Origin of the sequence: Pseudalkalibacillus sp. NRS-1564 (genome assembly GCF_050467905.1) — a bacterium.
Lineage (GTDB): Bacteria > Bacillota > Bacilli > Bacillales > Guptibacillaceae > Guptibacillus > Guptibacillus hwajinpoensis_B.
The window spans coordinates 1-57671 of sequence record NZ_JBITPM010000014.1 but is presented as its reverse complement, the minus strand read 5'-3'; the positions used below and the strand labels follow the sequence as shown (position 1 = coordinate 57671).

The following is a 57671-nucleotide window of genomic DNA, read 5'->3' as shown; positions in this document are numbered from 1 at the left end:
GGAAATGAAGAGAATACTCCCGATAACGTTGAAGACACTTCTGTAAGCTGAAATAGACTAAGAATCAATAGAAATCCAAGAAGTATAAGAACACTCTTTCTCACCTAAAGCACTTCCTTTCCTTCTTTCGTACAAGCTCCATTAATTACTACAATTTATGAGCAAAGATCGTGATTTATTCCTCCTAGAAGAATTATGATTGCCCGTACGCTCCCTGTTTACTTCGCATATCAAACATTACATAATAGATAACTCCCGCAATGATCGCAAGGAAACTAATGAGATAGAAAGTCCATTGAAACCCTAGGAGAGCTGTGAGCGGGATGGCAGCTGGTGCAAGAGTTCTTCCAATTGTAAAGCGAAGACTTGCAGCCGCAAAATACTGCCCGCGCATATTTTCCGGTGCCAAGCGTGATACAAAACCCTCTTGAATACCCACAACCATCAGTTCTCCCATCGTAAATACAAGCATCGCAATGGCAAGTAGCCAAACGGACGTTACATGACCAAATAAAATCATGCTGACAGCATAAATCATGCAGGAGAAAATAAAGACGTTACGTTCTTTGAATTTACTCATTTTAGTCGTCATAAACACTGTTAATAGAGCAACTAATAACCCATTTTCTGAAATAAGCCAACTAAAAATGCGATTTCCGTCTGCAGTAATGACTGTATTAAAGAAGGTTAACACTGGTTGGTCAGGTACTTTTTCACTCAAATAAACGGCAATTAATAAGTCCATCTGCATAAACGTTTGTGCTACTAGTATTCCAGCAAGTATAAATAAAAGAAAGACCTTATCTTTAACAATGATTCGATAATCTTGAAGCTGATCCCAAATAAACCTTGTCCATTTTACAGATGAATCTGAAACGAGACTGTTTTCTCTTTTCTCTGGTGCTGTTTCACGAACGTAGATTGCAATCAATGCCGCGACGGCGAAACTGACAATAGAAGCGATAAGAAGTAAAGGGAATCGATGTTGAAAGAAAAAAAGACCGCCTAATATTGGCCCTACAACAACAGAAATATTTAAAGCTGTATAGAAAACGGCAAAAACCGTATTACGATCTTTTTCCGCCACAACATCTGCCACCATTGCGTGACTAGCTGGCCAATACAATGACCCAAATACCCCAAGAATGGAGAAGCTAATGAACGTTAGCATTGGTGAAACAAGCCATGGGGAGTTTGCGAAAGCAAATACGACAAAGGTGAGTCCTTGACCCACTGCAGAGATAAACATCATTTTCTTTCGTCCATACTGATCTGCACAATATCCTCCTACTAAGTTAGCTACAACAGCAACAACCTGTGATAAAACAAGTAAGAGTCCGGCCATTCCTTTGCCAAAGGACTCCGAAAAGTAAATAGCCATAAACGGGAAGAACATCCAAAAAAGAATGTTCATCATCCCTTCACCCAAAAGCCGTATCTTTAAATTCCGATCCCAATCTTTTATTCTCATGTACTTCCTCCACTATGCATGTATCCTAAGGCTAAGTTAGTAAATTGAATGGATACTTGGCTTGTTTATACGCTTACAATTAACGTAACATGACCATAAAAAAAGAGAAACGGCTCATAGAGCACATTTCTCTTGGATTTGCCTGTTTTATTTTTTCGAGCTATCAATAGTACTCATTTTAGGCTTGTAGAATGAACGATTATCAAGTGCAAACACTCGATCAGTAAATTCGCCAGGTTCTACTTTATCAAGAGCTCTATCGAGCATATTCATTTTCGCATCAATGTTATCAATCATATGCAGCATTTCTGCTTCACGAATCATAGGAGGTTTAGGACTCCCCCAATCCGCTTTTCCATGATGACTTAAGATAAGATGTTGAAGAAGCATCACTTCTTCACCGTCAATTTCTAATTCTTTTGCAGCCTGACCGATTTCATTAACCATGATGGAAATATGGCCAAGTAATTTCCCTTCATTCGTATAGCTTGCTGCAATGGATCCGGACAGTTCAACTACTTTTCCAAGATCATGGAGGATTATCCCACCATATAGCAGATCCGTATCTAGAGAAGGATAAAGATTCGCTAACGACTTGGCAATATCAAGCATCGAAACAACATGATAGGATAAGCCTGACACAAATTCATGGTGATTTTTCGTTGCTGCAGGAAAAGTCAGAAAGTCATTTTGGTGTTTTTTCACAAGGTGACGTGTAATCCGTTGTATGTTTGGATTACGCATTTCAAATACATATTGCGTCACTTTCTCCATGATTTCGTTCATCTCAAGAGGTGCCGTTTCAACGAAATCACCCACCTTGACTTGATCCATGTCTGTTGCGAGACGTATCGCTTTAATTCTAAGCTGATTGCGTCCACGGTAGCTTGTCACGTCTCCTTTTACCTTGATGATCTGCTGAGCATCAAAGCTTTCTTCATCGTCTGGAGAAGCATCCCAGAGCTTTGCTTCAATATCTCCAGATTTATCTTGAAGAATTAAAGTAAGGAAAGGTTTTCCGTTACTTGCTACACCTTTTACTGATGATTTAATTAATAAGTAGTGATCAACTTGATCTCCTACGCGATAATGTCCGATTCCTTTGAATTCCTTCATCTTTCCACCTCCGGGGCAAAATGTATTTACCTAGTATAGCATAGCCCTAATACATCATTAGGACCTTTCGCTTCGTTTTTTTGGCAATATAATTGAGAAAACAACACCATGGTCCAAGTTCGCCACTTCAGCTTTACCTGAGTGACGTTCAGCAATTTTCTTTACAATAGCTAGACCAATCCCAAATTGACCTTTATCCCCTTTTTGGAAAGGTTCAAACAACTGCTCTTTTTCTACCTTTTGAAACGAAATTTCTTCTCCATCATTAAACACTTCTAGTATGATGGTTTCATCCCTCTGGATTGCATTTAAGTGAATTTCGCTTTTCGCATACCGCAATGCATTTTGAACAAGATTGTCCATAGCAGTTAACATCTGTTCGTGAACAGCCATCAACTCAACATTTTCACCAGATATTGTAAACGTCACATCTTCACGCTGGTACATGAATCGTTCACGAATCTCTTCAGCAAGAACCCCAAATCGAAATGGTTCCCAGTTTCCCTCAGGTTCATCAATGGAATCTAGTTTAATATAAGTAAGCATCCCTTTTACCCTTTGATCCATCCGATCAGACTCATTTAGGATAATTGTCATTGTATTATCAAGAGAATCTGGCATTACGCCATCTTTAATGGATTGTGCATAACTTTTAATGATCATAATTGGTGTTTTCAATTCATGAGAGGCATGCTGTATAAACGTTTTCTGAGCCTTATCATACCTCATTAAGTTCTGTCTCATTGATTCAAATTGATTGGAAAGCTTCTGGAACTCTTCATCACCTTCCCACTTGAAAGGTTCTTTCCAATTGCGGTTAGCAATTTGATCGAAGCGTTCTCCGAGAACGGTTAGTGGTCTCCGTAAATACCTTGCAATCCACGCTGCAGGCAATAGACTAAGCAATAATGCAAAAAGCAAAATAATGATAAGTCTAAACCAGAGGCGATCAATCATTTGATTACGATACGTGTCCCACATATAAGAGATAAAGTACGCTTCTTGTCCGTTAACATCTACTTTAGATATCACATAAAACAAGGATGCCTGATTATTATACGTTAACTCATAGCGCCCCTTCTCTTCTTTCTGATCAAGTGCGTTTTTACGCATTTCGATAATTACTTCATCAGGTATGGGGTCTCCCTGCAATGGTCCACTATAAAGTCTTGTAATCAACGTATGGCCAACCGAACGCTCCGCGTCTCTTCGTTCAATAAAATCTTGATCCGTTTGAGGAGGAAGTGGCCCGTCTTGATCCGGAAACGTATATCGCTGCTGCTCACTTTCAATAATCTGATATGTCTCTTCAGTTAGCGTGCCTTTAATGGAGAGAGGGTAGATCACCGCAATCACTACCCCAACAAGCAGAACAAGAATCATAAATGAGAGCCAGATTCGTTTCGTTAAATTTAAGCGAATCATGTAATCAACCGATAACCAAGGCCGTATGACGTTTCAAGGTTCATGCGTGGCATTTTCTTTCTTACTCGTCTAATCACATCGTCAACAGCACGATCTGATCCCACATAATCATCCCCCCATACCTGAACGAGAATTTGTTCACGGGATAAGGTTTGATTCACATGCTCGACTAGGAAAAGAATTAAATCCATTTCCTTCGTCGTTAATTCAACTGGCTCTCCTCGATCAAGTACTTTTCTCGATACCGGATCTATTTCATACTCCACAATCTCAAACCTTTTCTGGGAAGATTGTTGGTACACTCTCTTTAATAATTTTTTGGCGCGAATAATAAGTTCTCTCGGCATAAATGGTTTAGCAATATAGTCATCGCTTCCTAATTCCAATCCTACAATACGATCTAGATCCTCATCTCTCGCAGAAATGAAAATAACCGGTACGTCGTCTTCAGCTTTTATTTTCTTTAATAACTCATACCCATCTATCCCAGGTAGCATGATATCTAGAATCCACAGGTGGCAAGATTCGTGAATACTCTCAAGTGCTTCCTCACCACTCATAAACGCTTTAACTTGAAACCCTTCTTTTTCCATATACGTTTTTAAGATTTGTACTAGATTTTCTTCATCTTCAACTAAATGTATTTTATAAACTTCTTCCATAAGATCACCTCATTAGATTGTCCCTTTTTTTGTGGAAGCTGGCGACGGATCAAGTATGTGAATCCTGTCATCTATCCCAACTGTTGTAGATGAATGACACGTTAATAAAATAACCTGATTGTCTTTTGAAAATCTTTTAATAAATGCTTTCGCAACATCAGTTCTTTTTTCATCAAAGTTCACAAAGATGTCATCGAGAAAAATAGGCATCTGAACTGTCGAAATAGACGCAAGCGAAAGTCTTATACAAAGGTATAACTGCTCTGCCGTGCCTCTACTTAACTCAGACGGCTTGTATGCTCGGCCGTCCACGTTCAGCACTCGAAATTTATTACCTTCTACAGGAGGATAAATAGCTGTATACCGACCTTCTGTGATTATGTTGAAATAGCTCTCTGCTTTCTTTATGACCGCGGGGAGACGTTCTTCCTGATACCTTGCCTTCGCCCTCGTTAGAAAATCAGATGCTACCTTCAGTACAGACCATTTCCACGCAAGAGAATTAATCTCATCTTCCTTCTGCTGACGCTGTAAGAGAAGTTCTTCGTAAGTTCCATCTTCTGTTAAGAGACGAATTTGTTCGTTTTCACTTGCAATCTGTTGATAAAGACCTTGCTGCTTTTTCATAATAGAAGTCTCTTCGTGCTCCAGCTGTTCACGATGATAATCGATTTCTTCCACCGTAGTATGCTCCACGAACGATTCATCACTTAATTGGGAAGTAATCATTGCGAGCTGTCGTTTAAGCTCTTGTGCTTCTTTATGAGCCTTTCCCTTCACACGAAACGCTTCCTCATTATCTTCACCTGCTAAGCGCATCAGCTTGTTCATTTCATCATTACAGCTTTGCCACTTTTCGGTTCCCCCACCAAGCTGCTCTTCAAGTTCTTGAAGCTTGTTTGTTGCGAGGTCTATGTCTCTCATTAATTCTCTTTGTTCCTCTGCCTTCTGCAGCAATAGCTGTATCGCTTTATCAGGCTCCTGGTAGGAAACATTTGCACGCTCGCATAGTTTCTTTATTCTATCTTCAACTACCGTTAAACTGTAGTCAAGATCTTCTATTTGCTGCTGCTTTTGATTTCGTTCCGTCTGAACCTTCTTACTTGACCCAATCCTATCAAAAGCATCAAGCAATGAATCGGTAGGAATGTACTCAGGAAAAGCATGAATCGTTCTCCACTCTTTCAACTTATCATCAAGTTGATACCTTTCTGCTTCCCACAAGTCTACTTTTTCAGCTGCTTTCAAATAGGTTCGATTAAGGCGATCGACCTGGTCTTTTAATGACTCAGCTTGTCTCCTCAACTCTCTATCGCGAATAAGCACCTCATCTTCACTCTTCGTCTCAGTACTTTTAGAGGTCATTCTCATTAAAATGGCACCACCTACCACTATAGCCGCTGCTACAAAACCAAGCAGCCAACTTTCATAAATGCCAAGAATAATAAAGACTAATAACGCGACAGCTATCACCCCAAACGACCACTTCTGATTAGTAGAAGACGATTGTTCTTTTTCTAACCTTTCCCGATCTTTCGGTGAAAGAAGGCGTGTTTTCAGACGATCATACTCATTCTCCTCTTTCTCCAGTTCATCTCGTGCAGAAAGAAAAGCTTCCTGAATATACTGGTATTTCTGATCAGAAAGCTGATAGGACGCCACCAATTGTTTGAGACTCTCACGTCCAGTAAAGGTCGGATGGATGGACTTAAGAGCTTCTTCAGTCTGACCAAATTCCATTAGCTCTGATTCTAAAGTTGTATTAAGTGAGCGTATCTCACTCTGCAGTCTTCTTCTTTCTTCTGCTCTCCCACGATAAAGAATCATTTCTTCATTCCAATAAGATACCTCTTGTAAGAACGCACTCGAATTAGGAAGCAACTGAGCGTGATGAATATCATTTTCTAGTCGTTCTTTTCGTTTCTTTAACCCTTCTAATTCCCCAGAAAGAAGAACAGCTTGTTCTTTCCATTTATCCATTCTTATAAGTCCTTCTTCAGGAAAAGGATGAAACTCAGGAAGATTCTCGATCTCTTCTTCAAGTCTTTTTTTCTCATTCAATAAAGGAATGATATGCTTCTCACGCTCAAGCTTTCGCTGCTCATTTTGGATAAATTGCAACCGCTCAGCATTTTCTTGAACTTTTATTTCTAACTCCTTTGTCTTTTTGATAAGTTCATTGTAGTTCTCATTTTTCTTTTCCCATTCGTTTGTTTTCTTCTTTAAAGATTCGTAGGATTCCACATCTTGATTGAGTTGAGGTTTTCTTCCTCCAGGCTTAAAAATTTCACCCTGCCACTTGTCAAAATTCTTTTCAATTTCAAGTAATGAAGCTCCACCGCTCATTCCTGCTTCATAAAGGACTTGATTCCACGCTTCTTCATCATAATGATGATCATTATTTAAAGTAGTAAGGTTACAAAAGTAAATTTGTCTAAAACTAGCTCGATTCATTCCTTTTAAGAGCTTTTTTAAATCATCACTATTTCCTGAAGTACCATCTCGAAAATAGATATAAAGATTTTCAGAATTCCTATCCCTCGTCCGTTCAATTCTAAATGCTTCACCACTTTCTTCTACAAAGAGACTACCTCCAAAACGCGAGAGATGATTCATTTCATAATAGTTCTCCTGCCTGCTAGGAAAACCGAATAAAACATATTCAACAAAAGAGATAAGTGTAGATTTCCCTGCCTCATTCTCTCCAAAGATAAGCTGAAGTTCAGTTGAAACGTCTTCGATTTCGTAATTCTCAAATTTACCAAACCCGTAAATTGTTAGACCGAGTAACCTCATTAACTCTCACCACCTTTTGACTCAATGAGATATGTAAGCAATAGCTCTTCAGCTTCTTTTATTAATTGTTGCTCGTCTTCAATGGGGTGTAGAGCTTTTCTAGCTCGTCTATGTTCAAATAGCGGAGCTAACGCTTCTTTCATTTGGGAATGCTCGTACTGATCAGAGGTAAATAAAATATCCTGTAAAAATCCATTCTGCTGTTTTAAATTCTCGCGATCCCAGAGTGGCATTGATTTTAGTGTGAATTTATATGGCCAAACAAATCCTTCGTCTTCCATTTCTCTATTAAGTTGTAGCGTCTGCAATATATCTTCTAAATGATCCCCATGTATTAACTCTGAATGTATCGGACTATTGCCAACTAATTCAAAATTAATGAAATGTCCTCTAGTAGAGAAAGTTTCCTGGTTCAAAATTTCTTCACAGTTATTTAATAGATCTTGGATCGTATCACACTGTCCAATATCAATAATAGACTTGTGCCAGGTTACATCAGCGGTTTGATGAAAAACAAGCGATGGCTCAGAATCGCTTAACTTTACAACATAACACCCTTTTTCACCACGTTCTTTCGAATGTGCTCCTTGTATATTACCGGGATAAACAATAAAGGGCTCTTCTGATAGTATTGCTCTCTGATGAATATGCCCAAGAGCCCAGTAATCAAATTTCTTATTCATTAGTTCAGTTATTGTGAATGGAGCATAGGAAGAATGTTCTGTTTGTCCTTCTAAATTCCCATGAAGCATTCCGATCTGGAAACTCTCTTCATCTACCCTTTCATATGCACTTACCATTTTCTCATTCACATGACGCGTCGGATAGCTAAAGCCATGAATATATGCGATTGGTGTCTGATCTCTGTTATACGAAACCGATTCTACTTCCGCTCCAAAAAAATAACTTGTATCTGGCCACGTTAAATCAACCCATTCTCCATCTAGCGCATCGTGATTTCCATGAGAAAGATAGCTATAAATGCCTGCCTCATCCAATCTTTTCAATTGTTGTAATAAAATCATCTGTGCTTTCAAGCTACGATAGCTACTATCAAATAAATCTCCTGCAAACAGCACAAAATCTACCCGTTGATTAATAGCAATATCAACGATTGTTCGTAATGAACGATAGGCACTTTCTCGAACAAACTCATGGATGGATTTAGGTAACTGATTTGTACCGGAAAATGGTCTGTCTAAATGAAGATCCGCGCAGTGCAGAAAGGTTACTTCTTTCATCACTCATCTCCCTTTCTAATGCTCTCTATCTCTCATTTTACCATAATCAAACGAGCGCACGTTCGCACGATTCCGCTTTTTCTCATTCAATGATTTTATACTCATCATGCGACAAGAAAAAAAAGAAAAGTCCCGGGAACTAAAGTTCCGGAACTTTCTAGATTGTTAGTTGAAAGCTATTACTCACGTCGTGATAGCTTTAACGCTTTGCCTATATCTTTTAAAGAAGATGATTTCCCATACATGAGAACACCACCTCTGTAAACTTTCGCCCCGATGATTGCAAAAAAAACAATCGATCCAATTAGGAGTGCAAGACTAATGGCTACTTCCCAGAATGGAATGGAGAGCATACCTACCCGTAAGAACATCACTACTGGTGTAAAGAAGGGAATGAAGGACGAAATGGTGACAAATGTAGAAGACGGCGTACTTAGTCCAAACATCGCAATAAAGAAAGCGATGATAATGAGAAACTGGACTGGCATAATCATTTGCTGAACTTCTTCTGCTCTACTAACGAGTGAGCCTACCATTGCAAGAATCGTCGCATACAGTAAATAGCCAAGAATAAAGAATACGATCGCATAAATGATGAGTGAAGCTGAAAGGTTACTAAAATTAAGAAAGGATAGGAAACCTGCTTCTGCGAGCTCATCTTCCTGCATTTGCATAAAGAGGTACCCACTTGCAATAATGATCGCATATTGTGTTAAACCGAGTAAGGCAATTCCAAGTATTTTCCCAAACATTTGCTTGACTGGCGAAACGCTTGAAATTAAGATTTCCATTACTCTCGATGATTTCTCTGTCGCCACTTCCACAGCAACCATATTTCCATAGAAAATCACTGAAAAATAGATGACGAATAGAAGTACATAAACGAACACTCTTGCTTGATTTAATTCATCTTCTGTCTTTGCTCCTTTTTCGAGTGCAACTTTTTGAAACTGGACAGGTTGGTCGATTTCACTAAGCTGCTCCTGAGTAACCCCTGCTTTCTCAGCAGCAATTGTACTCTTCAATTGCTGAAGTACTGATTCAAGAACTTGTGGAGTGACTTGTTCTGCTACTGTCTCCGCTTTATAAAGGGCCGTCGGTTCGGAATTTTCGTTTTCTTTAAGAATCAAATAGCTATCGAGATCACCCTCTTCAATAGCCTGTTCGGCTTTTTCTTCAGAGCCATCGAATTTTTCTAATACAATATCAGATTCCATCATCTTCATTTGGTTTTCAAGTTGTGTATAATACGAAGCTGTATCGATGACTCCCACTCGATCCGCTTCACTCGAATCGAAATTATCTATAATGGTCGAAAGATTTGTAATGAGAAAGATCATAAGTAGCGTAATAACCGTTGTAATAATAAATGCCTTGGACTTCAGTCGATTTAAATATGTTTGGGAGAGGACAATAAGAAATTTATTCATATGCCGCACCCACTTTCTCAATAAAGATATCGTTTAATGACGGCTCCTCTAGTTCAAACTTTCTAACAAACCCTTTGTTCATCAACTCGTGTAAAACCTTCTGAGAAACTTGCTCATTTGCTATTTGAACAGTGCTATAATTCATTCCTTGCTTTATGTGATGAACCCCTTCAATATTTTCTAGAAATGTTAGATTAAAATCAACGTCAATGATAATGTTTTTCTTACCATAAGAACGCTTGATTTCTTTTAAGTTCCCAGAAACAACTGCTTTTCCTTTATGTAGTATACAAAGATGCTCACAAAGTTCTTCCACATGCTCCATTCGGTGACTAGAAAACAAGATCGTTGTTCCTGCATTCTTTAAATCAAGAACAGCTTCTTTCAACACTTCCACATTTACTGGATCCAGCCCGCTAAATGGCTCATCAAGAATGAGAAGCTCTGGCTTATGAATAACTGCTGCAATAAATTGTATTTTTTGCTGATTTCCTTTTGATAATTCTTCTACCTTTTTATCAAGATATTCTGGCACATTGAAACGATCAAGCCATATAACAATTTCTTTCTCAATATCAGCTTTCTTCATCCCACGTAACTTGCCAAGATAAATTAATTGATCTTTCACTTTCATCTTTGGATAAAGACCGCGTTCTTCAGGTAAATAGCCAATTAAATGGCTTGAATCATAAGATATTTCTTCTTTCTTCCAGCTAATCGTTCCATTTGTTTGATCAATGAGGCGTAATAGCATTCGAAATGTTGTTGTCTTACCCGCTCCGTTACCTCCAAGTAACCCAAAAATCTCATTCTCAGGAATTGATAAATTAAGTCCTTCTACTGCTGTAAAAGGTCCGAATCTTTTTGATACATTCTGAAATTCGAGCATAGCTTCCCCCTTTATATTGACATTCATTATATGAAAAATAGCTTCCCAACTAGTATAACGTTTCGTTTTCTCAAAAGATTCGTTTTTTCCAAAAATAAGTGACAAGAAATTATTACATCGGTAAACTAAAAGGAGGAGGCGATAATATGGAAAAGTACATTATCACGGCATTCGAAAAAAGCGGAGAGACTGTTCTAGATGAAAGCTTTGATGCACAGGATGACAAAGAAGCGAAAAAAGTTGGCGAAGAACTCTTAAAGCAAAGAGGTTTTGAAAACCATACGGCACGAGTTGTATCCTCTGCTGGTAAATTAATCGTATTAAAAAGATAGCGCTATCATATTTTGATTTTCTGATGATTAGCTGATCGAATCGAAACTTTGGAAGTACTTCACCTAAGAATAGAACATTAAAAAGAACCGCCCGTCCGTAAAGGACGAGCGGTTTTCTTCTGTTATTTTAAGTTAATCCAAACGCTCTTCACTTCTGTGTAATTATTTAGTGCATAGGAGCCCATTTCTCTTCCCATACCAGATTGCTTATAGCCACCAAATGGAGAAGCCGCATCAAATGCATTATAGCAATTCACCCAAACAGTACCAGCTTTAATTTTGTTTGCAACATAGTGTGCGGACTTGAGGTTCTCTGTCCATAGTCCAGCAGCTAGTCCATAATTCGAAGCATTCGCTCGCTCGATTACTTCATCAAGGTCTTCAAACGGCATTGCGGCTACTACTGGTCCAAAGATTTCCTCTTTTGCAATGGTCATTTTATCATCCACATCAGAGAAAATCGTAGGTTGGACATAATATCCCTTATCGTAAGGAACCTGTCCTCCAGTAAGTAACTCAGCGCCTTCATCCTGCCCTTTTGAAATATAGCTCATTACGCGTTCATGCTGCTCAGCGGATACGAGTGGTCCCATTTGCGTTTCAGGATCCAATCCTGCTCCCTGCTTGATCTTTTGACTATGACTCACTAAATCAGCCATCACATTATCATAGGCTTTCTTTTGTACGAATAGTCTTGATCCAGCACAGCAAACCTGTCCTTGATTAAACATAATACCGCTTAACGCGCCTGGTATCGCTTTTGTCATATCAGCATCTGGTAAAATAATATTTGGTGATTTACCTCCCAGTTCAAGCGTCACTCGCTTCAAATCATTCGAAGCCTGGTTCATAATATACTTACCTACATCAGTTGATCCTGTAAATGCAATTTTATCTACATTTGGATGCTTAACTAGTGCATCACCTGCTGTTTCACCGTACCCTGGTACAACGTTCACAACGCCTTCAGGGAATCCAGCTTCCTCCATCAGCTGCGCTAGATATAGAGCTGAAAGTGGTGTTTGCTCCGCAGGTTTAAGAACAACGGTACACCCCGTCGCTAAAGCTGCTCCAAGCTTCCATGCCGCCATAAGTAGAGGGAAATTCCATGGAATGATTTGTCCAACAACCCCTAAGGCCTCATGACGTGTGTAATTAAAATATGGTCCATTAACGGGAATGGTTTGTCCCATAATTTTTGTTGACCAGCCAGCGTAGTATCTAAAGTGCTCAATCGCTAGTGGTACATCGGCATTCTGCGTTTCACGAATCGGCTTACCATTATCAAGCGTATCAAGCATGGCAAGTTCTTCTTTATTTTCTTCCATTAAATCAGCAAGCTTATAAATTAATCGGCTTCTAGCTGACGCAGACATGCGCGACCACGGACCACTGTCGAAAGCTTTACGAGCTGCCATAACGGCTTCATCAATATCTTCTTTCACGGCTTCACTAACTGTTGCAAGCACTTCACCAGTTGAGGGGTTTAGGGTATCAAATGTTCTTCCTGATAACGAATCCTTCCATTGACCATTAATATAAAGTTTTTTCGTTCCTTTCAGAAATTCAGTCACCTTTGGATTCAAGTCGAGTAATTTTTGCATACTATCCCTCCAGAATTCAAAATTATCAAACATTATACATATTAGCGGTTTTTTCGTGAAAGCCTTTTCATTTCGTTAAAATGATTCAAAAGTAACATAAGAAACGCCTTCATTCCCCATAAATCGCCAGGGTTCGATGAAGGCGTCTATATTCTCTTTAACCATTACCTTTTTAATTGAACTCGCATTTGTCTTCTAAAAACTTCTTTAACCATGTAGGATACGCCCTGTTGATCATTTGAGCGGGTTACCCAATCCGCAAGTCGTTTTAGCTCATAAGAAGCATTTCCCATCGCGACACCAAGGCCTGCTTGACGAATCATTTCAGCATCACAATCCGCATCGCCAATTACCACCATTTGATCGACAGATACTCCTAATTTCTCTCCTAAAATGCGCAATCCTTTTGCTTTTGAGACGCCTTTTGGAATGATCCCAAAATTACATTTTGTCGATCGAACAACCGAAATAGAAGGAATTCGCTCTTCTAACAGGAGACGAGCTTCCTCTCTTTCTTCTTCATTAAAGAAATGAGCGTCAATTTTCGGAGGGGATAAATCTTTCTTTTCGAGATACTCACTTAAGGTTTCAACAAAGTTCACGGGGTAGAATAATGGATCTCCTATTCCGAGCGTCATTTTAGCAGATAAGTAATGATTATGCTTTACGCGATTACCAACGGCTAATCGTTCATGAATAATGCGAATATGGCAGTCAAATCCTTCAAGGATCTTAACAATCTCACGAACATCTTTATTGGGAATTCTCTCTTCATAAACCGGTTCTTCAACCTCTTCAGCAATAAACGCGCCGCTATGAGTAACGAGCATCACATCATCTAACTTCACCGCCTTTGCAATTTTCTTAGCAGATGCAAAGTTGCGACTAGTCGTTAGCGTAACGTAAACTCCCTTTTCTCTCACATAGCTAATAGCGTCCTTTGTTTCCTTATCAATTTTATGATTGGATCTAAGCAAAGTCCCATCAATATCTAAGGCAAGAAGTTGATAGACCATTCGGATCCCTCCTGTGTAAAAAGTAGTCCTTATAACACTTATCTCTATGACTCGTAATTCTTGTCTTATCACTTAAATTTATGATAATGACATGTTTGGATGAATTTGGCGTTTAGAATACGGACACCGTGGGAAGTTTTAATATGAAACTAGTTTATTACAAATAGATTACAAATAACGAAAGGGGTTTTACTTATGACCAAAGGAAAAGAGAGAATCAGGTTTGACTGCACAGGAGAATTCAATGAACCACACATTTACAAATGCTCTGAATGTGATCATGAATTCCGAGGTACTATTGGAGGAAATGAGAAAAGAGAACTTCAATTAAATTGTCCTGAGTGCGCCATTGAAGAAACGATCATTTCGCAACCAACTCAATTTGAAGTTGTCGGCGTAATAGAAAACGCTTCATAGTCCTTATTTTTTTATATTTTAATACCACCTCTCTCATTTTGTGCTTATTCGATTGAAGCATTTGTTTCACTCGAATAAACCCAAAATCACACAGCAACAAAGGTTATACGCTAACTTACTTCTTATGAACAAGTAATCGGTACTATGAATACAAAAAACGGTTCACCCAATTGGGTGAACCGTTTTTTGTATTATTGCTGAACGTCTTCTTCAGGGCTACCGTAAAGGTCCTCTAGAGGCTTCGTTACGATTTTGTTGATGTCCTGAATAACCTGGCTCATGCGCTGTTCTTGTTGCATCAACTGAGAAATCACTTCATGCTGCTGAACAAGTTCAACTTGTTGTTGAGCCGTTTGAGCTTCTTCCTCTGTGATCTGTTGACCACTCATTTGCTTTTGTTGAAGCTCCATTTGCATGTTACGGAAGTTATCAAAAAGTTTCTTTGCTACTTCATCCTGGTTTACCTGATCATATAACTCTTTAAGCTTTGTGTAGTCCTCGTGCTCACGCATTGCGCTTTCTAATTCGTATGCTACGTCGTAAAGATTTTTCTCTGCCATTGTATATACCTCCTTAGTAAATGAGGATTATTTCGCTCTCATAACCCTGTACTTCACCACTATAACAAAGACTGACACGAAATTCATCCAATAAGGGTAATGATTACTCCTTGAATTAAACCAATCATTCCTCCGAGCACAGCTCCAAGGTACGTGATCATCTTAAATTCGCGACGTGAAATCGAAAGAACCATCTCTTCAAGACGTCCAACAGAGAACGTCTCCACCTGACTTTTCACTACGTCTGCCAGGTGTAGTTGTTCCATGAGTGGCTGTAGATTCTGACTGAGATACTGACCAGCAGCATCTACTAGTCGTGGAACTATGTCTTCAACAATGCGCTCCTTATATGGATCAACTGCTTCCGATAGACTAAGATTCAGAACGTGATTAATTGGGAGTTCATTCACAATGAGATCTGTAACCTCTTTGACAAGTTCTTCTGAATTAAATTTATCTTCAAACGCTGCAATTTTCGTTTCTTTAAGCGAATTCCACTCTTTCTCAAGCATCGTTATTATGACACTTTGAATATCGTCTTGCTTAAGAAGACGAAGTAACTCAGGCTGTACTTTATCTACCAGTCTTGTGTTTGTAAAAAACATGTTAATCATGCTTCCAAGCGTTCCTCGATCTGCAAGATAACGGTCTATCATAACAGAAAGCTTATGTTTGCCCTCAGCAGAAGCAATGTAATCACTAATTTTTGTTAAAACGAGATCAGCAATTGGTTCGATTGAGCTATCAATTCTCGTTTGCATTTTTTCCGGAAGAATCTCAGCTAGTTCTTTATTTTTCAAATCCAATAGTTTCTTTTCAATTTTCCCATTGATGTAGGAGCTTGCATTCGCTCTAATATCTTTGGCTGGATCCTCTAGATGAAGTCCTTTCTTTAAAAGTGTTTCAATTTTCTCATCAGACTCTAAAAGTTTAAGAACTTCTTTTTGCGCATATTCAATCATCGTACGCTTGAATACTGGATCGTTCATTTTTTGCTGTATTCCCTCAGCCGTTAGAAGATGTTCAACGACCATTTTACCTAGCTGGACTGCTAGCTCATCTCTACGTTTTGGAATTAATCCTGGGGTAAATGGAACTTTCCATTTCCCTATATAACGAGCTTCATATGGCCTAAATAGCATTTTAATAGCTAACGAATTTGTAAACCCACCTATAACTGCACCAATGGCAATCATAAATAGGATCGTTATGATAATGGACGACATCGTACCTCAACCTTTCTATTTCTCACGTTCACATAGTAAACTCCATCTTCATAGTATACGATATCCGCTATTGCCTATCCAGTTAAAGGAAGGTAAAAAAAGAAAAAACGTTGAACGAGGGTCTTGAATGAAACATACTGAAAAGATTATTTTACAACCAGAGAATTCAACCTCAGCTCAATCCAATCATACCCTTTCCATTCCAGAAAACATCGCCTCAAAATGGAAGCTTTCAGATACATCACTTAGACTTCGATGTGGCGTGCTTGAGGAATTTGTAACAGTCAAGGTCTATCGCACTTCATCAAGTCATACCGTATATTGTTCACCGGAACTACTAGCTTCTCTGTCTCTTCCAAATCAATCTCTTCCGATTACACTTACCTATAGTCATCAGCAACAAATGCTCTCAATCGGTCCTATTTTCTGTCTTGCGATTAACATTTCTAGACTGAAAGAAACACCATTCGGATCCTATACGGAATTCTGTAAAGAAGTCGCAGAATACTGCGAAGAGCATCATATTCTGTTCTATGTTTACACACTAAAACCGTGGAGTGACACTAAAGTCTCGGGTATGATTTGGAACCAACGTGACTGGGTAGAAGCCACGCTACCCATCCCTTCTGTCATCTATAATCGAATTCATTCGAGAAAGCTTGAGAAATCCGTTTACATTCAACAATTAAAAACCTATTGGCGTGATCAACAGATCCCCTATTTTAATGAATCCTTTCTTGATAAATGGGATGTTCATCAGAAGTTACTTTCTTACGATGAAGTCGCACCCTATCTTCCTGAAACGGTTTTGTTAGAGACAATCGACGATATTCATTTCATGCTCGATAAATACCCTATCCTTTATTTGAAACCTTTAAATGGAAGTCAGGGAAAACATATTTTTCGAATCACTCAGAAAGATGATCTCTATTACCTTGATTACTCAAGCTTTAATGGCAATCAAACGCTCACGTCACATTCGCTTCAAAACATTTATACGACCATTCGCTCACGATCTAAAACGATTCCTTATCTTATTCAACAAGGCATTCCCCTAATTGAGGTGAATGGATGCCCCGTTGATTTCCGCATTTTATGCTTGAAAGGTATTGGAGACAAGTGGTCAGTTGTCTCAGCCGTTTCGCGCGTTTCTAGAACAAATGACCAGTTCGTATCCAATATTGCACGCGGCGCGTTACTAAAAAAGTTTGATGAGGGGCTCACCCCCTTAGAGGATTCAATGAAAAGACAAATGAAGCGAATCCTTCCCGAATTGGCCTGTGAGATTTCACAGATCATTGATCGCGAAAGTGAAGGAGTGTTTGCGGAGCTTGGAATCGACATGTCTTCTGATAAAAATGGTCACCCCTGGATCATTGAAGTGAACACAAAACCTTCCAAGACTTCTGAAGGAATCACACCAAGTACCTATCGCCCATCGGTTAAAGCACTTATCCGCTTAATTAACTGGTACACGTCATCTTAAAAGGAGCAAGGTATGACATCACTTGGTATTTTACAACGTTCGCTCCAACATGAAGGAGATTACCTTTCTAAATTAGGTGAAGCAGGATCCACTTCTGGATTTAACGTCTATCGTTTTTCTCCAGATCAGCACTTTAGAAATAGTCTTCTAGGAATGAAATACGATCCAAAGACAAAAAAATGGCTGGAAACAAATTTTCCGATTCCTGATTTTATTTATGATCGCTGCTTCCATAATGGTCTCATAACAGAAATGGAAGCCTCCTTTATTAAGTGGTTAAAAAACGAGTCTAACGCTACTTTTCTAGGACACGGGTTACCAGGAAAATGGGCGATATACAAACAATTAAAGCAAAAGCCATTTATAAATCGGCACCTTCCACAAACAGTTAAGCTTCAGCCTGCTACTAGCGCTAGCGTTATATCCGATTTATTAACGAAGCACGAGAAGGTCGTTCTAAAACCAGTGGTAGGTTCTCAAGGAAATGGGTTAATGCTCCTTACCCGAAATCAAAATCAAGTTGATGTTCAAATCAATCATAATGGGAACGTCCTTCATCATACTTATGATACAACCAGTTCTTTCCTCAAAATAATGAGGAGAATTCAAAACCAGCGTGACTATATAGCCCAAGAATGGCTTTCTTTACTTGACCAAAACAACCGACCTTTTGATCGAAGAGTGGTAATGAAGAAAACGTCGATCGAAAGTTGGAAGGAGATTGGCCGTGCTACGCGCGTAGGGAGTTCTGACTCTTTTGTATCTAATTTGCATAGTGGTGGCTCTATTCAAAGTGATCACAAGCTCTCTATTCCCGAAACTGTTCTCCAAGCCGCAGATCAAAAGATTAATCTCCTCTCCCGTTGTATTGCTACTAACCTCGAGAGTACATTTCCTCCGTTGTTTGAACTTGGTCTTGATTTCGGAATTGACCGAAGTGGTAAAGTCTGGTTACTTGAAGCCAACTCTAAACCTGGACACAAAGCCATTCAACCATACGATTCTTTACATTTTATACCGTTTCAATATTGCCGGTCTCTCATGAATGAGAAGAAAGGGGTTATCGAATCATGAACACGATTCTTCCATTAAAAAAGGACATTAATTCTCAAGGGAATTTCTATGTTCCTCCAACAAAGTTTAAGGAATGGGTTGACCAAGTTTCTTTTCCGAATCAACTTTGCTTTGGGTCAAGACGCTCATTCTGCACGGTTTCTCCTCACCCTAGTAACAAAGAAGAATACCTTATTTCAGAAGACTTATGGAAAATATTAGGTGTTCCTGAAGAAATGTCTGTTCACCTTTTCGAAAAAGGAAATTCTCTTCATATTGGACCTTTAGTAGGTATTTTCACTGCAGGATTTACTAAGGATAGTATGAGACCTATCGGAGAGCGCAGTATGTATTTTGCCAAGCTACTATCCGCTACCTCTAAGTGTGGTGCTTTTGGCTTTGCATTTGGTGCTCATCATATTGATTGGAAAACGGGAAGCATCAAAGGATTAATGTATAACAAGCGAGGATGGTACAGAGTAACTGTTCCCATTCCTGATGTTGTATACGATCGCCTACCGAATCGAAGCTCAGCAAGCATCGAACAAGTAAGCACTACAATGGAGAAACTTCAATCTCAATATTTCACTCCCTGGTTTAACCCAGGATTTTTCGATAAATGGACGATGTTCGAAAAGCTACGTGAAGACTCAATCGTTAAGCCGTATTTACCTGAAACTGTATTAAGTCCTAAGAGCGCCATAATCTCACGTATGTTAAAGGATTACGAACAGATCTTTATTAAGCCTGCCAACGGTAGTCTTGGGCTTGGGATTCAACAAATTCTAAAGCCAGCCGATGAGAAGTATTATTATTGCAGGTTCAGAACGGACAAAGAAAATCGTCTAAGAAGATATACCTCTCTTGCACGCCTTCTTAAAACCCAATATCCAAACGGCATGAACGGTTTAATTGCTCAACAAGGAATTGACTTACATCGGATTAATCAGCGTTCCATGGATTATCGTGTTCATACAAACAAAAACAAAGAGGGGAAATGGGAAGTTAGTGCGATCGCTGCAAAGATTGCAGGAGCTGGAAGTTTAACCACTCACATGGCTTCTAACGGAACAGTTAAAACAATTGGAGAGCTCACTTCTGAATTTGGTATTAAAAAACAAGTTGAAACAGATTTAATGGAAGCTTCCCTGCTACTAAGTCGTGCCATCGATAAAAGAGTTTCAGGCTTTATTGGCGAAATTGGATTTGACCTCGGGATTACAAAAGAAGGGGACATTTATTTATTTGAAGCAAATTCAAAACCTGGAAGAGGCATTTTTGCCCATCCGAGATTGAAAGCGGAAGAAGCCAAAACGAGAACATTACCAATGGAATACGCGATCTTTTTAGCAAGATCCACCATTGAAAAACAGCTGGTTACACCAGTATGATCGAATTATTTTACAGTAGAGAAAATAATCGGTGGCATCAAAAAAGTAGCTATCAATATGTATATTGGGGGAAAGAGCCATCCAGGCTCTCTCCCTCTCCTGCTTTCTCTTCTTCTATTGTAAAGCTTCAAACTCCTCATGATGCCATTCGACCTCTTGTTGGCATTCTGGCAGGGTCTAACTTACATCACCATTTCAGTGGCAATGCTGCGATCTTCAAATCCATTCAAAAGGAATTGACTGATTCCGGAGGGCTTTCGTTTGTTTTTACACCTGACGACATTTATCCCTCATATATCAATGGCTATCTCTATGATGCTACATCTCAAAAATGGACAGGTTTTCGCTTCCCATATCCTGATATTGTGTACAATCGAATTCCTGACAGGGCAGAAGAACGCATTCCAAAAGTAAGATCTTTTTTCAACTTGTTGAAGTTAAAAGGCATTCCATTTTTTAACCGATCTTTTTTCCTCAAAAATGAAATACTCGATCACTTAGCTGAGAATGAAGCATTAATGCATCACATTCCAGAAACAGCTTGCTTTACAGATGCGAATCTTAATACATTTCTAAAAACATATTCATCTATTTTCTGCAAACCTGCATCTGGAAGCAAAGGTAGAGGAATATTTAAAGTTAAAACTGTTAAGTCCGGTTTTCTATTCACCGATCACGAAAACACTCGTTTCTTTCCTAATCTCGCCTTAGTTAAAGAACACGTCACTCCCTTAATTCATGAGCAATATTTGATCCAACGTGAAATTGATCTCGCAACTCATAATGAATATCCTTATGATTTTAGAATTCTTTTGCAAAAACCATTAAAAAGTTGGCAGGTCACAGGTATCGGCATAAGAGCTGCACAGAATAACAGCCTGACGACTCATGTTCCAAGAGGAGGAAAAATCCTCCCTTTTCATAAGGTGGCCACCAATGACGATGAAATTCGGGTAAGAGAGCTCGCTATTCGCACTGCAGAATCACTTGAAGAAAAAGAAAAGATGCTTGAATGCTCTTTGGACATTGGAAAAGATAGCGAAGGACATTTCTGGATTTTTGAAGCGAATTCGAAACCAATGCGTTTTGATGAACCACTTATTCATCAAGCATTTATACGTTCTCTCCTCACTTCTTTTCGAACGTATTCTGCGTATTAGCTTCCTATGTTATGATGATAAAAAAGGTGATTTGGGGGAATACCATGATTTCGCACTTTCAATATAAATCAGTTGGATCAAAAATAAGAAAACCTAAATGGGAAGTATCTTTTTTCTATCAGGGAACATATTATCGTACTCTTTATCTCCATACTGGCCAATTCGAATGGTATCAACCTGCTCCACCTGAATCGGAGCAAAACAAACTGCAATCTCAAATTCATGAGCTCATGCTTTTTCACGTCTATGAACAGCAGGACTCATAATTCTCCTGATTTCTTCACATAATAACCCTATTCAAAGAAATAGGGAGATGAAAAAGGATGCCGAACAAAAGAACTGAAGACTCTCAGTACGAAGGTCGCGATAAATACGATATGGACATTGACCGTATGGTTAATGAAGGAATGGCCGGCGGTGCCGTTCATCAAAGTTACAAGCAGGCTCAAATCGAGGAAGCTATTCCACTCATGGAACAGGAGCCTCCACATCGTTCAGGTAAACAAAGAAAAAATGATGATCAACAAAACTATTCATAATCACATAAAAGTAAATGCTGTTCATTCGTTCACTGAAACTGAACGAAGACAATCACGGCTAATTTAGAAAAGAACCTCTTACACATATAGAGGTTCTTTTCTTTGATTCATTATTAATTTGTGTTCATCATTACGTTATACTATATGTTAACTGTTACTTAGGAGGGGCACTTATGAATGCAAAACTAGCTGAACTATATGGAAATGATTTCGTCGTTACCTCCGATCAACCTGATCTTTTCCACTGGTATAGAACAACCGATGGTGAACGATTTGGCATACGTAAAACGCGACTAACAAACGAGGAAAATGAGTTATTAAATGCCTTCTTCCCTACTGTCCGACTGGAAAATGAGTCCATGACTCTTACCCAAAAAAAATGGACATCTCTTCTTTTTGAGGACGATCTCAGCGTTGACCTTACAATAGATCTCCCAATTCGATACATACATTTCAACCTCAAAAATGCTCCATCAGATCTATCCGATTTCACAGAAGCCATGACCGGCTTATTTTCAGAAGAAACTGTACTCCTATTTGAAAATGACAAAGAAGGTCTGCTCGTTCAAACAAATGAATTTGACGAACAGATGGTAGATGAACTTAAACAAACAGCTGCTGCACTTACTGCCGACTTTTTCACAGGCATGTCTCTTTTTGTCGGACAAACGATTCAACAATATGATAACAGCCATTTAAAACGGATTTATAAAGCCGAAAAAAAATGGTTCTCAACAGGACGAAATCTTATGCCATCACAAATGGTATTTACGCACCAGGATATGGTCCCGTCCGTCCTCTTCCACGAGGCAAGTGACGAATCGATTGATTACTTAATTAAAGCTATCGAACCCGTACAACATGACACAGAGCTTTTGAAGAGTATTCGCATCTACTTAGAATCTAACTTAAATATTACTCTTGCAGCCAAACAACTTTATGTACATCGAAATAGTCTTCAATATCGTGTGGATAAATTTATAGAGAAAACAGGAATTGATGTAAAAAGTTTTCAAGGAGCTGTGATGGTTTACCTTTCTCTTCTTGCGATGGAACTGCGTTAATAAACGCAGTTTTTTTACCTTTTTCAACAATATTACGTATAAATAATGGCATTTCGTACAGAATGCACAAAACCTAATGGTATTTTTGTGCACGCTCCCAATTTACGATAGCGTTTTCATAGAGTAGACTTAGAACTAGCAAAAGAGTTCATTTCTTAGGAGGCATTAACATGGCAGAGATCGCTCTCAATCACATTTACAAAAGATATGATAACAAATTTGAGGCAGTAAAAGACTTTAACCTGGATATTAAAGATAAGGAATTTATTGTTTTCGTAGGTCCTTCTGGTTGCGGTAAATCAACGACGCTTCGTATGATTGCCGGCCTTGAAGATATCTCAGATGGAGACCTCGTTATTGGTGATCGTCGCGTCAACGACGTTGCACCAAAAGATCGTGATATCGCAATGGTATTCCAAAACTATGCCCTGTATCCTCACATGAACGTATACGATAACATGGCATTCGGATTGAAACTACGCAAGTTCGACAAAAAAGAAATTGAGCGCCGCGTAACGGACGCTGCTCGTATTCTTGGGCTTGAAAGCCTATTAGATCGTAAACCTAAAGCACTCTCTGGTGGTCAACGTCAGCGTGTAGCATTAGGACGAGCGATTGTTCGTGATCCACAAGTGTTCTTGATGGATGAGCCTCTTTCAAACCTTGATGCAAAACTTCGTGTTCAAATGCGTGCTGAAATTTCTAAGCTTCATCAGCGTCTACAAACAACGACTATCTACGTTACTCACGACCAAACTGAAGCGATGACGATGGCAACGCGTATCGTTATTATGAAAGATGGGCTTATCCAGCAAGTAGGCTCACCAAAAGAAGTATACGATGCACCTGACAACGTCTTCGTTGGTGGCTTTATTGGATCTCCTGCAATGAACTTCTTCAGCGGTACATTAGAAGATGGCTATTTCAAGCTAGGTGATATTCAAGTGAAAGTTCCTGAAGGAAAAATGAAAACCCTTCGTGAACAAGGATACTTGAACAAAGAAGTTATGCTTGGTATTCGTCCTGAAGATATCCATGATGAGCCTGTCTTCATCGAATCTTCACAGGATACTAAAGTAAGTGCTGTCATTGATGTAGCCGAATTGATGGGTGCTGAAACATATCTTTATTCCAAAGTAGCTGATCAAGATTTTGTAGCTCGTGTTGACTCTCGTACGGATATTCAAAATGGTCAAAACATCAGCCTTGCTTTTGATATGAACAAATGTCACTTCTTTGATACTGAATCAGAACTGCGCATTCGTTAATAAAATGATAGGGAAAGCTTCCTCTTAAACCGAGGAAGCTTTTTTTATTTATCTTCTTGCATGAAGCGGTAAATTAACGTCAATAATGTTTCTTGATTGACTTTAAGTTAAATGCTAACTACAATAAATTTATAATTCACATCAATTTTGTAGGAATTAAAAGGAGGATGTTATTTTGAATAAAAAATGGATGCTAGGGTTGGTGCTTGCATTAACACTTACTGTACTTGCTGCCTGCGGTAGCAATGATAATACAGAAAATAACGAAGAAGGCAGTTCAAAAGAGCAAGAAACCCTATTAATTGGAACAGAAGCAACTTATCCACCATTCAGCTATCGAGATGATAATAACGAAATTACAGGTTACGATGTCGAGGTTGCACGTGAAGTTGCCGATCGTATCGGAATGAAAGCCGAATTTAAAGCGATTGAATGGAAAGGACTTCTATCTTCACTTGAAACAGAACGCATCGATATGGTCGCCAATCAAGTAACGATCACAGATGATCGTAAAGAGCAATTTGATTTTACAGAACCATACACTTATTCAGGTGGACAAGTGATCGTTAACGAGAATAACGATGATATTAAAGGTATAGAAGATCTTGAAGGAAAAACCGTAGGAACTACCCAGGGAAGTAACTATGCTCAGGCTGCTGAAGAAGCTGGTGCTGAAACGAAAATCTACAAGGGCGCTAACCAGGTGTTAACAGATCTTAGTAACGAACGTAACATTGAAGCAGCGATGAATGATCGTCTCTTCATTTTAACTGAGCTTCCTGAACAGGATTATAAAGTAAAAGGCGTTGGAGAAACATTCAACAAAACAGAAATGGCCTTTGCCCTACCAAAAGGAAACGAAGAGCTTATTGAAAAGATCAACGGTGCACTACAAGAAATGAAGGAAGATGGAACGCTTGCAGACATTTCTAAAGAATATTTTAATGGAGAAAATGTAAGTGAGTGAGACAACTGATGTGTTAATAAATTCTTTGCCCTTTCTTCTGGAAGGGGCGAAGAATACACTTCTACTTAGTTTCTTTTCAATATTTGGTGCCCTATTAGTTGGTTTATTCATCGCTTTGTTACGTCTTTCAAAAAGCAAAATCGCATCTGGAATAGCGAAATTGTACGTCTCGTTCTTTAGAGGCACACCTCTTCTTATTCAATTATTTATTTTGTATTATGGTCTTGTTTCAGTGGATATTCAATTAACAGCCTGGCAGGCCGCCTACACTGGACTTATTTTACATTTTGGTGCTTATATTTCAGAGTCATTTCGCGCAGCTATTCTCTCCCTATCAAAGGGACAATGGGAAGCCGCAATGTCACTCGGTATGAAAAAATCGTTAATTTACAAAGAGGTTATCCTACCTCAAGCATGGAGAAGAGCCATTCCACCGGTGTGGAATTCTTTAATTGATATCGTTAAAGCCTCTTCTCTTGCTTCAGTACTTACGATTTCAGAATTAACCTATAACGCAGATCAAATTGCCGCATCAAACTTTAAAGTCTTACCAATCTTATTAACAGCAGCCTTCATCTACTGGTTCTTTACAACGATTCTCAATGTCATTCAAAGCATTCTTGAGAAAAAACTATATATCCCTTCTTCTTAAATGGAGACAAAGAGCTGCCAGACAAGGCAGCTCTTTGCTATGTACTCCATTCTTCAATTAAGTAAACATCATTCCAACCACAAGTTGGACATGATAGAAGATGAGGACATTCATGTGCTTTACTTATGAATCCGTCCATTTTTTTAGTCGACTCAATCGATTCATAGGCACTGTACTCATCGTAATACTCTGCTTCTCTTCCCTTATCTGTTAGTTTATCTTCACATACCTGACAAACAAGCTGGATAGCAGCAAAGCTATTACAGAGTGGACATTCAAAAGACATGCTACCCTCTCCTTCTATGTATCGAATCACGCAAGAAGGGATGGACAAGTCCACCCCTTACAGCCATGGTATAAAATTATTTTTGGTAACCGCCAAGCTGTTGTTCAGCCATTTGAACCAAACGCTTTGTGATTTCTCCACCAACAGATCCGTTAGCGCGAGAAGTTGAATCTGGACCAAGTTGCACTCCGAATTCAGTAGCGATTTCATACTTCATCTGGTCGATAGCTTGAGCTACACCAGGTACTACAAGGTTGTTAGAGCTTCCTTGTCTGTTTTGTTGTTGAGCCATGTCAATCACCTCCTTTGTACAACTAGTTTGTGAATTCCCGATATTTATATACCAATTTTTTTTGGTAAATATGACCATGAAAAGCGGAGCGGGCCTGCTTAAATCCGCAGGATGTTGGAGCCCATGAGATTGAGACGCTTTTTTGTCTCATTCGAGTGGGCGAAACAGCCAGAGGATTTGGCCCGCGTAGCTAGACATGAAAAGCGGAGACGAGCGTTTAGAAACGGAGATATTGGAACTCTTGAACTAGAACACGCCTTTTGTGTTCTGGTGAAAGAGTGAAATATCGCAGTTTCTGCGAGTCGCAGCTAGACACGAAAAGCGGAAGTGGGCGTTCAGACACGGCAGGCACTGGAGCCTTTTCATTTGAACACGGTCTTTGTGTTCGGATGAAAAGGTGAAGTGACCGAGTGTCTGCCCACTGCAGCTAGACATGAAAAGCGGAGACGAGCCTTTAGAAACAAAGATATTAGAACTAAAGAAAACTTAAAGAATTAAACACAAAAAAAGCAAGAGGATCATTTCCCCCTGCTTTTTTATAATTAACCTATAATCACTCGTTCAGTTGGATAATGGTATCTTTCCCGAAGAACTGTTCCTCGAATAAGGAAGAGGAACGAAAGAATTCCAATTCTACCAATAAACATCAAACACATGATAACAATTTTGCCAAAAGTACTTAAACCTGGTGTCACGCCCATCGATAAACCTGTGGTACCAAAGGCTGACGATACTTCAAAAATAATAGCCACGATTGGATATGGTTCTGAGAAGGAAAGCATAATAATTCCACAGCTCCACACGATAATCGCCACGGTAAACACAACAAAGGCTTTATGAATATCCTCATGATGCAATTCTCGTCCAAACACTTTAATTGACGTACCACCCTTTGCAAAGAAGAAAATAGCGAGTAGCACAATCGCAAATGTAGTTGTACGCACACCACCACCTACGCTACTTGGAGAAGCACCAATAAACATTAAGGCTGACATCAACAACTGTGTAGGCTCTTGAAACTGATTTACATCCATTGTAGATAGGCCACCACTACGCGTTGTCACTGATTGGAACATGGCATAGAAGAACGATTCATGCCAATTCTTACCGGCAAAGAATGAATTCGCTTCAAATGCCCAAATAAGGATAGCTCCTGAAACAACGAGTACAAAGAAAGTCATTGTTGTTAATTTAGTAAATAAAGAAAATTTATATCGATGGCTATTCTGTCTAGCAAATAAAAAGTTTTTAACTTCAATTAACACAGGGAAACCAATGGCTCCTGTGATAATTAATAATATATGAATAAATTGAACGAAATAGTCATGTGCAAATGGCTGAAGAGAACTTCCCGTAATATCAAAACCGCCGTTTGTCGTTGCACTCACTGCAGCAAAAAATCCCTGAAGGTAAGCTTCCTGCCATGTCTCAAAGAAGCGAAGGTAATAAGTACCAAGGACAAGAGCGCCAACTAATTCAATTATGAAAATTAATCCAAGAATTTGCTTCATCAATTGTACTAAGCCAGACAATGTGGATTGGTTTTGATCAGTCATTATCAGCTGTCTTTCTTTTAATCCGATCTTCTTGCCCATCACAAGCCAGACAAACGTACCAAGCGTCATAATACCAATCCCGCCAATTTGAAGGACAGCAGCAAGAATAAAGATTCCAGGAACGCTAAAAGTATCCGATATCGACACAACAGAAAGACCTGTCACGCTTACCGCACTCACGGCTGTGAATAAGGCATCAATAAAGGATAGCTGCACGCCAGATTGATGGGCAATCGGTAAACCAATTAGAAAGGTAGAAACCGTTACCGCTATTAAATAAAACAAAACGATTAACTGAACAGAAGTTAACCGTATCCGTCGAAAACGAGATCTTAACAAAGCATCCACAGCCTTTTCACGTAATACATTCTTCCATCCCCTCTGAGGGTTGGTTCATCACATTCCCTATCTTAACCCATATACGCTCTCTGTCAATCTCTTTCCTATATCATCCATTATTGAGAATCTTCTTACGTATTATTCCTTATTCCCGTTTCTTTAAAAAGAATCCCTAAATAATTGGCACGCTTGAGTAAAGTAAAACGTGACAAAAGAAATAAAACCAAAATAAAGAACCATCATAGACGGCTCTTTATTTTGGTTTATTCTTCTATCCACGTTGTAATTGTTCGAACAGCCTCTTTGATTTGTTGATCAGAACTGAGGGAACCTGGGTTATCACCTTTTTGTTCACCATACATGCCGTAGTTGGCATGGTTGCCCCCTTCGATAATGTGTATCTCTGCTAAAGAAGAGAGCAACTCTTCTTTTTCTTTTTGATCAGATAGGACTGCCACTCCATCATCTTTACCATAGATCGTAAGCGTCGGTATAGACAGTTCAGACATATCTTCAATTGGATAAGCTGCAAGTAAAAACAACCCTTGGATTTCATCAGGATGTTCGATAGCAAATGATGATGCCACAGCGCCTCCGAGAGAATGACCACCAATGTACCATTCCCCTACATCGTCATATTTACTTATCATTTCAGATGCTTTATCTCCATCTAAAATGGCCAGGTTTAACGTCAGACGAGGGATTACTACAAAATAACCTTCCTTTGCAAGCTGGTGAGCTAAAAAAGCATATGCCTCTTCCTCTACCTTGCCGCCTTGATAGAAAATAATCCCTTTGTCAGCATGTTGTGATCCAAATGTTAATTCACTTTCATTTGACTCTTCCAGGTACCCTAAAGCTTCCTCTGTTGGTTCATAAGAAGCTTTTGCCCAGAAGAAGACCACGATCGCAAGGACTAGTAATATCAGTGGAACGATAACGAACAGTCGTTTCATGAACTTCTTCATTTGAGATCCCCTTTATATGTGCATTATCACATATATAATACGCTAGATCTCATATCTTCACAATAGTTGCATCGGTTAAAATGAGCGTTGTTTCCCCAGGCTAAGAAGCGAATTAATTTCACATTGATATACCTTCGCTTCTTTTGGACCTATTGCTTCTCCCACCTTGGCTTGAAGGATTGTAAGCCGCTCTATCTCTGATTGAGTTAAATAAACTGGCGATGGACTCATAATCCCTTTAACAACTGAGCCATTCGTTTCGCTCTCATAGTGATACGTTTGAATATTTTCACTCTGAATCAGTTTGTTATTTTGTTCAACAATATGATCTGTTTTTTGCTCGATATAACGCTTTAGAAAAGCGCTGCTCCCGAACCCTGTGAGTAGCGCTAAATAGAGCAAGTATTGACCTGAAGCTGTTTCAATAAATAATAACGTCGTTAATATCCCACCAATTCCACCAACTAGTGGCTCTTTTATTGATCCAATATTGTAATAGACTGCATTATTTTGTTGATTGACTACTTTTCGAAACCGTTGAAATTCACCTGAGATCAGGATATTACCAATCCCTCCTAAAGCACCAGCTAGCGTTATGGAGAGTAGATACAGCCAGAAATGATCGCTTAAGTCACTCAGGAAATCCATTTGCTACAAGTACCTACGATGCAACTTCTTTCCATCATACGAAAAGAGAACTTCCTTATCCTCCACTCGCGTTTCCATATGAACCGGGCGCCCCCATAATTGATGGACGTACGGTAGAACTCGCTCTAAATATTGAAGATCAAGCTCTGTATCTTCAAAAGAATGATGAAGGTACATTTCTCCAGCTTTCATGTAGTTCCCGTCGCTTACAGTTAAATATGGGAATCCACCATTTACTCTCATTGTCACTAGCTGATCACGAATATGCTCCCATTCTTTATCAACTATTTTGTAATCGCGTCCCTTCTTTTGGAACAAATACAAATCTTCTTTATATACAAGATCCTTTGTAAGGTAATTCCTGATAAATGAAATATCAGCTTCCACTTCACGAACTTCAAACATCTTCTCTCTTCCTTTACCTATTTCGAATCCGCGCTGCTTCATTTCCTCTGTAGGATGATCATACACTTCCTCAATATGCTCAAAGATTTTAAGACCGAGGTAATAAGGATTAATACGTGTTCGTGAAGGTTGCACAACATTTGCATTGAGTGAAGCGAATTCAATTGCTTCATCCGTAGTTAAATCCATTTCACGAAGAATTCGCTGATGCCAATAACTTGCCCATCCTTCATTCATGATCTTTGTTTCAAGCTGTGGCCAGAAATACAGCATTTCCTCTCTCATCATCGTCATAATATCTCGCTGCCAGTCCTCAAGCTCCGCGCTATATTCCTGAATGAAGAGAAGAAGATCCTTTTCGGGTTGCGGTGGAAACTTCTTCTTTTTCGTCGGAGCTGGCTCGTCCGCTAGCTCATCCTTATCGATTGACCACAAATCATTATATCGAGAATCAGGCTTCACTGGAATCGGGGTTTCATCTTGAAGATTATACGTCAATCTTGGTCTCATTATCGAAGGATCAATATGTTCTTGTATGGAGAGAACAGCGTCAAGAAAGCTCTCCACTTCAGCCTTTCCATAGTGATGCTCATAATAAGCGATCCGTTCAGCGGTTGCTGTCATACTCTCAACCATGTCTCTTCGCGTATTTGAAAAACGAATATTATTCTTAAAGAAGTCACAGTGAGCAAGTACATGAGCAATAATGAGTTTATTCTGAATTAAACTATTCGTATCTAACAGAAAGGCGTAGCATGGGTCAGAATTAATAACAAGCTCATAGATTTTACTTAGCCCCAGGTCATATTGTAGCTTCATCTTATGAAATTGCTTACCAAAACTCCAATGTGAGAAGCGAGTTGGCATTCCATAAGCTCCAAACGTGTAAATAATGTCTGCTGGACATATCTCATAACGCATAGGGTAATAATCGAGCCCAAACCCTTTTGCTATTTCTGTAATCTCTTCTATAGCGTAAAAGATTTCTTTCTCTGTAGACATGTCATTCCCTCCTAAATGAATTGCTTACTAATATGTATGACCGGACAAGTAGGTTCATGAGTAACGTGAAAAAATCGTTATTCAAAAATGTTTTATTAAATTGTCAGATTGTATTGAAAATTGCACGAATAGGCGTATAATCAGGATTAAATTTTCTAAGGATGTGATGAAATGAGAGCTCTTGAGAAGGCAAGTCATTTTGCGGGGAATACTTTTGCGATTTGGGTCATTCTTTTTGCAGTACTCGGGTTTATATTCCCTAATGGATTTACATGGATTACATCATACATAACAATCTTACTCGGAGTTATTATGTTTGGCATGGGGATGACCTTATCTGCAAAGGATTTCAAGGAAGTAGTGAAACAACCAAAAAGCGTTGCTATCGGTGTAGCTGCACAATTTATTGTTATGCCTTTGCTCGCTTACGGTCTGGCCGTTATTTTTCAATTACCAGCTGAAATTGCTGTCGGTGTAATTCTTGTTGGATGTTGTCCTGGGGGGACTGCTTCAAACGTCATCACTTACTTATCGAAAGGAAACACAGCTTTATCAGTAGCGATCACAGCCGTTTCTACACTACTGGCTCCTTTAGTAACACCTGCTCTCGTTCTCTTATTTGCGAGTCAATGGCTACCTGTATCTGCAGGTGATCTTTTCCTTTCCATCTTCCAAATGGTCGTTATTCCCATTACACTTGGCTTTGTAGTAAAACTAATTTTTAAAGAAAAAGTTGCTGAGAGTGTTAAAGTCCTTCCACTTGTTTCAGTTATCTCAATCGTCGCTATTGTTGCAGCTGTCGTTGGGGCAAGCAAAGACCGGATTGCAGAAACGGGACTCATTATTTTCTCAATTGTTATTCTTCATAATATACTTGGCCTTGTCGTTGGCTACTTTCTTGCCAAATTACTGCAACTCCCCGAACCCGATCAACGCGCCATCTCGATTGAAGTCGGGATGCAAAATTCTGGTCTAGGCGCAGCACTTGCTTCTGCTCATTTTAATCCCATCGCCGCAGTACCAAGCGCTATTTTTAGTGTATGGCATAACATCTCTGGTCCGATCCTAGCTACCATTTGGAGCAAAAGAAAACCTTCTACTAAAGAGCAAAAAGCCCTTACTAAAAAAAGCGCATAAGAAAAGGCAGGTCTCTCCATGGAGGACCTGCCTTTCTTTTAGTTATACATTTTCTCTTCTTCATGTGACGGAGTTGTTTCCACATGGAGAGTTTGTGTAGGAAATGCAAAAGCAACATGTTCTTCTTCCATTATTTTCATAATTTTAAAATTCACATCTTGTTTTACATTCAAAAAGTCCCCCCACGTGGTTGTGTTGGTAAAGAAATAAAGAAAAACATCAAGGCTGCTATGATTAAACTCATCAAATGACACAAATATAGTCTCGGGATGAATTTCTTCATGATCGCGAAGCATTTTCTCAATTCGATTAATACACGTTTCAAGTCTTTCTGATGGTGTATTATACGTTACTCCTAAATGAAAGGTAATTTGCCGCTTACCCATTTTGGACCAGTTCGTAATATTCTCATTCGCTAATCGCGCGTTCGGAACTGTCACCAGCGCCTGGGCAAAAGTACGAATTTTAGTACTTCTAAACGTAATATCCTCAACCACGCCTTCTACACTCGGTGTTTTAATCCATTCACCGATCGAAAATGGCTTCTCAGTAATGATCACTATTCCACCGAAGAAGTTTTCAATCGTCTCTTTTGCAGCAAGAGCAAACGCTAAACCTCCAAGTCCAAGCCCAGTAATGAAGCCGTTAACGTCATAGCCGAATTCTCCTGCGATAACACTAAACGTCATAGCAACAATTAAAAGACGAAGTGTTTTTGATAGAAATGGAATAAGAAGCTGATCAATTTTTAGATTATATTTGCTGTTAACTGTTTGGAAAAACAGTGATGACGATGAGGAAAGGTTATATAATCCCCATGCAGTAAGAAAAATTAACGACGATCTCATAACCTCTTTATAAAATTCATTATGATGATCTAGGAATGACACGTAACGTACAGAAATATACAAACCAATTATTACGAATAACATTCGTAACGGCCTCTCAAAAGCAAGGAAGAGGTGTGTGAAAAATTCTGTAGAAGACTTTCTACTTAATTTAAGAAAAACATTAAATATATATTTCGCGAAAATTTTCCTCATTACTAGAAAAAGAAGGAAAATACCGAGTGCAATACCAAGTTCAATCCATGTGTCTTGAATACGTAACAATTCCATTACGCAACTTCCCCTTTACAAAAATAGGTTATAAGGATATACATTCGTTTTCTAGAACTTGTATTTGTCAGTTACAGAGAATTATGCTGCTTTTTTTCTGACTGTTGGTCATAGCTTACATTCCACTGGGAGATGACAATGCCAATCAAAATCAACAAAACGCCTCCCCATTGAACAAGATGAACCGCTTCGTGAAGAAAAATCGCCGATAAAAGCACTGCCGCTGGAAGCTCTGAGGAACTTAAAATCGTTCCAACACTTGAACCTACTTTAGGTACACCAATGGCCATAAATAAGACCGGAAATATATTTCCGAGAAGCGCTAAAAACAAACCAAACATCCACCATTCACCTGATATATCCCCTTGGAAAAGTGACTCAGGGGAGAACACAGTTAAGACGAGAATACCAGCTATTGTAACCATATAAAAGCTTTTTTGAACAGCAGGAACTTCTGCTGATGTTTTACTCATAATAAAAATATAGATGGCAAAACAGATTGCTGCAAGAAGGCCCAGTAAAATACCGATCGGATCATAAATGAATTCCTTAGCTCCTACTACTCCACTCGCTAGAAATGTCCCTATGAGGAGAATAATAACTGATACGAACGTTTTAGGTTCTGGCCATCTTTTTTGACTGAGAGAATCAAGTAGGAGGCCGATCCAAGTGAATTGAAAGAGAAGAAGCACCGCAATAGAAGCTGGCAGTTTGGATACAGCAAGCGTATAGAAAATAGAAACACAACCGATAGCCACTCCACCGATTAGAATAAATTTTAAGCCTTGTAATTTTAGTTTTTTCTTAGAAAGAACAACGAGAACTATTAGAACGAGCCATCCAATAAAGAATTGACCAGCTAATAATTCTCCTACTGAAAATCCTTTAGAAATCCCTATTTTCGTAATTGTAGACAATGAACCTAAACTACATCCTGCAAATAAAACAAGTAATACATATTTCCACATTCGATGATCCTCCCATCATTTATCTCATGCTTACCTTTTTTAAAGGAATTCAATGAATGGTATAAAATAAGACAATAAAAAAATCGCCCCCTGTCGAACAATCGACAAAGGGCGATGAAAATGAAAGGTTTTTCTTTCAGAAAAATCGCCGTCTAACCTGTCTGAGGCTAGTTTTAGTATATTTAAATCATAAGCCCTAATCCCCGTCTCGTCAATAAGAGCTGTAAAACTACAAATGAACCATAGGAACGAGATGCGAAAATAATTTATAGCATTCGTATACTTCTAATAAATCTGATAGATCCCCGTCGTAATGAGATAACCCACAAGTAAACCAAGAAAAACCGACATTGAAATGTAGGACCATTTTGATTTAAATTCAATCCCAACCCCATTCACTGGCTCATAAATCCAGCTATATTGGACAAATCCCAACATCAAAAACAACATGACACCAAATCCTAAATTAGTCACAGTTCACTCCCCCTTATGCGTCAACTGTTTATCCTTCGCAATTTTAAAACATCGTTTCTTTTAAAGAACGATTGAGCGAACGGAAGCTCATACCTCTCCTAACAATACCTCTTTTATTCCACTGAAGGGGCCAACTCAACCATTTGTTCTTTATTCATAGGACCTATTACCCTCTTCATTATTATACCATTTTTGTCAACTAAATACGTCGTTGGTATTGTTATAGTAGCGAAAGTATTTGATTGCTCACCATTTTCATCCAACAATACTGGAAAGGTAAGAGCATTCTCTTTCACAAAATCTTCCACAACTTGAGAAGAAGATTCGTTGGTCGTAATATTTATAGAAAGAATTTCTGCATCGTATTCCTCTGCCTTTTCTTCATAAAACTCCTGCATATCCGGCATTTCTTTTTTACAAGGGGGGCACCAGGTCGTCCAGAAATTAATAAAAGTTACCTTCCCTTTGTAATCAGAGAGGCTCACTTCTTCCCCTTCTAGTGAATATAATGTAAAATCAGGTGCCTTATCTCCTTTTTGCAATCCTACTTCAACAGCTCCTGACACTTGCTTCGCTGGTTCTGCTTGATTTATAACGTTAACATTCTTATTATCCGTAAAAACTTGCAAACCAAAAGCTAAAAAACCACTAAGGACGACGATCCCGATTATCAAATTTCTCATTAGCTCCTCCTTTTACCAAAGAACATTGACTAAATGCCTAATTAACACATAGCTTCGTAAGTACAAAAGTTGTAAATAGCAGAGTTTATCCATTATTCACTATCATACCGATTTTAGGTGGAACTATACCAAATACTTAAGACAGCTATTGTCAAAGAACATTTCCCATCTTACTTTTGAAAACGAAGGAGGGGTATGATTTATTGAGTCGTGTATCCATTTTAAAAAGGTACTAGGATTCTCATGATATTTTATTCAATATCCTAATAATCCTTAACGGCTCTTAACGAGAAGTTGAACAGCTTCCTTTACAACATCTTCTGTAGACTCGCCTTTATCAAGCTGTTCACGAATACACTCCTCTAGATTAGAACCAACTATTAAACCTATCGTACGGTCAATCGCCGTTCTGCTAGCAGATAGCTGAGTGATTACATCTTTGCAATCTTTCTCTTCTTCAAGCATACGAAGAACACCACGAATTTGACCTTCAACTCTTTTTAAACGGTTTTTCATTTCATTTGTATATTCCATGATATAACTCCCTTTCGTGTTCATTTATGTTTCTATGAATAAGAATATTCTGTCATAAATAAATTAATTTCTTGCTACTTCTCTTCATATATTGTAAAATAAATCGTAATTTAAGGATAGGAAAAAGGTTTAGTTCATTATAAGGAGGCAGTGCCTTTTGGATTTATCCGAAGATGATAAACGGTTATCTAAAATTTATCGAAAGATTGTTACCTCAAACGAGTATAAAGCAGGTAAAATTCTCGAGAAACTAGATAGCGAAACGAAAGACAAAGTATTTCATCTCATTCGTATGAACAAAGCTGAATACGAACATCAATTGAATAAACAACAACTTCACCAATAGTAGAAAAATCGGCTGAACTAGCCGATTTTTTTCGTGTCTCAGTTTAGCATAAGACACATGTTGTGCTTTTAAAGGAAACTCATCAAGAAAACCAGGACGAAAGATTTGTCCTGGTTTTCTTTTTCATTATTTTATTTTATCCCAAACGTTCTTGAACCTTACCCATTACGGACGATCTAAGTTCAGCCAATTTGCTTTGACTGTTTTCAAGATTATCGCTATTTACGCCAAAATAAAATTTCACTTTCGGCTCAGTTCCTGAAGGACGAAGGCAGAACCATGATCCATCTTCTAAAATATATTTCAATACATTAGAAGTAGGCAATTCAATTTGCTCACTTTCACCACTACCTAAAAACGTTCTTTTGCTTGTCTCATAATCCTCTACGCTTTGCACTCGTAATCCAGCTGCTTCAGTAGGCGGCTCTTCACGGAATTTCGCAAGTAAAGAAACGATCTTCTCTGCCCCTTCTTTTCCTTTCAGTGTTAACGATTCAAGACCTTCCTGATAAAATCCATACTGTTCAAATACTTCGAGCAAACCTTCATAAAGCGTCATTCCTTTAGACTTGTAGAAAGCAGCAACTTCAGCTGCTACGAGGCATGCTTGAACAGCATCTTCGTCTCGAACAAAGTCACCAACAAGATAGCCATAGCTTTCTTCATAGCCAAATAGGAAAGTATGCTCCCCAGTTGTTTCGAATTCTTTAATCTTTTCTCCAATAAATTTAAATCCTGTAAGCGTATCATATGAAGTAAGACCGTTATCCTCCGCAATCTTACGACCAATTTCAGAAGTAACAATTGTTTTAAGAACTGCGCCATTTTCCGGCAGCTCTCCATTTTCTTTTTTCTGAGTAATGATGTAGTTCAACAATAGTGCACCTGTTTGATTTCCAGTCAGGACCACATACTTACCCTCTTTGTTTTTCACAGCTACACCAACACGGTCTGCATCCGGATCTGTAGCCAAAAGTATATCAGCATCCTCCTGCTCCCCATATTGAATGGCTAATTCAAACGCAGCATGTTCTTCTGGGTTTGGAGAAGACACTGTAGAGAAATTAGGATCTGGTAACTCCTGTTCTTTTACAACAGTTACATTTGAAAATCCATAAGCTTTCAAACCTTCCCTAACAGGAATATTCGCTGTTCCGTGCAAAGGCGTGAAGACGATTTTTAATTGCTCGCCCATTTTAGAAAGTAATCCTTGATTTACGCGAAGCGTTTTTAATTGTTCTACATATTGGCGATCAATTTCTGCGCCAATCATTTGAATAAGTCCTTTTTCTTTCAGTTCTTGCTCGGACGTAACCTTCACTTCTAACTCATTGTCAACACCGTCTACATATGAAATCACTTCTGAAGCAGCCTTAGGTGGTAGCTGACCTCCATCTTCTCCGTAAACTTTATAACCGTTATACTCTGGTGGGTTATGACTCGCTGTGATAACGATTCCAGCGCAAGCATTTAAAGTTCGAACCGCGAACGAGAGCTCTGGAGTGGGGCGGAGTTCTTCGAAAACATACGTTTGAATGCCATGGCTCGAAAGGGTCTTCGCAGCTTCCATAGCGAACTCAGGAGACTTGTGACGCGAATCGTAAGCAATTGCTACTCCTCTTTTCTTGTAAGCTTCACCATGTGCATCTATGTATTGCGCAAGACCTTCAGAGGCTTTTCGAATCGTATATAAATTCATTCGATTCGTACCAGGGCCTATTTCTCCCCTCATGCCACCCGTGCCAAATTCAAGATTTTTATAAAATGCATCTTCAAGTGATTGGTCTTGTCCTTTTAATGCTTCAAGATCCTTTTTCAATTCTTCGTCAAGGGAAGTTGCTGATACCCATCTTTTATATTCATTTTTCCAGTCCATTATTGCCTCCTATTATGTAAATCTTCTTTAATTTTTATCAATTCGAGAAAACCTGTTAAAATCCTGCATTTTGGCTAGATTTTCTCCTTTTCTCTAATTATCATAATATGAATTGAATCGTACGCCAATGCTATATAGGAAAAAAACACCATTCGCTTAAATTCGACAAAAAAAGCAAGCCGCAAAGCTGCTTACTTTTTGTAATGTATCTCATATAAATCTTTTCGGCGATCTCGTAACTGTCGTACCGTACCAGATTGACGTTGTCTTCTAAGAATCTCAAGATCTACATCTCCTACCACCACAGTTTCAATATTCGGGTGACATTCACCAGCAATTCCATCTCTTGAAAAAGCAAAATCTGAAGGGGTAAAAATCCCTGATTGTGCATACTGAACATCCATATTCTCTACTTGAGATAAGTTACCAATCGTACCGGCAATGACTGTATAAATTTGGTTCTCAACCGCTCTAGCCTGCGCACAATAACGTACGCGTAGATACCCTTGACGATCGTCGGTACAGAAAGGTGTAAATAGAATGTTAGCGCCCTTATCTGTCGCAATTCTTCCAAGCTCAGGGAATTCGATATCATAACAGATTTGGATCGCAATTTTACCACAATCTGTATCAAAAACTTCAATACCATCTGAACCATGAATTCCCCACCAACGACGTTCGTTTGGAGTAACATGAATTTTATATTGCTTTTCAATCGTTCCGTCTCTTCTAAACAAATAAGCTATATTATAGATCTTTTCATCCTCTAAAACGAAATGAGAACCACCAATTATATTAACGTTATACTTTACAGCTAATTCTGTAAAAAGCTCGATATACGGCTCTGTATATTCTGTTAAACGCCGAACAGCTTTGCTTGGTATTTTTTCATCCATGAACGACATTAGTTGTGTCGTAAAGATCTCAGGAAACACAGCAAAATCAGAACCAAAATCTGCTGCCACATCAACATAATATTCCACTTGGTTTGCAAATTCTTCAAAGGAAGAGATTTTCTTCATCGCATATTGTATCGCACAAATTCGAACGGGGAATGACGATCTAAAGTGCCTTCTTGTCACGGCTTTGTATTCAACGTTATTCCACTCCATTAAAGTAGCGAATTGCTTTGAAGCTTTATCATCTGGTAAATAGTTCGGATTTATTCTCATTACATTAAATCCATTCATGAGCTGGAACGTTAAAACAGGATCATATATGTTCTGGAACTTCACTTCTTCTACGTATTCTGATGCTTTCATTTCATTCGCGTGTTTATGGTAATTCGGAATTCGCCCTCCGATGATAATACTCTTGACGTTTAATTCTCGCGCAAGATCTTTTCGTGCCTCATAAAGACGCTTACCGATTTTCATCCTTCTATATTCCGGATGCACCATCACTTCAATACCATAAAGGTTATAGCCATCGGGGTTATGATTTGTAATATATCCTTCATCCGTAATGTCATCCCACGTATGCTGATCATCATATTCATCAAAGTTCACCATTAAGCTTGAACAGGAGCCTATGATTTCTCCTTCGAGTTCTACACAAAATTGCCCTTCTGGGAAAATTTCCAGGTGACTCTCAAGATGCTCTCTTTTCCAGGGATCCATTCCAGGAAAACATTTTTTCTGTAATGAAAGGATTTCATCTATATCTTCGTGATGAATTTGCCTAATCTCAATCTTTTTTTCGAATTTCGATACATCTAATTCTGACATATGCTTTCCCTCCACATTCCATCTATATTACTATGTACCCTATTTCCACATGATTCTATCCTGATTTTATCATAGGATGAACGAAATAGAAGAGACTGACATTTGTCAGTCTCTTGGTTCTTAACCTCGTGTTGTTCCATTCTGAGAAATGCTCGATAGTGCGGTGGCGGCCTCTTGATGATCAGGTGTTTTCGTCGCAAAATCTCCAAGCGAAACCATTCCCACTACCTGATTGTTTTCAACAATAGGCAATCGTCGGATCTGATTCTTAGCCATTAATGCCGCTGCTTCTTCTGCACTCATGTTAGATGTAGCTGAGACAATGTTATTAGACATACATTGGCTCACCTGACAATCCGCATTTCCACCAGTTGCAGTGGCACGAGTCGTAATATCACGATCTGTGACCATCCCGCAAAGCTGACCATTTTTCATGACAGGTAATGAACCAATATTATACTGATTCATTAGAGCCGCTGCTTCCTGGATCGATTGCTCTGGTGTAACGGATACGATGTTCTTAGACATGAGGTTTTGCAGATTGTTATGCACAAGCATTCCTCCCAAGGTGTATGATCGTTCAGACAAGAAAGGCGGTGCCTTTCAACATGTAGTGTAAGCTCCTTCGCCAGTTATTATTTATCCTTTTTATGTGAAATTAGGTTGTTATCAGTATGAAATACAATGTTCTCACCATCACTTGTAGCAATAATCGTCCCTATTTCATCTGTTCTTAAAACAGAAATATGATGTTCATTTAATCTCTGAATCACATTTTTATCTGGAAAATCATAACGATTATTTTTACCTACTGAAATAACAGCAGTCTCTGGGGTGACAGCTTTAAGAAATGTCTCTGATGTAGCCGAACTAGCACCATGGTGCCCCATTTTTAGAACATCAGATTTAAGCTGTTTCCTTTTAACGTTTTCTAGCATTTGCTTCTCTACTTCTACCCCAGCGTCACCCATCAACAGGAAGCTATTCTCTTTATGACTCAGCCGTAATACGGCACTATAATCATTAAAATCCTCGTACTCTGCTTCTTTGGAAGGTGAAATGACCTGTATATTCACCTGATGTCCTAGTTTTATTTTCATACCTTTTCGTGCCTTTTCTAAGGTAATGTCTTTTTTCTTCAATACCTTTATGAGGGACTTATAATGAACTGTTGGATAAGAAACATCGGGCATCATCACATTTTTTACATCGAAATTTTCTATCACATCATCCATCCCACCAATATGATCATGATGGGGATGCGTCGCCACAATATAATCTAATTGGCTAATGCCTAGCTTCTTTATATAATTTGAAACCGCTTCTCCATCACCATTATCTCCCGCGTCGACTAGCACAGCTTTTTCTCCATACGTGATTAAAATGCTATCAGCCTGTCCCACATCAATAAAGTGAACTTCAACCACATTTGATTGAGCTGTCACATCATAAGGCATCAATAATAAGATAAGAAGGGAAAGAAAAAGAAACCTAATGAATTTCATAATGATTCCTCCAACGCTTTACTTGTTATTAGTATGTACCTTCCTATCTGATCTAAAAGCAATGTTAACTTATTATGACTTCTCAATTTGTGGATCTTCTGAGTGAAAATAACAGCGTTTAATCGCATAGCCTAACTGAAAGAAAAAAGCTCCCCATTTTGGGAAGCTTATGAATGAATTTCTTCTTTTCGGAAGAAACTTTTCATTGCGTGATAGACGTCTTTCTTTTCTTTCAGAATATAATGCCTAAATTTAGGATCATGTATATTTTTGTAGGCACTCATCAGGGTGGAATGGCGATTATAAGCATTAACTTCTCCATATCCAAACATGTTCGAGACCTTCATAATTTGATTGACCAGTTTCACACATCTTGTATTGTCTGACGTCAGGTTATCGCCATCTGAGAAATGGAATGGGTAAATGTTGTAACGTGCTGGAGAATACTTCTCATCAATGAGTTCAAGCGCTTTGCGATATGCTGATGAGCAAATTGTTCCTCCGCTTTCTCCTTTTGAAAAAAAATCGTCTTCAGTGACGACTTTTGCTTCTGTATGATGAGCAATAAACTCAATCTCCACTGTTTCATATTTCGATCGTAGGAAACGTGACATCCAGAAGAAAAAGCTTCTTGCCATATATTTCTCCCATTTTCCCATCGAACCACTTGTATCCATCATGGCTAAAACGACGGCTTTAGATTCGCGCTTAATTTCTTCATTCCATGTTTTGAAGCGTAGATCATCTTGATAAATCGGTGCAATTGATGGTGTTCCACTAATTGCATTTCTCTTATACGCTGATAGAATTGTTCTTTTCTTATCAATATTACCCATAAGTCCAGTTTTTCGAATATCATTAAATTCTACTTTCTTTTTCACTACGTCGGCTGTTTCTTTTTCACGTAAATTCGGCAGTTCCAGTTCTTTAAATAAAATATCCTGCAGTTCTACCAGAGAAACTTCTGCTTCATAATAATCTTCTCCTGGCTGATCTCCAGCCCCTTCACCTTTACCGGCCCCAGGCTGTTTTTCCCCTGAACCATCTCTTGCCACAACGTCTCCCACCTGGCTATCGCCTTCACCTTGCCCAACATGCTTAGACTTATCATAGTTATAACGAATTTTATACTCATCAAGTGAACGTATTGGTATTTTAATGACATCTCGACCGTTAGATAAAATAATGTTCTCTTCACTGATGAGATCCGGGAGATTGTTTTGGATAGCATCTTGAACTTTTTCGGCATGGCGTTGTTGATCCTGATAGCCTTTTCGGTGGAGGGACCAATTCTCCTGAGAGACGACGAAATTGTTGGAGTCCTTGTCTTTCATGCCTTATTTCCCTCCTAAAAAAATTAAATTTCTAGCGAAAATTTATTCAATGATCGATGATCGCTCATGATGTTAGTTCAGAAACTTAACCCTAATGTGGACTTCCTTCGGCTGCGTTGAATAGTATACTTTATCCTATGCAAATACAAGCGATAATTGACAATTAATTCTGACAAATACAGCTTTTATTGCTCTAACTACTCGAATTGGACGACTTTCATCCATTTATACTTATGTTTTATCCTTCTCAGTTTATATTCAAAAAAAACTCCCTTATTGGGAGTTACTCTGTTTCATTTTCCTTTTTGTGTTGAATCGGATCTGGACGTTTACCCTTTTTCTTAATCTCATCATTTGTGTCTAGCTCTTCCATCTCTTTACCGAGTTCGGCCATTTCTTTTTCATTCATCGCCATTGAACTGTTCTCAGGTTTTTCTTTATGATCCGCCATCTTGAATCACCTCAATAGTAATAGTACCCCGATTCTCTTCCTTAATAACCATATTTAGTTTATTTTTGGAAAGTGAAATCAATTTTCTCAAGTGGCCAGTAGCGTAGATTTACTTCCCCTACTACTTGATTCATTGGTACGAAACCAATATGCCTGCTATCATAGCTATGTCTTCGGTTATCCCCCATGAGAAATAAATATCCCTCGGGCACCTCTGATTTTCCAGTTTTATCTTCAAGATGGAAATTCTCAGTGAGGTTCCCGTTAAAAATATCTTTCTTATAACGCTCAAGATAAGGTTCTTTTATTTTCTCACCATTCACATATAAAACATCATTTTTATATTCGATCGTATCTCCTGGAAGACCAATAACTCTCTTAATATAGTCTTCTTCTTCATTCGCATGAAATACAACAAGATCAAATCGATCAGGCTCTGAGACTTTATAACCAATTTTATTAATAATTAAACGATTCCCATCTTGGATCGTTGGCATCATTGATTCACCATGAACGACATAGTTCGTTATGAGAAATTCACGAATAACAATCGCCAGGACTACAGCTATTGAAAAAGCCTTGATCCACTCCCAAAGCGGATTGCGTTCCTTCTTCATCTCAAACCTCTTTTCAATACGTCTTTACGTCTAATCTATCACTCATAATAAGCCGGCACAAGCACACACGTATTTGATAGCGATTACAATTCATATTCTCACCACTCACTTCCATCGTTATAGCAGCATTCCATTCCACGAACCAAGAAAATTTCTTATTTTAAGTATATTCACCCATTTCATACATAGCGCTCCTTATCGCAGCATAAAAAGAAGCATACCTAAAGAGGCATGCTTCTTCTAATTATCGATTTAGGAGACTACCTACATAACGTAGGAGTTCATTGGCTGAAATTGAATTATATCCATGCTCATCGATGAGACGTGCGATAACCTCATTGATTTTCTTGAGCTGATTTTCATTTGGTGTTTTGGAGGACGTCGTTATTTTCACTACATCTTTTAAATCAGCAAACAACTTTTTCTGAATCGCTTCTCTCAAACGTTCATGAGAATTATAATCGAATTTCTTACCCTTTCTGGCATAAGCAGAGATACGAATGAGAATTTCTTCTCTAAATGCTTTCTTCGCATTTTCTGAAATGCCAATCTGTTCTTCAATTGAACGCATAAGCTTATCATCCGGACTCATTTCCTCTCCAGTAAGAGGATCGCGGAGCTTATTTTTATTACAATACGCTTCAACATTATCAAGATAATTATCCATTAGCGTCTTTGCACTCTCTTCATAAGAGTAAACAAAAGCTTTTTGTACTTCTTTCTTTGCAATTTCATCATACTCTTTGCGCGCAATGGAGATGAAATTCATATACCGCTCTTTATCTTCTTTTGAGATAGAAGCATGTTGATCAAGTCCATCTTTCAATGAACGAAGAACATCCAGGGCATTAATTGACGGTACTTCTTTTCTAATAATCGTAGAGGAAATTCGGTTAATAACATAACGCGGATCAATCCCGCTCATTCCCTCATCCGAATGCTCTTTATGAAGTTCATCCACATCTACCTGATTAAAGCCTTCTACAATTTCTCCATCGTAGAGTCGCATTTTCTTAACAAGGTCCACTCCCTGACGATTCGTATCTTTTAACCTCGTCAAGATAGAGAAAATAGCAGCTACTCTAAGAGCATGTGGGGCAATGTGCACATCGGCTACATCACTTTCACGAATCATCTTCTCATAAATACGCTCTTCCTGACTCACCTTTAAATTATATGGAACCGGCATAACGATAATACGAGAGTGTAAAGCCTCATTCTTTTTATTTGATATAAAAGAGCGATACTCTGCTTCGTTCGTATGCGCTACAACAAGTTCATCAGCAGAAATTAGCGCAAAGCGCCCAGCCTTAAAGTTTCCTTCTTGAGTCAGTGAAAGCAAGTGCCACAAAAATTTCTCATCACATTTCAGCATCTCCTGAAATTCCATCATTCCACGATTGGCTTTATTTAATTCTCCATCGAATCGATAAGCTCTCGGATCAGACTCTGATCCAAATTCCGCTATCGTTGAGAAATCAATACTTCCTGTTAAATCTGCAATATCTTGAGACTTGGGATCTGAAGGACTAAATGTACCAATACCTGTCCGCTTATCCTCGTTAAAGAAGATACGCTCTACCATCACATCTTCAATACGACCACCATATTCTTGCTCAAGGCGCATTACGTTTAGTGGGGAGAGACTTCCTTCAATTCGGATCCCGTATTCATCGTGGAATTCATCTCTCAAATGATGTGGTATAAGGTGCAGTGGATCTTCATGCATAGGACAACCTTTTATTGCATAAACAGCACCAGAATCTTCATGAGAATATTTCTCCAATCCTCTTTTCAGCACCGTAACAAGAGTTGATTTACCACCACTTACTGGACCCATCAACAAGAGAATACGTTTTCTGACATCTAACCTTTTGGCAGCAGGGTGAAAGTATTCCTCTACCAGACGTTCGATTGCTTCCTCAAGTCCATAAAGCTCTTCAGAGAAGAAAGAATAACTTCTTTTCCCATCAATCTCATCAATCCCTGCATCTCTTATCATATTATAAACACGTGAATGAGCTGACTGCGCTACTTCAGGTCGTTCCCGGATAATGTCTAAATACTCGCTGAAGGTTCCTTCCCACTTCAGCCGCCTCTCTTCTTCTCGATGCTGCTGGATTTTACGTAAGATATCCATTAAGAGCCCCCTCCAAGTTTGGTTCATCGGATTTAATACATGTTATGCGGGGATGTCCAATAACATTCGGCTTTCTTTCCAATGATTCAATCGAGTATTTAGGGGGTTTCTACTCAGTTATGGAAAAAGCACAAAATAAAAGAACCGGTTGCCCGGCTCTCATCCTTACGTATGATAAACTACTGTAAATTCGCTTAGTTCATTTCCTGTGGCTGGAGATTTCTCTTTGGATTCGCGCTTTTCTTTATGAGCGTTCTTAAATGAATCGGAGTGCACCCAATTCTGATAAGCCTCTTCACTTTCCCATTTCGTAAATACAATAAGCTTTCCGTTTTCAGCCGACTGTTCAAGAAATAGAAACTCTAAGCAACCATCAACGTTCTTCATACTATCAGCACTTTTCCCAAAACGCTGCTTCATCATGTCTTTTGCTTCATCAGGGACCTTCAATTCATTCATCACAACATACATAAAATAAATCCTCCTTTAGGTTTCTCTCTCTATCCTATCGAATAACGACGTTTTTTTCCAATTCAAACAACTCCTCACTACAAGAATTCCCCTCAAAACATTCACGCCTTCCCGCACATGGTTTATAATGAGAGTTAGATTTGGACACAATTTTACCTGAGGAGGATGAGACCATGAGTTTCCTGGGTATTTTAGTAGTAATCCTAGCTTTCCTAGCAGCCATCTTTACAGCTGGCTACAACGACCGACCAAGCAAAACCAAAAAAGGTAGTAGGTAACACGAAAAGCGAAAGTGGGCGGTTAGACACGGCAGGCACTGGAGCCTTTTCATTTGAACACGTTTTTTGTGTTCAGTTGAAAAGGTGAAGTGACCGAGTGTCTGCCCACTGCAGCTAGACATGAAAAGCGAAGACGAGCGTTTAGAAACGGAGATATTGGAACTCTTGAACTAGAACACGCCTTTTGTGTTCTGGTGAAAGAGTGAAATATCGTAGTTTCTGCGAGTCGTAGCTAGACATGAAAAGCGAAAGTGGGCGGTTAAATCCGCAGGGCGTTGGAACCCATGAGAATGAGACGCTTTTTGTCTCAATCGATTGGGTGAAACAACCGGAGGATTTGCCCACTGTAGCTAGACACGAAAAGCGAAAGCGCCCGTTTAGCCTCGACAAGCGCTGGAGCCCTTTAAAAAGAACACGGTCTTTGTGTTCATTTTAAAGGGTGAAGCGATCGAGAGGCTGGGCGCTGCAGCTAGACACGAAAAGCGGAAGTGGGCGGTTAGACACGGCAGGCACTGGAGCCTTTTCATTTGAACACGGTTTTTGTATTCAGATGAAAAGGTGAAGTGACCGAGTGTCTGCCCACTGTAGCTAGACACGAAAAGCGAAGACGAGCATTCAGAAACAAAGTTTTTGAACTCTGAAACGCGCTTAAACTTCTATCAAAAAAAGAACGACTTTCAGCTCTTTGCTGAAAGTCGTTCTTTTTTATTTCATTCCTGGATAACTTTGCTGTCTTAGTGCTTCATATACCATAATAGCAGCAGTATTTGAAAGGTTGAGAGCACGAACATGATCTGTCATCGGGAGACGAAGACAACGCTCTTTGTTATTTTCAATCAACTCGTCTGGTAAACCATTCGTTTCTCTTCCAAAAACAAAATACGTATTCTCATTCACATCTGAGTAATCAAAGTCAGTATGTGTATTGGTACCGTATTTCGTAATATAATAATATTCTCCACCCTGGTTCTTTTCAAAGAACTCCTCTAGAGAATCATAATAATGTACATCAGCATATTGCCAGTAATCCAAGCCCGCACGTTTCAACATTTTATCGTCTGTCGAAAACCCTAGTGGGCGAATTAGATGTAGACTTGTATTTGTTGCTGCACATGTTCTAGCTATATTCCCTGTATTCGCTGGTATTTCAGGCTGAAACAGTACAATATTTAAAGACATATTCATTCACCTCCACTTCAAAACAATACTATTATAGCATGTTTTAGATTGGGAGATATCATTCTCTAATCCTCAATATGAAAAAACTTATACTTAATTTCAGGCGTCCATGCCGTAGAATCTTCATAGGCCCAATAGCGCATCCTGCTATTTGTTGTATGAGCATTGACAAGAGGATACCCCTTCTCATCATTATCTACGACGAAAGTAGTATGTTGCCAGTGGCCATCTCCATCAAAGTCATAACAAATAATATCTCCAGGAATGAGATCATCAGGATTCGCTACTTCACGAGCTCGAAGACCACTCTTCGAGCTACTTAAATGCCACCTAAGCGCATGAGCTACAGTCCATGAATAGCTCCAGTTATTTCCTTTCATCCACCATCCCTTAGTGCGATCTGGGTAACCACGCATAGGGGCTTTTCCTGCATGAAGACACTGAGAAATATAATTTGTACAATCTACATCAAACGACTGATAAGACGGATTCGCATCATCCCACCATCTCTCAGCATATTTCAGGGCTGATAACCGATCATAATAGGAACCTTTCAGACGAGCATCACCGCTGTCTTTACCTTCTGCTACTTGAAGTGTTCCTCCCTCTATCTCAGCTGATCGATCAAGAATAAGTTCACCCTCCACCATTTTTGCCAATCTCTTTTCAAGTCGTTCTTCCTGATATAGTTTCTCTCCCTGTTTAATAAGAAACTGCTGATGAAGAAGATATTCATAAAGTTGGCTCGTCGAGACTGTCTTTTTTCCCAGGAGGATCCCTTTATTTTTTATACGAATAACAGATGCTCCTCTATTTTGGCTCTGTTTACGATAACGGTTGACTGCTTCTTCTTCCTCTGAAGGCCTGGTTCCTATTCTTGAGTGATCCGTTCCATTTAGTAAGCAAGTTGCTTGTTCTTTCCAGAAAGATTTCAACTGGTCTCCCCACACCATATGCGTCCCCCCTCATCGCACTTTATGACAGGGGAATCAAACACATGACTTGGAATCAGGAATGGTTTACAGCTGGCTCTGCTGAAGGGTGTGTTATTTTCTTGAGTAATTTATCAAACCAACCAACAAGAATACCAAGCAGAAGCACTTCTACAAAGGTACCAGCACCAATTGGCCCGCCTAACAAGAATGCCAGAACAAACGCAAGTGCTTCTGTTAATGTCTTAGTAATACCAATACTCCAACCCGTTCTTTCTGTTAGGGCAAGCATGAGTTCATCGTTTGGAATAGATGCAAGAGATGCAAATAAGTATACTGCAATTCCAAGACCCATGATAACTAATCCAACCAGAAATAAGATCCACCTGGTAACGATTCCATCAACATCAATGAAAGTGAGAATTTGTAAATTCAAGAGGTCAACAAACAATCCTAGAAGAATAATTGGAATAAAACCAGCTAGGTTTGGTTTCCTCATCATAATAAGACTATTGATAAAAATTAAAATACCACCAACAATAAACACCCATGTTCCAACAGTAAACCCTAGTTGGTCAGAAAGCGCAACGTAGAGAGCATCCCATGGGGCAATTCCAACATCGGCATTAATTAATAGGACAACACCAAAGGCTAATGTAAATAATCCCGCTACGTAGATCAAACTTTTGGATAAAAAGCTGTTCATAATGTTCACTCCTCATATGAGGGCTTGAAACTAAAAGCTGTATCAAATTGCTCTCATTCTTCGCCCTAGATATTTTAGTATCTCTTTTTTTGAATGCATTTGCTATTTTACAAGAAACGAAGTTCTTTTTATAACTTTATGCCTAAGTCTAACAAATCAAAAAAGCCAGTTCGCTATCAAGATAGCGAACTGGCACTATATATTGTTACGGTAGAACGGCATGCATCGAATGCTGCTGTTCAAGTGATAATAAATATTCTTTTTTATCTACACCGCCACCATATCCAACTAAAGCACCATTGCTTCCTATTACTCTGTGACACGGTACAATGATTGGAAGTGGATTTCGATTGTTAGCTGAGCCTATGGCTCTAACAGCCTTTGGTGCCGAAATACCAACAGCTACATCTCGATAAGACCGGGTTTCACCATATGGAATTTCCGAAAGGTTGTTCCATACTTTCTGTTGAAAAATCGTTCCTATCTTATCAAGCTTTAGATCAAAGAACCTTCTTTTTCCACTGAAGTATTCTTCCAGTTGCATGACGATGGGTTCGATTATATCAGAATTGAAAACAAGGTCCGCTTTGACATGATGTTTTTTATACCATGTTTCAGCAGCAGGCAGCACATCCTCAGGGCAACCAAAATCGAGCCTACTAACTCCATTAGGACTAGCAAACAATGTTATTGCACCTATAGGCGATAGAAACTCCCCATAATGAATCACTTGTTTATCCATTCTATCCCTTCTTTATTATACATTTTTCACTATCTTACAACGCATTCAATCGTTTGACCATCAGCATTAAGTCTTATTTTCAAGCATAGACAAGCCTTTAGCGATCTCATCTGCCACATCCTTGTCATTTTCTCTCAATTGCTCCTTTATAAGGGCATTAAAGGCCTTCTCGCCACCTATTTTCCCAAGCGCCCAGGCCGAAGTGCCGCGGATCACCGGACGAGGATCTTTTTCCATCACTTCAACCAGTGTATCAATAGCTGTTTCATCTTTATAATGAGCAAGAGCAAGAATAGCATTTCGTTGAATAGGCTTCTTTCCTCTCCACGAACCAGCCACTTGACCAAACTGAGACTTAAATTCACGATTGGACATTGTTAGAAGTGGTATGAGTTTTGGTTTTACCATTTCTGGATCTGGTTCGAGTTCAGGATGATGATGAAAATCTTTTCCTTTGTTTTTGGGGCAAACGAGCTGGCAGGTGTCACACCCATATAATCGGTTTCCTAATTTAGTACGGTATTCATCAGGTAAAAAACCTTTCGTTTGCGTAAGAAAAGCGATGCTTTTATTCGCGTTTAGCTGCCCCCCTTCAATTAAGGCACCAGTCGGACACGCGTCTACACAAATATTACAGTCACCACACCCTTCCTCAACAGGCTCATCAGGTTCTATATTTAGATCGGTGATCATTTCACCAAGGTAAACCCAAGAACCAAATTCTTCTGTTATGGTCATTGTGTTTTTACCGCTAAAACCAATGCCGGCTCTTTCAGCTACAGCTCGATCAGAAAGTTCGCCAGTATCGACCATCGAGCTCGTTCTAGCCTCTGGAACCTTTGATTTAATATATGCATCTAAAAGGAAGAGTTTCTCTCTAAGGAGGTGATGATAATCAACTCCCCATGAAGCACGACAGAAAAGTCCTCTTCGTTCGCCCTTCTTACTCCTAGGGCTATCTTTCATTCTCGAAGGATACGCAATGGCAATTGATATAATCGTTGTTGCACCGCTTAGCAATAGCTCAGGTTCTGTTCTCTTTTCTATATCAGATTCCTCGAAGCCTGACTGATAACCTAGCTCCTGCTGACGCTTTAAGCGTTGCTTAAGGGTTTTAAAAGGATCTGCTGCCGCGAAGCCTATCTTATCAATCCCAATCGTTTTACTGTATGCCACAATATCAGCTTTTAATTGTGCGTTTGTCATTAGTTTCCCCCCTTCCTATTTGGGAGTGTATTATTTAATTTTTAGCGTTCGAATTCGATTTAAAACGGCCGCCATTTCTGTTCTCCTAATTCGAGCAATATCTCCTGGATGCTGATTCTTATATAGTGAAAAAGAACCAAGTCCCTCTGTGTTTATTTTCTGATCAATGAAATCAAGAAGTTCTGGAATCGACTTATCTCCTAGCTTATGATTTCTTTCCAGAAAATGAAGGACGTCAGCGGCAAAACGCGTTTGACTTGGATCTACAAGCTGTTCTACTTGAAGTAGTGAAATATCTGTATGACCAAATTGAATATGATGCACTCCGCGGGCAGTCACTTTCGATTTCTTTCCCTTTTGGCTGTTTAAGCTATTCTGCTCAGGTACTCTCTTTCTTGCCTCTCCGATTTTTTCTCCACCTTCTTGTCTGCGTGCCGATTCTTGTACGATTGATCGAGCTTGATCCGTTACGTCGTATGGAAGGTAGTTCTCCATTAAAATCACCTGATCAGCTACATCAAAGTAGTCTCCAGATCCGCCCATAACAAGTACGGTTGATATATGATGTTCTGTACGTAGTTGCTTCACACGATCAATGAATGGTGTAATGGGTTCTTTCTCTTTCGCAACTAACTGCTGCATTCGATAGTCTCGAATCATAAAATTAGTCGCGCTTGTATCTTCATCAATTAATAACGTATCTGAACCCGCTTCGATCGCCTCAATGATATTGGCTGCCTGGGACGTACTTCCACTGGCATTCTCAGATGTGAAAGACCGCGTATCTTTTCCATATGGGAGATTGTTTATAAATGGCGAGATGTCTACTCCAGTTACCTTTCGACCATCTTCAGAGCGAATTTTCATTGCCTGGTGGTTTGTAATAACATACTCTCTACCATCCCCTAAAATATGATCATATACGCCATGCTCCATTGCATGCAAGAGGGTACTCTTTCCATGATAACCACCGCCAACAATTAATGTAATACCTTCCTTAACAGCCATTCCTTGTAATGGCTCAGTACGGTGTGGGATTGTTAAAGACACTTCCATGCTTTTAGGTGATTGGAATTGCACTGCCTCATTTTTCATAGGACGATCGCTTATCCCGCTCTCGCGGGGTAATATAGATCCATTCGCTACAAATCCGACATATCCGTTTTGGGTAAGTTGTTCACGAATGGCCTCTTGTTGGTCTGCTAAATGCAATGCCTCTAAGATTATTCGTTTGTTTAATGCAAAAACAGAATTCTTCACAATGTCTGGCAGCTGATGCAGAAGCAAGTTTATAGCCTGTCTGCCAAGAACTTTTCTGCCTTGTGCAGGTAATCCTATTGATAGACAAATCGTAATAGATTCCTCTGTCACGCTCACTGCTGCCCTCTCAATAACCTTTTGACCAGGTATATCGATTGAGACCAATCCACTTTTCCCAGTGCCTTTCGCATGCCTCTCAGTCCTTCTAATGGCCTCTCCTACTTTTCTAGCAATCATATCTTCTGTTCGAACTCTTCTTACAGCCGAATCGAACCACTCAGGCTCTACGATCGTTTTCTTACGTGGGATGATGATTCTTATCCGAGAAGGACTAGCAAAAGGGTCTCCCTGGACATAATCGATGTAAAGGGTGTAATCCGCAAAATCATAGTGCCCACTAATGTCTTTATATGCTTTATATCCTTTTCCATCAATACGCTCTAATTGTTTTCTAAGTTTATTCATAAATGAGGCAAGCCTCCTTATAAGCTTCAAATTTAGGTATATGATAAAATGAACGAAAAATTATATGTTAGGAGAAAAGTGTGATGACAAGTATAATTCTCGCTCCATCTATTAAAAAGACATATCCTGATTTTAAAATTGGTTATGCTATTTACCATAATATCGTTGTTGAAAAGTCGCCGCAAATGGTGCGCGGTCGCTTTCAGTTCTATCAGGAAACATTGATGATGGATCTTGAGCAGACAGACCTGCTCACTTTTCCTGCTATCTCAGAGTGGCGTTCCATTTTCAAAAAGTTCGGGACGGATCCCGCCAAATATCGACCGTCCTCAGAAGCCCTATTACGCCGGTTAAAGAAAGGGACTTCGCTACCTCTCGTTCACTCTGCTGCAGACATCAACAATCTTCTGTCGCTTCAATACAAAATTCCAATTGGTATCTATGATCTTGATCAAGTTGAAGGAGATATTACAATCGACATTGGTAGTGAGACGACTGCATATGAGGGCTTAAATGGACGTGAGGTAAGCTTCAACAACAAAATCCTCTCACTTGATCACAAAGGAGCGTTCGGAAGTCCTATCGTTGATTCTAAGCGAACAGCTATAACGGAAGAAACCAAGCATGCCATTCAACTTTTCTATCTTCAACCTTCGCTCCCTGTTTCAGAAGGTGAAAAGCTTGTAACTGCCTCAGCAGAAATGTTTAATCAAATTCACGGAGGAGACTTCTTAAGCGGGGTTTCAAGTTAAAGAAAGCAAACATAAAAAAACGCAACGCTTCGTTAATTTTAACGAAACACTGCGTTGGGTAAATGGTGAAAATTCGAGGAATTTCTACAATCCTCGCTGATGTAGATAGAATACCACAGAACATATGAAAGAAACAACACATTTTTCATATTTTCTTTACAAACGTCTCTCATCACGACAGAGCTAATAGAATTTTACTCTTCATAATCCGTTTGACGTCCTGATGACGATCACCCTATAATCAGAATGACAGACAGAAAGGAGAAATCATATGGAACCATTCTCAACACCATTTTTCGAAGAAAATTTTCGCCAATACATACAAAAGAATCGTGATGTATTTTCAAAATTAGAAGCAATGAATAGCTATTATCGATCAGTTGTTTCATCAATGATCTATGACAACCTTAACAAAAACTCAGAAATAGTTCGTCGCATTCGCAACCTTGATTCAGCTTACAAAACGATTAAACAAGAAAATACAGACGCATAAGAAAAAGCTCTCTTTACAATAAGAGAGCTTTCTTACGTTTTATTTAGGAAGATCACAAGAGTCAGCAGAACACGCTTCTGCATTGCCACCAACTACTTCAAGCTTATTTCCTTCTCCCCAGGCCTTCTCAACGGCCTGTTCAAACATTTCAACAGGCTGAGCACCTGACACGGCATATTTACCGTCAAATACAAAGAACGGTACGCCCTGAATGCCAAGCTGACTTCCCATAGCTTCATCGTTGCGAACTTCTTTCGTAAATTCTTCAGTCCCTAGCATACGTTTTATATCCGCAGCGTCTAGCCCAAGTTCTTCACCAAGTGATGCAAGCGTTTCATGATCACCAATATTTTTCGATTCGGTAAAGAAGGCATAAAAGAGACGTTCTGACATTTCATTACTTTTACCATGCTCTGTCGCATAGTGAACAAGACGATGAGCATCAAATGAATTCGTTGGAATCATTTTATCGAAATCATACGTTAGGTTTTCTCCAGCAGCTTGCTGCCTCATATTCTCACACATACCCTGAGCTTGTTCTAGACTGACATTGTATTTCGCTGCTAGAAGCTCAGCCATGCTTTCCCCATCCGATTCTTTCGCATTAGGATCAAGTTCAAAGCTTTTAAAGACAACTTCTACTTGATCACGCTGTGGAAAAGCCTGAAGCGCACTTTCAAGACGTCTTTTTCCTATATAACAAAATGGACAAACGAAATCGGACCATACTTCAATTCTCATCGAATCACTCTTTCAGTAAATTGTTTTATCTATCTTATACTTGTATTTTATCACCTCTACTTTTAAATGAGCAGGAATTTGCTCAGTGAGTCATTGAAAACTAGTGATATCAAATAAGACAAGGAATTAAAAAGAATACAAAAAAGACCTCAACGAGAACGTTGAAGTCTTGTAATAACGTATGTAATGGTACCGGTGGTCGGGTTCGAACCGACACTCCTCTCGGAACACGATTTTGAGTCGTGCGCGTCTGCCAATTCCGCCACACCGGCAAAATACCATATTCAATTCAGGCAGAAAAATAAGTGGTGCCGGAGGCCGGGCTCGAACCGGCACGGAGGTACACCCTCCGCAGGATTTTAAGTCCTGTGCGTCTGCCAATTCCGCCACTCCGGCAGGACTTTTAAGAAAAAATATTAAGATTGGAGGCGGCACCCGGATTTGAACCGGGGCGTAAGGGTTTTGCAGACCCGTGCCTTACCACTTGGCTATGCCGCCTTTTTAAAATGGAGCGGAAGACGGGATTCGAACCCGCGACCCCCACCTTGGCAAGGTGATGTTCTACCACTGAACTACTTCCGCAACAAAAATGGCTGGGCTAGCTGGATTCGAACCAGCGCATGACGGAATCAAAATCCGTTGCCTTACCGCTTGGCTATAGCCCAAAAATGGGGCGGCTGATGGGAATTGAACCCACGAATGCCGGAATCACAATCCGGTGCGTTAACCACTTCGCCACAACCGCCATAAAAATTTAAAATTGGCAGGGGTAGTAGGACTCGAACCCACACCGGAGGTTTTGGAGACCTCTGTTCTACCTTTAAACTATACCCCTATCAAGATGGTGGAGGGGGACGGATTCGAACCGCCGAACCCTGAGGGAGCGGATTTACAGTCCGCCGCGTTTAGCCACTTCGCTACCCCTCCAAATTGACAATTACCATTGTAATACACATTTTATGAAAGTGCAATGGAATTTGATCTCATTTCGAGAAAATGGTGCCGGCCAGAGGACTTGAACCCCCAACCTACTGATTACAAGTCAGTTGCTCTACCAATTGAGCTAGACCGGCAACATGGTGGCTCCGGACGGAATCGAACCGCCGACACGTGGATTTTCAGTCCACTGCTCTACCGACTGAGCTACAGAGCCATGTTTAAAATATAATTAGTTGCCCTTAACAGGACTACTTTCTAATTTTAGCAACGATAAATACTCAACGCAGATAAAATTAATTGGTTGCGGGGGCAGGATTTGAACCTGCGACCTTTGGGTTATGAGCCCAACGAGCTACCGAACTGCTCCACCCCGCGATAATGTGAATGTAATTATGCTGCACCTGCTCATTACGCTGTGCACTGTTTCTTTCTCTACAAGGTTATGCTTCGAAGCGTATCCGTCGAAACAACTCGTTGCTGTTTCAAGGAAGTATCGCTTGTTGCTCCACCCCGCGATAATGTTAAAATATAAATGGCGGTCCCGACGAGAATCGAACTCGCGATCTCCTGCGTGACAGGCAGGCATGTTAACCGCTACACCACGGGACCTTAGATAATGGTGGAGGATGACGGGCTCGAACCGCCGACCCTCTGCTTGTAAGGCAGATGCTCTCCCAGCTGAGCTAATCCTCCACAAAGTAGAAATGATATATAATGGTGACCCGTACGGGATTCGAACCCGTGTTACCGCCGTGAAAGGGCGGTGTCTTAACCGCTTGACCAACGGGCCCTTGCTGCTATTATGTATGCTAGTGGCGGAGAGCGAGGGATTCGAACCCTCGAGACGGCTTTGACCGTCTACACGATTTCCAATCGTGCTCCTTCGGCCACTCGGACAGCTCTCCATGGCTCCACAGGTAGGATTCGAACCTACGACCGATCGGTTAACAGCCGATAGCTCTACCACTGAGCTACTGTGGAATAATATCAGCCTGGCAACGTCCTACTCTTGCAGGGGGAGATCCCCCAACTACCATCGGCGCTGAAGAGCTTAACTTCCGTGTTCGGCATGGGAACGGGTGTGACCTCTTCGCCATCATTACCAGACTAAGGACTGGATTTCACTTTCGTGATTTACCAGCGACAAAATATATCATACTATATTCCATCATGTTTTTCAAGGAAAATTTTATTCCCTGAAAACTAGATAGCACGCACAACTTTCCAATATGTCCAGCTACGTAAGCCAAATCCTCGATCGTTTCACCTTTTGATTCTGACGCATAAAGCGCGTCTGACTCAAAAGCCTCCAACGCTTGTCGGATTTAAACGGCTT

Annotated in this window: 57 protein-coding genes, 16 tRNA genes and 1 rRNA gene (1 of these 74 running past the window's edge); 17 read left to right on the top strand and 57 right to left on the bottom strand. The window is 39.5% G+C overall.

The features are described 5' to 3' along the window. The 9 genes from ACIFPW_RS07500 to ACIFPW_RS07460 form a co-directional block, all read right to left on the bottom strand. Positions 1 to 104, bottom strand: the beginning of a protein-coding gene (locus ACIFPW_RS07500) for a sporulation YhaL family protein (RefSeq protein WP_283153030.1). It extends 175 nt beyond the left edge of the window; the window shows 104 of its 279 coding nt (coding positions 1–104); it begins with the start codon at positions 102 to 104; its stop codon lies beyond the left edge, outside the window. An 89-nt stretch (positions 105 to 193) separates the two neighbouring features. Next, the gene (locus ACIFPW_RS07495) at positions 194 to 1471 is read right to left on the bottom strand and encodes an MDR family MFS transporter (protein WP_430243200.1); all 1278 of its coding nucleotides are present in this window, start codon (positions 1469 to 1471) and stop codon (positions 194 to 196) included. A 147-nt stretch (positions 1472 to 1618) separates the two neighbouring features. Beyond that, entirely contained in the window at positions 1619 to 2587 is a 969-nt protein-coding gene (gene yhaM / locus ACIFPW_RS07490) for a 3'-5' exoribonuclease YhaM (protein WP_430243198.1), read from the bottom strand. Positions 2588 to 2644: 57 nt separating this feature from the next. Beyond that, on the bottom strand, positions 2645 to 4012 hold the full coding sequence (locus ACIFPW_RS07485; RefSeq protein ID WP_194220011.1) for a sensor histidine kinase: 1368 nt from the start codon (positions 4010 to 4012) through the stop codon (positions 2645 to 2647). Then, the gene (locus ACIFPW_RS07480; protein ID WP_430243196.1) at positions 4009 to 4674 is read right to left on the bottom strand and encodes a response regulator transcription factor; all 666 of its coding nucleotides are present in this window, start codon (positions 4672 to 4674) and stop codon (positions 4009 to 4011) included. Before ACIFPW_RS07480 ends, ACIFPW_RS07485 begins: the two co-directional genes overlap by 4 nt. Before the next feature lie 12 nt (positions 4675 to 4686). Next, a complete protein-coding gene (locus tag ACIFPW_RS07475) occupies positions 4687 to 7470 on the bottom strand; it encodes an AAA family ATPase (RefSeq protein WP_430243194.1) in 2784 nt (927 codons plus the stop codon). Beyond that, positions 7470 to 8711 carry a metallophosphoesterase family protein gene (locus ACIFPW_RS07470; protein WP_430243193.1) on the bottom strand — a complete coding sequence of 414 codons (1242 nt, stop codon included), beginning with the start codon at positions 8709 to 8711 and terminating at the stop codon, positions 7470 to 7472. Before ACIFPW_RS07470 ends, ACIFPW_RS07475 begins: the two co-directional genes overlap by 1 nt. Positions 8712 to 8890: 179 nt before the next feature. Beyond that, entirely contained in the window at positions 8891 to 10141 is a 1251-nt protein-coding gene (locus ACIFPW_RS07465) for an ABC transporter permease (RefSeq protein ID WP_430243191.1), read from the bottom strand. Further along, on the bottom strand, positions 10134 to 11030 hold the full coding sequence (locus ACIFPW_RS07460) for an ABC transporter ATP-binding protein (RefSeq protein WP_430243189.1): 897 nt from the start codon (positions 11028 to 11030) through the stop codon (positions 10134 to 10136). Before ACIFPW_RS07460 ends, ACIFPW_RS07465 begins: the two co-directional genes overlap by 8 nt. A 146-nt stretch (positions 11031 to 11176) precedes the next feature. Between ACIFPW_RS07460 and ACIFPW_RS07455 the strand changes: the two genes are divergently transcribed. Next, complete coding sequence (locus ACIFPW_RS07455) at positions 11177 to 11362, top strand: YhzD family protein (protein ID WP_430243188.1); 186 nt, start codon at positions 11177 to 11179, stop codon at positions 11360 to 11362. Positions 11363 to 11484: 122 nt separating this feature from the next. Here the strand turns inward: ACIFPW_RS07455 and ACIFPW_RS07450 are convergent, their stop codons facing one another. Together ACIFPW_RS07450 and ACIFPW_RS07445 are read right to left on the bottom strand one after the other, a co-directional pair. Further along, complete coding sequence (locus ACIFPW_RS07450) at positions 11485 to 12966, bottom strand: aldehyde dehydrogenase family protein (protein ID WP_194220018.1); 1482 nt, start codon at positions 12964 to 12966, stop codon at positions 11485 to 11487. Between the two features lie 164 nt (positions 12967 to 13130). Then, entirely contained in the window at positions 13131 to 13982 is an 852-nt protein-coding gene (locus tag ACIFPW_RS07445) for a Cof-type HAD-IIB family hydrolase (protein ID WP_430243185.1), read from the bottom strand. Between the two features lie 195 nt (positions 13983 to 14177). Here ACIFPW_RS07445 and ACIFPW_RS07440 point away from each other — a divergent pair, with 195 nt between their 5' ends. Beyond that, on the top strand, positions 14178 to 14399 hold the full coding sequence (locus ACIFPW_RS07440) for a hypothetical protein (RefSeq protein WP_194220020.1): 222 nt from the start codon (positions 14178 to 14180) through the stop codon (positions 14397 to 14399). 191 nt (positions 14400 to 14590) lie between these two features. Here the strand turns inward: ACIFPW_RS07440 and ACIFPW_RS07435 are convergent, their stop codons facing one another. Both ACIFPW_RS07435 and ACIFPW_RS07430 read right to left on the bottom strand, forming a co-directional pair. Further along, positions 14591 to 14959: a YlbF family regulator gene (locus ACIFPW_RS07435; RefSeq protein WP_194220021.1), complete on the bottom strand. Its 369-nt coding sequence runs from the start codon at positions 14957 to 14959 to the stop codon at positions 14591 to 14593. Between the two features lie 83 nt (positions 14960 to 15042). After that, complete coding sequence (locus ACIFPW_RS07430) at positions 15043 to 16185, bottom strand: DUF445 domain-containing protein (protein ID WP_430243183.1); 1143 nt, start codon at positions 16183 to 16185, stop codon at positions 15043 to 15045. 127 nt (positions 16186 to 16312) lie between these two features. Here ACIFPW_RS07430 and ACIFPW_RS07425 point away from each other — a divergent pair, with 127 nt between their 5' ends. The 10 genes from ACIFPW_RS07425 (at position 16313) to ACIFPW_RS07380 (ending at position 25765) form a co-directional block, all read left to right on the top strand. Next, positions 16313 to 17671: a YheC/YheD family protein gene (locus ACIFPW_RS07425; protein WP_430243181.1), complete on the top strand. Its 1359-nt coding sequence runs from the start codon at positions 16313 to 16315 to the stop codon at positions 17669 to 17671. A gap of 12 nt (positions 17672 to 17683) precedes the next feature. Then, on the top strand, positions 17684 to 18745 hold the full coding sequence (locus ACIFPW_RS07420) for a YheC/YheD family protein (RefSeq protein ID WP_430243180.1): 1062 nt from the start codon (positions 17684 to 17686) through the stop codon (positions 18743 to 18745). After that, entirely contained in the window at positions 18742 to 20115 is a 1374-nt protein-coding gene (locus ACIFPW_RS07415) for a YheC/YheD family protein (protein WP_430243179.1), read from the top strand. Before ACIFPW_RS07420 ends, ACIFPW_RS07415 begins: the two co-directional genes overlap by 4 nt. After that, positions 20112 to 21275 (top strand): YheC/YheD family protein, encoded by a 1164-nt coding sequence (locus tag ACIFPW_RS07410; protein ID WP_430243177.1) that lies wholly within the window; start codon positions 20112 to 20114, stop codon positions 21273 to 21275. The genes ACIFPW_RS07415 and ACIFPW_RS07410 overlap by 4 nt, the downstream gene beginning before the upstream one ends. 44 nt (positions 21276 to 21319) lie before the next feature. Next, complete coding sequence (locus ACIFPW_RS07405; RefSeq protein WP_194220027.1) at positions 21320 to 21541, top strand: DUF5342 family protein; 222 nt, start codon at positions 21320 to 21322, stop codon at positions 21539 to 21541. Positions 21542 to 21598: 57 nt separating this feature from the next. Continuing rightward, entirely contained in the window at positions 21599 to 21814 is a 216-nt protein-coding gene (locus ACIFPW_RS07400; RefSeq protein WP_194220028.1) for a hypothetical protein, read from the top strand. A 173-nt stretch (positions 21815 to 21987) separates the two neighbouring features. Continuing rightward, on the top strand, positions 21988 to 22878 hold the full coding sequence (locus ACIFPW_RS07395; protein ID WP_430243175.1) for a PucR family transcriptional regulator: 891 nt from the start codon (positions 21988 to 21990) through the stop codon (positions 22876 to 22878). A gap of 170 nt (positions 22879 to 23048) precedes the next feature. Continuing rightward, a complete protein-coding gene (locus ACIFPW_RS07390) occupies positions 23049 to 24146 on the top strand; it encodes an ABC transporter ATP-binding protein (RefSeq protein ID WP_430243174.1) in 1098 nt (365 codons plus the stop codon). Between the two features lie 175 nt (positions 24147 to 24321). Next, a complete protein-coding gene (locus ACIFPW_RS07385; RefSeq protein ID WP_430243172.1) occupies positions 24322 to 25113 on the top strand; it encodes a transporter substrate-binding domain-containing protein in 792 nt (263 codons plus the stop codon). After that, positions 25106 to 25765, top strand: coding sequence for an amino acid ABC transporter permease (locus tag ACIFPW_RS07380; protein ID WP_194220031.1), 660 nt, complete (start codon positions 25106 to 25108; stop codon positions 25763 to 25765). Before ACIFPW_RS07385 ends, ACIFPW_RS07380 begins: the two co-directional genes overlap by 8 nt. Before the next feature lie 37 nt (positions 25766 to 25802). On the opposite strand, the gene ACIFPW_RS07375 is transcribed toward ACIFPW_RS07380, so the two are convergent. Beyond that, complete coding sequence (locus ACIFPW_RS07375) at positions 25803 to 26051, bottom strand: hypothetical protein (protein WP_194220032.1); 249 nt, start codon at positions 26049 to 26051, stop codon at positions 25803 to 25805. A 76-nt stretch (positions 26052 to 26127) separates the two neighbouring features. Next, entirely contained in the window at positions 26128 to 26343 is a 216-nt protein-coding gene (locus tag ACIFPW_RS07370; protein WP_194220033.1) for an alpha/beta-type small acid-soluble spore protein, read from the bottom strand. A gap of 129 nt (positions 26344 to 26472) precedes the next feature. Here ACIFPW_RS07370 and ACIFPW_RS07365 point away from each other — a divergent pair, with 129 nt between their 5' ends. Beyond that, entirely contained in the window at positions 26473 to 26625 is a 153-nt protein-coding gene (locus ACIFPW_RS07365) for a hypothetical protein (RefSeq protein ID WP_430243171.1), read from the top strand. A gap of 260 nt (positions 26626 to 26885) precedes the next feature. On the opposite strand, the gene ACIFPW_RS07360 is transcribed toward ACIFPW_RS07365, so the two are convergent. The 4 genes from ACIFPW_RS07360 to ACIFPW_RS07345 form a co-directional block, all read right to left on the bottom strand. Next, entirely contained in the window at positions 26886 to 28247 is a 1362-nt protein-coding gene (locus ACIFPW_RS07360) for a TrkH family potassium uptake protein (protein ID WP_430243169.1), read from the bottom strand. 254 nt (positions 28248 to 28501) lie between these two features. Continuing rightward, on the bottom strand, positions 28502 to 29206 hold the full coding sequence (locus ACIFPW_RS07355; RefSeq protein ID WP_430243168.1) for an alpha/beta hydrolase: 705 nt from the start codon (positions 29204 to 29206) through the stop codon (positions 28502 to 28504). A gap of 75 nt (positions 29207 to 29281) precedes the next feature. After that, positions 29282 to 29854: a hypothetical protein gene (locus tag ACIFPW_RS07350; RefSeq protein WP_430243166.1), complete on the bottom strand. Its 573-nt coding sequence runs from the start codon at positions 29852 to 29854 to the stop codon at positions 29282 to 29284. 3 nt (positions 29855 to 29857) lie between these two features. Then, the gene (locus ACIFPW_RS07345; RefSeq protein ID WP_430243164.1) at positions 29858 to 31261 is read right to left on the bottom strand and encodes a SpoVR family protein; all 1404 of its coding nucleotides are present in this window, start codon (positions 31259 to 31261) and stop codon (positions 29858 to 29860) included. 171 nt (positions 31262 to 31432) lie between these two features. On the opposite strand from ACIFPW_RS07345, the gene ACIFPW_RS07340 reads away from it, so the two are divergent. Then, entirely contained in the window at positions 31433 to 32398 is a 966-nt protein-coding gene (locus tag ACIFPW_RS07340; RefSeq protein WP_430243162.1) for a bile acid:sodium symporter family protein, read from the top strand. Between the two features lie 38 nt (positions 32399 to 32436). On the opposite strand, the gene ACIFPW_RS07335 is transcribed toward ACIFPW_RS07340, so the two are convergent. From ACIFPW_RS07335 to ACIFPW_RS07315, 5 genes are all read right to left on the bottom strand, one after another. Further along, positions 32437 to 33516, bottom strand: coding sequence for a mechanosensitive ion channel family protein (locus tag ACIFPW_RS07335; RefSeq protein WP_430243160.1), 1080 nt, complete (start codon positions 33514 to 33516; stop codon positions 32437 to 32439). A gap of 71 nt (positions 33517 to 33587) precedes the next feature. After that, the gene (locus ACIFPW_RS07330; RefSeq protein WP_430243159.1) at positions 33588 to 34484 is read right to left on the bottom strand and encodes an EamA family transporter; all 897 of its coding nucleotides are present in this window, start codon (positions 34482 to 34484) and stop codon (positions 33588 to 33590) included. Between the two features lie 285 nt (positions 34485 to 34769). Then, positions 34770 to 34958: a hypothetical protein gene (locus tag ACIFPW_RS07325; protein ID WP_194220041.1), complete on the bottom strand. Its 189-nt coding sequence runs from the start codon at positions 34956 to 34958 to the stop codon at positions 34770 to 34772. A 113-nt stretch (positions 34959 to 35071) separates the two neighbouring features. Further along, positions 35072 to 35641, bottom strand: a complete 570-nt coding sequence (locus ACIFPW_RS07320; protein ID WP_430243157.1) for a TlpA family protein disulfide reductase — start codon at positions 35639 to 35641, stop codon at positions 35072 to 35074. Positions 35642 to 35914: 273 nt separating this feature from the next. Next, entirely contained in the window at positions 35915 to 36175 is a 261-nt protein-coding gene (locus ACIFPW_RS07315; protein ID WP_194220043.1) for a metal-sensitive transcriptional regulator, read from the bottom strand. A gap of 157 nt (positions 36176 to 36332) precedes the next feature. On the opposite strand from ACIFPW_RS07315, the gene ACIFPW_RS07310 reads away from it, so the two are divergent. Continuing rightward, on the top strand, positions 36333 to 36521 hold the full coding sequence (locus ACIFPW_RS07310) for a hypothetical protein (protein WP_194220044.1): 189 nt from the start codon (positions 36333 to 36335) through the stop codon (positions 36519 to 36521). Between the two features lie 136 nt (positions 36522 to 36657). On the opposite strand, the gene ACIFPW_RS07305 is transcribed toward ACIFPW_RS07310, so the two are convergent. The 15 genes from ACIFPW_RS07305 to ACIFPW_RS07235 all read right to left on the bottom strand — a co-directional run bounded on the left by ACIFPW_RS07305 (position 36658) and on the right by ACIFPW_RS07235 (position 53410). Then, a complete protein-coding gene (locus tag ACIFPW_RS07305; protein WP_430243155.1) occupies positions 36658 to 38397 on the bottom strand; it encodes a phospho-sugar mutase in 1740 nt (579 codons plus the stop codon). Positions 38398 to 38588: 191 nt separating this feature from the next. Then, positions 38589 to 40124 (bottom strand): bifunctional GNAT family N-acetyltransferase/carbon-nitrogen hydrolase family protein, encoded by a 1536-nt coding sequence (locus ACIFPW_RS07300; RefSeq protein WP_194220046.1) that lies wholly within the window; start codon positions 40122 to 40124, stop codon positions 38589 to 38591. A 120-nt stretch (positions 40125 to 40244) separates the two neighbouring features. Further along, positions 40245 to 40682, bottom strand: a complete 438-nt coding sequence (locus tag ACIFPW_RS07295) for a CBS domain-containing protein (RefSeq protein WP_430243153.1) — start codon at positions 40680 to 40682, stop codon at positions 40245 to 40247. Between the two features lie 77 nt (positions 40683 to 40759). After that, positions 40760 to 41629, bottom strand: a complete 870-nt coding sequence (locus ACIFPW_RS07290; RefSeq protein ID WP_430243151.1) for a ComEC/Rec2 family competence protein — start codon at positions 41627 to 41629, stop codon at positions 40760 to 40762. A gap of 167 nt (positions 41630 to 41796) precedes the next feature. Continuing rightward, positions 41797 to 42963 (bottom strand): sporulation protein YhbH, encoded by a 1167-nt coding sequence (yhbH, locus tag ACIFPW_RS07285; protein WP_194220048.1) that lies wholly within the window; start codon positions 42961 to 42963, stop codon positions 41797 to 41799. A 283-nt stretch (positions 42964 to 43246) separates the two neighbouring features. Then, on the bottom strand, positions 43247 to 43414 hold the full coding sequence (locus ACIFPW_RS07280) for a hypothetical protein (RefSeq protein WP_194220049.1): 168 nt from the start codon (positions 43412 to 43414) through the stop codon (positions 43247 to 43249). A 59-nt stretch (positions 43415 to 43473) separates the two neighbouring features. Then, entirely contained in the window at positions 43474 to 44031 is a 558-nt protein-coding gene (lepB, locus tag ACIFPW_RS07275; protein ID WP_430243149.1) for a signal peptidase I, read from the bottom strand. Between the two features lie 244 nt (positions 44032 to 44275). Then, a complete protein-coding gene (locus tag ACIFPW_RS07270) occupies positions 44276 to 46171 on the bottom strand; it encodes a PrkA family serine protein kinase (RefSeq protein WP_430243147.1) in 1896 nt (631 codons plus the stop codon). A gap of 165 nt (positions 46172 to 46336) precedes the next feature. Beyond that, entirely contained in the window at positions 46337 to 46642 is a 306-nt protein-coding gene (locus ACIFPW_RS07265; protein ID WP_194220052.1) for an antibiotic biosynthesis monooxygenase family protein, read from the bottom strand. A 983-nt stretch (positions 46643 to 47625) separates the two neighbouring features. Then, positions 47626 to 48099, bottom strand: coding sequence for a tRNA (uridine(34)/cytosine(34)/5-carboxymethylaminomethyluridine(34)-2'-O)-methyltransferase TrmL (gene trmL, locus ACIFPW_RS07260; protein ID WP_194220053.1), 474 nt, complete (start codon positions 48097 to 48099; stop codon positions 47626 to 47628). Between the two features lie 65 nt (positions 48100 to 48164). Beyond that, complete coding sequence (locus ACIFPW_RS07255; protein WP_430243145.1) at positions 48165 to 49052, bottom strand: amidase domain-containing protein; 888 nt, start codon at positions 49050 to 49052, stop codon at positions 48165 to 48167. 55 nt (positions 49053 to 49107) lie between these two features. After that, on the bottom strand, positions 49108 to 49737 hold the full coding sequence (locus ACIFPW_RS07250) for a YczE/YyaS/YitT family protein (protein WP_430243143.1): 630 nt from the start codon (positions 49735 to 49737) through the stop codon (positions 49108 to 49110). Between the two features lie 205 nt (positions 49738 to 49942). Continuing rightward, positions 49943 to 50479 carry a methylated-DNA--[protein]-cysteine S-methyltransferase gene (locus ACIFPW_RS07245; protein WP_430243141.1) on the bottom strand — a complete coding sequence of 179 codons (537 nt, stop codon included), beginning with the start codon at positions 50477 to 50479 and terminating at the stop codon, positions 49943 to 49945. 66 nt (positions 50480 to 50545) lie between these two features. Next, complete coding sequence (queG, locus tag ACIFPW_RS07240) at positions 50546 to 51685, bottom strand: tRNA epoxyqueuosine(34) reductase QueG (RefSeq protein ID WP_430243140.1); 1140 nt, start codon at positions 51683 to 51685, stop codon at positions 50546 to 50548. Between the two features lie 30 nt (positions 51686 to 51715). After that, positions 51716 to 53410: an ABC-ATPase domain-containing protein gene (locus ACIFPW_RS07235; protein ID WP_430243139.1), complete on the bottom strand. Its 1695-nt coding sequence runs from the start codon at positions 53408 to 53410 to the stop codon at positions 51716 to 51718. An 83-nt stretch (positions 53411 to 53493) separates the two neighbouring features. Here ACIFPW_RS07235 and ACIFPW_RS07230 point away from each other — a divergent pair, with 83 nt between their 5' ends. Continuing rightward, on the top strand, positions 53494 to 54162 hold the full coding sequence (locus ACIFPW_RS07230) for a B3/B4 domain-containing protein (RefSeq protein WP_430243137.1): 669 nt from the start codon (positions 53494 to 53496) through the stop codon (positions 54160 to 54162). A gap of 271 nt (positions 54163 to 54433) precedes the next feature. Further along, a complete protein-coding gene (gene yvfG, locus ACIFPW_RS07225) occupies positions 54434 to 54655 on the top strand; it encodes a protein YvfG (RefSeq protein ID WP_098446367.1) in 222 nt (73 codons plus the stop codon). A 39-nt stretch (positions 54656 to 54694) separates the two neighbouring features. On the opposite strand, the gene ACIFPW_RS07220 is transcribed toward yvfG, so the two are convergent. From ACIFPW_RS07220 to rrf, 18 genes are all read right to left on the bottom strand, one after another. Continuing rightward, entirely contained in the window at positions 54695 to 55396 is a 702-nt protein-coding gene (locus tag ACIFPW_RS07220) for a DsbA family oxidoreductase (RefSeq protein WP_430243135.1), read from the bottom strand. Between the two features lie 187 nt (positions 55397 to 55583). After that, positions 55584 to 55668, bottom strand: a tRNA-Leu gene (locus ACIFPW_RS07215). A gap of 34 nt (positions 55669 to 55702) precedes the next feature. Next, positions 55703 to 55792 (bottom strand) — tRNA-Leu (locus ACIFPW_RS07210). Positions 55793 to 55819: 27 nt separating this feature from the next. Next, a tRNA-Cys gene (locus ACIFPW_RS07205) sits at positions 55820 to 55894 on the bottom strand. A 9-nt stretch (positions 55895 to 55903) separates the two neighbouring features. Beyond that, positions 55904 to 55978: transfer RNA gene (locus ACIFPW_RS07200), tRNA-Gly, on the bottom strand. A gap of 8 nt (positions 55979 to 55986) precedes the next feature. Beyond that, a tRNA-Gln gene (locus ACIFPW_RS07195) sits at positions 55987 to 56061 on the bottom strand. A gap of 4 nt (positions 56062 to 56065) precedes the next feature. Further along, positions 56066 to 56141, bottom strand: a tRNA-His gene (locus ACIFPW_RS07190). A gap of 16 nt (positions 56142 to 56157) precedes the next feature. Continuing rightward, positions 56158 to 56231 (bottom strand) — tRNA-Trp (locus tag ACIFPW_RS07185). Between the two features lie 7 nt (positions 56232 to 56238). Next, positions 56239 to 56323 (bottom strand) — tRNA-Tyr (locus ACIFPW_RS07180). Positions 56324 to 56393: 70 nt separating this feature from the next. Further along, a tRNA-Thr gene (locus tag ACIFPW_RS07175) sits at positions 56394 to 56469 on the bottom strand. Positions 56470 to 56473: 4 nt separating this feature from the next. Next, positions 56474 to 56549, bottom strand: a tRNA-Phe gene (locus ACIFPW_RS07170). Between the two features lie 84 nt (positions 56550 to 56633). Further along, a tRNA-Met gene (locus ACIFPW_RS07165) sits at positions 56634 to 56710 on the bottom strand. Positions 56711 to 56868: 158 nt separating this feature from the next. Continuing rightward, positions 56869 to 56944: transfer RNA gene (locus tag ACIFPW_RS07160), tRNA-Asp, on the bottom strand. An 8-nt stretch (positions 56945 to 56952) separates the two neighbouring features. Continuing rightward, a tRNA-Val gene (locus ACIFPW_RS07155) sits at positions 56953 to 57028 on the bottom strand. 22 nt (positions 57029 to 57050) lie between these two features. After that, positions 57051 to 57125, bottom strand: a tRNA-Glu gene (locus ACIFPW_RS07150). Positions 57126 to 57148: 23 nt separating this feature from the next. Next, positions 57149 to 57240 (bottom strand) — tRNA-Ser (locus ACIFPW_RS07145). A 1-nt stretch (position 57241) separates the two neighbouring features. Next, positions 57242 to 57316 (bottom strand) — tRNA-Asn (locus ACIFPW_RS07140). A gap of 9 nt (positions 57317 to 57325) precedes the next feature. Further along, a 5S ribosomal RNA gene (gene rrf / locus ACIFPW_RS07135) occupies positions 57326 to 57442 on the bottom strand. Between the last annotated feature and the right edge of the window lie 229 nt (positions 57443 to 57671).

Coding starts and splice junctions, on each gene's coding strand:
- ACIFPW_RS07495 (WP_430243200.1), bottom strand. CDS start 1,471: ATGAGAATAAAAGATTGGGATCGGAATTTAAAGATACGGCTTTTGGGT.
- yhaM (WP_430243198.1), bottom strand. CDS start 2,587: ATGAAGGAATTCAAAGGAATCGGACATTATCGCGTAGGAGATCAAGTT.
- ACIFPW_RS07485 (WP_194220011.1), bottom strand. CDS start 4,012: ATGATTCGCTTAAATTTAACGAAACGAATCTGGCTCTCATTTATGATT.
- ACIFPW_RS07480 (WP_430243196.1), bottom strand. CDS start 4,674: ATGGAAGAAGTTTATAAAATACATTTAGTTGAAGATGAAGAAAATCTA.
- ACIFPW_RS07475 (WP_430243194.1), bottom strand. CDS start 7,470: ATGAGGTTACTCGGTCTAACAATTTACGGGTTTGGTAAATTTGAGAAT.
- ACIFPW_RS07470 (WP_430243193.1), bottom strand. CDS start 8,711: ATGAAAGAAGTAACCTTTCTGCACTGCGCGGATCTTCATTTAGACAGA.
- ACIFPW_RS07465 (WP_430243191.1), bottom strand. CDS start 10,141: ATGAATAAATTTCTTATTGTCCTCTCCCAAACATATTTAAATCGACTG.
- ACIFPW_RS07460 (WP_430243189.1), bottom strand. CDS start 11,030: ATGCTCGAATTTCAGAATGTATCAAAAAGATTCGGACCTTTTACAGCA.
- ACIFPW_RS07455 (WP_430243188.1), top strand. CDS start 11,177: ATGGAAAAGTACATTATCACGGCATTCGAAAAAAGCGGAGAGACTGTT.
- ACIFPW_RS07450 (WP_194220018.1), bottom strand. CDS start 12,966: ATGCAAAAATTACTCGACTTGAATCCAAAGGTGACTGAATTTCTGAAA.
- ACIFPW_RS07445 (WP_430243185.1), bottom strand. CDS start 13,982: ATGGTCTATCAACTTCTTGCCTTAGATATTGATGGGACTTTGCTTAGA.
- ACIFPW_RS07440 (WP_194220020.1), top strand. CDS start 14,178: ATGACCAAAGGAAAAGAGAGAATCAGGTTTGACTGCACAGGAGAATTC.
- ACIFPW_RS07435 (WP_194220021.1), bottom strand. CDS start 14,959: ATGGCAGAGAAAAATCTTTACGACGTAGCATACGAATTAGAAAGCGCA.
- ACIFPW_RS07430 (WP_430243183.1), bottom strand. CDS start 16,185: ATGTCGTCCATTATCATAACGATCCTATTTATGATTGCCATTGGTGCA.
- ACIFPW_RS07425 (WP_430243181.1), top strand. CDS start 16,313: ATGAAACATACTGAAAAGATTATTTTACAACCAGAGAATTCAACCTCA.
- ACIFPW_RS07420 (WP_430243180.1), top strand. CDS start 17,684: ATGACATCACTTGGTATTTTACAACGTTCGCTCCAACATGAAGGAGAT.
- ACIFPW_RS07415 (WP_430243179.1), top strand. CDS start 18,742: ATGAACACGATTCTTCCATTAAAAAAGGACATTAATTCTCAAGGGAAT.
- ACIFPW_RS07410 (WP_430243177.1), top strand. CDS start 20,112: ATGATCGAATTATTTTACAGTAGAGAAAATAATCGGTGGCATCAAAAA.
- ACIFPW_RS07405 (WP_194220027.1), top strand. CDS start 21,320: ATGATTTCGCACTTTCAATATAAATCAGTTGGATCAAAAATAAGAAAA.
- ACIFPW_RS07400 (WP_194220028.1), top strand. CDS start 21,599: ATGCCGAACAAAAGAACTGAAGACTCTCAGTACGAAGGTCGCGATAAA.
- ACIFPW_RS07395 (WP_430243175.1), top strand. CDS start 21,988: ATGAATGCAAAACTAGCTGAACTATATGGAAATGATTTCGTCGTTACC.
- ACIFPW_RS07390 (WP_430243174.1), top strand. CDS start 23,049: ATGGCAGAGATCGCTCTCAATCACATTTACAAAAGATATGATAACAAA.
- ACIFPW_RS07375 (WP_194220032.1), bottom strand. CDS start 26,051: ATGTCTTTTGAATGTCCACTCTGTAATAGCTTTGCTGCTATCCAGCTT.
- ACIFPW_RS07370 (WP_194220033.1), bottom strand. CDS start 26,343: ATGGCTCAACAACAAAACAGACAAGGAAGCTCTAACAACCTTGTAGTA.
- ACIFPW_RS07355 (WP_430243168.1), bottom strand. CDS start 29,206: ATGAAGAAGTTCATGAAACGACTGTTCGTTATCGTTCCACTGATATTA.
- ACIFPW_RS07350 (WP_430243166.1), bottom strand. CDS start 29,854: ATGGATTTCCTGAGTGACTTAAGCGATCATTTCTGGCTGTATCTACTC.
- ACIFPW_RS07345 (WP_430243164.1), bottom strand. CDS start 31,261: ATGTCTACAGAGAAAGAAATCTTTTACGCTATAGAAGAGATTACAGAA.
- ACIFPW_RS07340 (WP_430243162.1), top strand. CDS start 31,433: ATGAGAGCTCTTGAGAAGGCAAGTCATTTTGCGGGGAATACTTTTGCG.
- ACIFPW_RS07335 (WP_430243160.1), bottom strand. CDS start 33,516: ATGGAATTGTTACGTATTCAAGACACATGGATTGAACTTGGTATTGCA.
- ACIFPW_RS07330 (WP_430243159.1), bottom strand. CDS start 34,484: ATGTGGAAATATGTATTACTTGTTTTATTTGCAGGATGTAGTTTAGGT.
- ACIFPW_RS07320 (WP_430243157.1), bottom strand. CDS start 35,641: ATGAGAAATTTGATAATCGGGATCGTCGTCCTTAGTGGTTTTTTAGCT.
- ACIFPW_RS07315 (WP_194220043.1), bottom strand. CDS start 36,175: ATGGAATATACAAATGAAATGAAAAACCGTTTAAAAAGAGTTGAAGGT.
- ACIFPW_RS07305 (WP_430243155.1), bottom strand. CDS start 38,397: ATGGACTGGAAAAATGAATATAAAAGATGGGTATCAGCAACTTCCCTT.
- ACIFPW_RS07300 (WP_194220046.1), bottom strand. CDS start 40,124: ATGTCAGAATTAGATGTATCGAAATTCGAAAAAAAGATTGAGATTAGG.
- ACIFPW_RS07295 (WP_430243153.1), bottom strand. CDS start 40,682: ATGCTTGTGCATAACAATCTGCAAAACCTCATGTCTAAGAACATCGTA.
- ACIFPW_RS07290 (WP_430243151.1), bottom strand. CDS start 41,629: ATGAAATTCATTAGGTTTCTTTTTCTTTCCCTTCTTATCTTATTATTG.
- yhbH (WP_194220048.1), bottom strand. CDS start 42,963: ATGAAAGACAAGGACTCCAACAATTTCGTCGTCTCTCAGGAGAATTGG.
- ACIFPW_RS07280 (WP_194220049.1), bottom strand. CDS start 43,414: ATGGCGGATCATAAAGAAAAACCTGAGAACAGTTCAATGGCGATGAAT.
- lepB (WP_430243149.1), bottom strand. CDS start 44,031: ATGAAGAAGGAACGCAATCCGCTTTGGGAGTGGATCAAGGCTTTTTCA.
- ACIFPW_RS07270 (WP_430243147.1), bottom strand. CDS start 46,171: ATGGATATCTTACGTAAAATCCAGCAGCATCGAGAAGAAGAGAGGCGG.
- ACIFPW_RS07265 (WP_194220052.1), bottom strand. CDS start 46,642: ATGTATGTTGTGATGAATGAATTGAAGGTCCCTGATGAAGCAAAAGAC.
- trmL (WP_194220053.1), bottom strand. CDS start 48,099: ATGTCTTTAAATATTGTACTGTTTCAGCCTGAAATACCAGCGAATACA.
- ACIFPW_RS07255 (WP_430243145.1), bottom strand. CDS start 49,052: ATGGTGTGGGGAGACCAGTTGAAATCTTTCTGGAAAGAACAAGCAACT.
- ACIFPW_RS07250 (WP_430243143.1), bottom strand. CDS start 49,737: ATGAACAGCTTTTTATCCAAAAGTTTGATCTACGTAGCGGGATTATTT.
- ACIFPW_RS07245 (WP_430243141.1), bottom strand. CDS start 50,479: ATGGATAAACAAGTGATTCATTATGGGGAGTTTCTATCGCCTATAGGT.
- queG (WP_430243140.1), bottom strand. CDS start 51,685: ATGACAAACGCACAATTAAAAGCTGATATTGTGGCATACAGTAAAACG.
- ACIFPW_RS07235 (WP_430243139.1), bottom strand. CDS start 53,410: ATGAATAAACTTAGAAAACAATTAGAGCGTATTGATGGAAAAGGATAT.
- ACIFPW_RS07230 (WP_430243137.1), top strand. CDS start 53,494: ATGACAAGTATAATTCTCGCTCCATCTATTAAAAAGACATATCCTGAT.
- yvfG (WP_098446367.1), top strand. CDS start 54,434: ATGGAACCATTCTCAACACCATTTTTCGAAGAAAATTTTCGCCAATAC.
- ACIFPW_RS07220 (WP_430243135.1), bottom strand. CDS start 55,396: ATGAGAATTGAAGTATGGTCCGATTTCGTTTGTCCATTTTGTTATATA.